The following is a 57,671-nucleotide window of genomic DNA, read 5'->3' on the forward strand; positions in this document are numbered from 1 at the left end:
GACGATAGTTTGAGGGTTGCCTCCTGCTACAATAGCTCGATGCCAGGTCTATTTTTCACAAAAAGCCGCTTCTACACAAGAGTAGAAGCGGCTTTTTGCTTAGTGGGAGATCAGTTTTGAATTTGAGGGTTTATAGCAAGGTTATTTTAGTCCACATCGCTAGAACTTGAACGGCTTCTTGAATAACTTGTAACGCTGCTTGTTGTGAAACTGGTAATTGATTCATTGTTTACTTACCCAAACCTACCAATACTTTTGCTAAAGCCTGTACCATCTCTCGTCCAGAGACATCTTCTCCTCTGATCAGATGATGAACCGTACCAGTTAACATAGGTAACTCAGACTCAATCGCATCTTCTTTCCCTTTGATATCGCTGTGAATAATTGCAACTATCCGCAATCCCAGAGATTGACAAAATTCTTGCCATTGGGGAATTTTCTCTTTGTTTCCAGATAAAATAACGGCGTGAGTCGCTTCTCGCATAATGACTCGATTTTCATCAGTAATTCTTCCCCCAACATCAATGATATTTAGAGTTGTGTTTGCAATCCGCACCCAACCCGCAGCTTTTTGTGCAAACTCTGGGGTAAACTTGGCTTTATACTCAGCTTTCAGTCTTGTTGCTAATTCTAAATCGCGCTGTGCGGCTTCTGAAAACCATGCACCTTCGCCATCAGGACAAGCGGTAATTACATAGGGATAAGGTGCGCCTTCAATGTTAGAAATTGCTTGCTTTAAACCTTCCCGCAGACATGATTTTCCTGACTGTTTAGGCCCGCAAATTACAACTTTTGGGTTGATTTTATCTTTCTGTGGTTCGTCGGTTTCGATGAGTTCGCCTATTTTATAGGCTGGACTGTGGGAAACTGCTGTAATGAAAGTTTTATACCCTTTTCTGCCAATTTTGGGGTCGAAAATGGCGATCGCACTGTAAAGATGAGATACTTTATGGGCGATTAGGTAACATACTGGTAGCGATGCTGGCCCATCGATTTTTAGCAACCTTCCACCCTTAACTTCTCCTGATTCTATCAATTCCTCTAAACGTGCTGCTGCATCGCGAACTATTTGATCGCCGGAGGCTGGTGTATCAAATTTTACTTTTAAAACATCGCCTTCTATATTAATGTGGTAAGTACTCATACTTCTAGGTAGCCATTGCTTCCAGCTTTTAATTATTGGATACATCATACATGATGTGGGAAGAAGCTTCTTCCAAAAGGGTTTATGCTGGTAACTGAAATTAACTAGGAAATTGTCTGGTGCAAATTTTTTCTGATGTTCCGCAAGTCGAATTGCTGCAATGGTTAGCACGAGGTTCTCTCAAGCAAAACCTGCTGCGTGCGATTCGGTTGTGGGTATGGTTGCGTTCGCTTTATGGTGAAACTTCAGATCGCTTGCTGCTGGATGATAGTTTTACTTTTGCTGGGTGGAGGGATGCTTTTTTTAGTTCCACACACCCGAAAACAGATGTCATACCCCAGTTACATGATGTTAATTGTGTTTGTGCGAAAACAACGGCGGAGTGGTTATTTAATAGCAAAACCGGAATTTCTCAATCGCAATGGAAGCGATCGCTCTTAACTCATCTTAGTATTTCTCATTCAGTAGGGGAAATAAAACCTTCGGTGGCGAAAAATCCTTGTTCTCTCAAATCAGAATCTGATTTGGATGAACTACTCAAGCGGCGTTTATTTGCGGTAACTCGTCGTTCCCTACAAGCAGATTTAGAAATTTTAGAAGAATTAGGTTGGCTGAAATATCAACAGCAGCAATATCACAGAGTTAGTAATTTACCTTTTCGTCCGATGACGACAAATATAGAAGTAGCTTCTACCAAGATTAATAGTGATGAATTAAACTTTGTGAATCAAGAAGATTTAGCTGCGATCGCGCAAAATCTCTCACAGAAAATTGGCGGAATCCAGCGCTTTTTCTTTAAGCTTGATTATGTTATTCCTCGGACTACTATAGACTCTGTTGATGATTGGCAACATAAATTGCGAGAAATTTGGGGACAAATTCCTGTACCTGCAATTATTATTAATTACAACAGTGCTCGGTTAGGAAAATATGTAGAATGTTTTGTTTATCCAGTTTGTATATATTATGTGCAACGTGCAGTTTATCTGTGTGCTTTTGGCGAAAGTCCCGATCGCAATCATGACTGGTATAACTTTCGGTTAGACAGAATTGAAAATATTACGCCGATTGCATGGACAAATTCTGCAATTCCTAAAGTGCTACAACAGCGTTATCAAAAAGCAGATTTACCTCGTCCTGAAGAAATTGAAGCGCAAATGTCTAAAGCTTGGGGGTTTGATTTTTATTTAGAACCTCGGCTGATGTTATTACGATTTGAGAAAGAGTATCACGAACGCTATATTCGCAATACTTTTCGTCATGATACTTTTAAAGCGATCGCCTATTCCCAAGCTGAACGTTTAATTAAGCAAAAAACACCGCTATCTCAACAGCAAGAATTACTACAAATTCTGGCTGCACGTTCTTGTGATGATGCTTACTACCGTGTTTACTATCGACATGGAGATAATAATGTGAGTATGCGTTTACGTGCTTGGCGTCCAAAAGTTGAGGTAATTATGCCTTGGGATTTACGTCAAAGTATAGCGGCTGATGTTAGCAAAGAATTTCACCTTTATCATAATTAACTAAACTATGAATTCAGTAAAATTGACCGAAAAATTTGAAGCAGCGTTAGTTTATGCTAATCGTTTACATGCAGAACAAAGCCGAAAAATTAGCGGTGTTCCTTATATGACTCATTTAATGAGTGTAGCGGCTTTAGTATTAGAATCTGGGGGAAGCGAAGAAGAAGCGATCGCGGCTTTGTTGCATGATAGTATTGAAGACCAAGGTGGTAAACCTACTCGCGAAGATGTTCGTCAACGTTTTGGCGATAGAGTTGTAGAAATAATTGATGGTTGTACAGAATGGGATAGTTTACCTAAACCACCTTGGCAAGAACGTAAAAATAGATATTTAGAAAATCTGCGTCATACTTCTGCTTCTGTGCGCAGAGTATCTTTAGCAGATAAGTTGCATAATGCTAGATCGTTATTAATAGATTCGCGGATATATGGTGATATTGTTTGGAGTCACTTAAAAATTGGTAGGGAAAAGACTTTATGGTTTTATAAGTCGTTGTTGGAAGTTTATCGTGAAACTGGTGATGATTGGATGACAGATGAATTTGCAAGAATTGTAAGTCAGTTGGCTGAGGAGTAATTTTGTCATTTGTCATTAGACATTTTGCATAAATATTTTTTTGTCTCACGCAAAGGCGCAAAGACGCAAAGAAGAAGCTAAGAATAAGAATTTTTGCAAGAAGTCTATTGAGTAATTCGTTAGGCGATCGCTTTTTTTGAAAATAATATATTTCTTTAAATCCCCTTGCGGGGTAATAGGTTTTTGAAACATGCAGTAGTTAGACCTAGCATCAGGGACAGGCCTTGTTTCAACCCCCTTGCGGGGTAATAAGTTTTTGAAACATTGCGCCGTGTTGGTAGATCCCGACAAAAACATTTTTGTTTCAATCCCCTTGCGGGGTAATAGGTTTTTGAAACTCTGCGCTGTAATAGATATCTTGACAGATATTTGTTTCAATCCCCTTGCGGGGTAATAGGTTTTTGAAACTCACAAATTATTTATCAATTCCCCATCAATGTAAGAGTTTCAATCCCCTTGCGGGGTAATAGGTTTTTGAAACCCAGAGCATTGGTATTGGGCTTATAAATATGAGGAGAAAGTTTCAATCCCCTTGCGGGGTAATAGGTTTTTGAAACCCCGGGTGCTGAAACTAATACACCGTAGGCTTTCTGGGAAGGATTTTGGCAGATCGAAAAAAATGGTCGTTTTCAGCCTACCTTATTGCAACTAATTTGCAACTTCCCGAAGACTCGAAACCCTGTAATTATTGATTTGTCAAGGTTCTGGCGTTTTTGGCGGAACCCCCCAGGTTTTTACACCCGCTTGGATATGCCAAATGTCAAGCTAACACATGAATAATCAAATTATACTCAACTCTTGGCGAGAGATTCCTTGGTAGTTCTTTAAGATTGATTGCTGTGAGAATCTACTTTGTGATTACCATCTGATGAGGTGTGAGACTGAGCAAGCAACCTGAGTGAATCGCTGATGCGGCGAGGCTTTGGGACTTTACCTTTAACAGCAGGCCAACCTTCGCGTTGACGAGAGCGATCGCCATCTGTTTCTTCTGTCTGATCGTGAAAGAGAATTTGCTGGGTAGGGAAGGGTAAATCAATTCCGTTTTCCATCAGCTTTTTCTTAATCGCAGATAGCACTTTATCCCGCGATTTTAAATCATCTATACGGCGTGGGGGATGAATCCACCAGCGCACGCGGATATTCACAGTACTTTCTGCAAGTTCCATCACCAAAACATCAGGAGCAGGTTCTTTTAAAACTTCTTCGATGCTATACATGGCTTCTAACATTAATTCTTTGGCTACATCAATGTCATCGCCATAACCTATGCCAACATCGTACTGTAATCGGCGGTTGTCAAAGGCAGTATTTACAGTTACAGAATTGGTAAATAATTCGGAGTTAGGAATTACAATTCGTCTACCATCGTAGGTTTTAATTGTTGTGGCGCGGGTTTCAATATTTTCTACAGTTCCTTCAAAGTTTTTAAAGACAATTTGGTCGTTAATTTGGAAAGGTTCTGTCAGCAGTATTAAAATTCCAGCTAGGAAATTTTGGAGAATATCGCGGAATGCAAAACCAATCGCGACACCGCTAATTCCTAAAAGTTGGACTAAATCTCCGGCTCTAAATGTGGGGATGACAATCGAAAGGGAGATAAATAACCCAATCAAGATTGTAACTCCCTGGGCTAATCTTCCCAAGACTAAACCTAAATTTCGGGCGTAACGACGGTTATGAGTTAAACGCTTAACAACGGCTTTAATTCTGCTAGCAATAAATAGAAATAAGATAAAGACAATCAACGCCAAGAGGATATTCGGTAGCAAAGCGATGAATCCGTTAATCATGCTTTGAACCTTTTCCCAAGCTACGGATAGTTCTGTATTCATGCGATGATGGATGTTACGTCACACAGCTAACCATCTTGTTTTTTAGGCGATCGCTCTACTATCCCAAGTAATATTTTGTTAAATTAATTTATTGGAAGTCGGCGGGAAACTCCATCCCCTTGTGGGTGGAGAGGGATAGCCGCCCGCCGACTTGGGGCATTGGGCATTGGGCATTGGGCATTGGGAACTCTTACCCATGCCCCATGCCCCATTCTCCATGCCCTAAAACTCCATCCCCTTGTGGGTGGAGTTTTTCATATTTTGTAGCACTAGATAAAATTAATGCGATCGTTCTTCTACCAAAAGAAATATTTATGAATCATTGAGGATTGCTCGCAATACTTATACTGTTGCAAAAGCTGGGGGATAAATAACCTTACCTTTATAGTTCTGCTGATAATTTTGTAGTGGTTTCACCATAAAAAACTCCTCTGGAACTGGAAAAGGTGACTCAATTCCATAATTAACTGATGGTTCAAAACCAAAGCGATTATAAAATTGAGGATGACCCAGGACAATTACCATAGATTTACCTCTCGCATTTGCTATTTCTAAACCAGCCTTTACCAGTGCGCTACCAATTCCCTGTCGTTGAAAATGTGGTAAAACTGCCATAGGTGCTAAACCAAGTACCCGTAATGTTTCTTCACCTACTAAATCAATATAGCTAAAGAGAATGTGAGCAACTACAGCAGTTTCAACTTCTGCAATTAACGATAATTCAGGAATATAACGTTCCGAATTACGAATTTCCTCCACTAATTTAGCCTCATTTTCCTGTCCAAAAGCTAATCTATTTACTTCAGCTATAGCTAGATAATCTTGAATACCTTCACCGCGTATATTCATCACCTTAAACTCAATTCTCTAAAAACCCAGTTTGCTCAAAATACCATAATAACTTCGCCCTTCTCAAAATCTGCTTCAATTCCATCAAACCTCCGCGTACCTACCCTGCGGGAACGCCTAACGGCGAATGCGTAAACCTCCGCGTACCTTTGCGTTAAAAAATATATTCTTCCTCAACCTCACCAATAAATCCTATAACCTTCCAATGGTAACAATTCCTCTAATTAATTTAGCCAACTTCAATCAAGATAATACATCCAAACAAACTGTAATTAAAGAAATTTATCAAGCCTGCAATGAAATCGGCTTTATGTATCTGCAAAATCATGGAATATCACCAGAGCAAATCTTCCAACAGAGCCAAGCTTTATTTAATTTACCATTACATATTAAACAACAGCTAGCTTGGAGCGATGAATTTAGCAATATAGGCTATGTTGGCATAGAAAGAGAACGCCTTAACCCAAATAATCCAGGAGATTTAAAAGAAGCATTTAATATTAGCAAACAAAATAATATCGAAAAATTTTCACCCGAATTAAATACAGTCGAATTTTATGATGCTTGTACAGAATTAGCTAACAAGATTCTCCAAGCTTTTGCTTTAGCTTTGGAATTACCAGAAGACTTTTTTACATCTAAACACAATCAACAAAATCATACTTTAAGATTGTTGCATTATCCGCCGTTAACAACAACGCCTAAACCGGGACAAGTACGTGCTGGCGAACATTCCGATTATGGCAGTATTACTTTATTATTCCAAGATGATATTGGCGGATTAGAAGTACAAACTACAGCCGGAGAATGGATAGCAGCACCATCAATTCCCGGTACGGTAATCGTAAATACTGGCGATTTAATGGAACGTTGGACAAATCATGTATTTTGCTCAACAAAACATCGGGTAATGATCAAGCGCGATCGCGCAATGAAACAGTCTCGTTATTCTATAGCTTTTTTCTGCCATCCTAATGATGATACAGAGATTGCTTGTCTTGACAGTTGCCGAAATTATCATTCTCCCATCGATCCTCCCATCCTTGCGGGAGAATATCTGTTGAGCCGTTTACAAGCGACATATTAATGAAAACTTACGACTGGATTGTTGTTGGTGGTGGAATTACAGGCGCAGCACTTGCTTATGAATTAGCAAAAACAGGCTTTTCGGTGCTGTTGTTAGAGCAAAACCAAGTACCTGATAATGCAACCCGCTATAGTTATGGAGGATTGGCTTATTGGTCAGGTAATACACCCATAACTCGCCAACTATGCGCAGATGCGATCGCGCGTTATCAAATCCTCCCCGAAGAATTAGACGCTGATATTGAATTTCGCGAATTAGACTTATTATTGACTATTCCCACGGATGAAGACCCAGAATTAGCTGCTGAATCTTATGCTAATTGTGTCATCCCTCCCAGATTACTCACAGTTACAGAAGCTGGCGAATTAGAACCATTATTAAATCGAGATGGAATTCCTGGTGCTTTAACTGTCAAACACGGTCATATTCACCCAGAAAAAACATTACAAGCTTACATTCAAGCTTTTTTACGTATTGGCGGCGAAATGCATATAGGGCAGGTGTTACAGGTATTAACTAATGGTGTAAAAACAGCTACCGAAACTTTTACCAGCGCTAATGTAGTGATTTGTGCAGGTGGACTCAGCCGCCAACTTTTAAAAGCTGCGGGGATACCAATTAAACTATATTTCACCCATGCAGAAATTATTGAAACGCCGCCTGTAGATTTGCGCTTAAATACTTTGGTAATGCCAGCAACTATCCAACGCTTTCAATTAGAAGCTGAATCTACCCAAATGGATGAATTATGGGATGAACCAGGAAATGAGCCGGCACCACCGATTTTAGATGCAGGTGCAATTCAATTTCTAGATGGTAGCTTGCGTTTAGGACAAATTAGCCGCACTCTTACAGATCCTCATGCTAAAATCAACGCCCAAGCAAGCGAACAGTGGTTACGCAGCAGCATTAGCCAGATTTTGCCTGCGTTAGCAAATTTACCAGGGACTTGGTATCATTCTTTAGTTGCTTTTACTCCTAATCGCCTACCTATAATTGGCGAGATTCCAGGGTTTGCAGGGGTGCATATCTTTTCTGGCTTCAGTAATCCCTTAGTTCTCATACCACCATTAGCACAGCGTTTTGCTAAATTTGTCTCCGGTCAGGAAGATGAGATTATTAGCCAGCTATTAAGCACTCGCCCTGACTGAGCAGTTTACTTTCAGCTGTACTAGTGTATTATTAAGGATTCTTTTACTCTGGCTAGAAATTTCTTACAAAATCACGATCTCTCAGGAAGCAAGATGAACACACCAAAGCCAAGGAAGTTGGATGACGTACAATCACAACAGGAAGAAACAGAACAGTCATTTCCTACCCAACACGTTAAAATCTATCAAAGCAGTGAAGCTGGGCAGTTAATAATTTGCGAATGTCGCAGTTGCTCGACTCCACTATCTATTGAAGTAATTTTTTTAACACCCCAAAATTCTAAACCTAAACCAAAAAATAAAGTTGATAGCAAAGATGATGAAATGAAATGTCCTAACTGTGGCAGAATTCCCATTTTTCTAGAAGGTTGTGCTGTACAGTCGATAGTTCAATTACCTATTTCACCTTGGCAAGATTCAGCGAAAGAGCAGGAAGAAGGGGCTAGGGGTTAGGGACTAGGCGAGTACTGTTTATATTTAGTGGAAAATGCGATCGCTACTCCAACGCTTTTGGCGATCGCACTCAACCAAATTTTCCAGAGCATACTACATGTCTGTTTCTCGCTCAGGTATTGAAGCCCAGACAGATTTTTTCAGATAGTGCAAAAAATTTGTAGTATGCCCTTGACACCCTGTAAGTTTTGTATTACAAATGTAGTATCAAGAGTTAAGCCTCCGCAAAGGTGAAAACTCGAACTGCTCAAGACCTTGCAATTACCATAGATGTTACTTTTGGGGTCGCGATTGGCGTTCGACTGCTCTGAAACCAACAAACGGACAGCTGCAGGATTTGGGTTCAATTCCCAACGACTCCATTTGCTTTAACTTCTATTGAAACTGCAAACATATCAATTACAGCATCGCAATTATGCACACTTGGGTCTGTAGCTCTAATGGTAGAGATCCCGGATGTCACTTGTGCCCTAACAGAAAAAGCTTACATACTAGCTCAATTAGTTAGAGCGATCGTCTCTAAAACGATAAGTTGCAGGTGCGATTCCTGCGTTTGTAACCTACAGCTTTTTCAACTCGCATGAGGTGTGAGTGTAACTCTCACAGGGAGGGTATCGGTTCAATCCCGATCAGATCCACTAATACCAATTCAAAATTCAAAATTCTCTCTTGGAAAGTTCTGATCGGAGGAAACCTCCGCTCAGACTTTCCGCAAAATTCAAAATTAAGAAAGCAATTCGTAATTAAAAAGGAGGTGATGACAATGGTACATATTAGATTTGAAGGGCGTTCTGTTGATGTGACAGAAACACAGCTAGGAATCAACGCCGGGATGAATGATGTTGCAGTCAAAGAACAGGTGGCTCGTCATTTGGATGTAAATCGCGATCGTCTGGAAACTTACATCATCGATCGTCGTCCTAGCGGTGATTTGATTATTCGTCCTGAAGCGGTTTATGGTTAATCAGCTTGATTCCGCGCCCTAACTTGTGAAGCATACACACTCTATCCGCAAGGATATACAGGTTCAAATCCTGTCGCTCCCTCTCATGGGAGCGTAGCCAAAATGGTAAAGGCAAATGTGCAAAACTGCTTTGCTGACTTGTGCGGAATTCCCATGATGCCAAATGTATTAATTTATTACCTGAACTCAATCACATATATGGAGGTAAATTTCATGATGTCAGCAAACTTATGTAGCCTAACAAATCAATCTGTAAACCTATCTTTCAACTACATATCTTTCAACTACATAAGTCATGAGCGAACATCGTTTGAGCGAAATTGTGATTGAGCGTCCTCGGAGTGGAACAAGAATTCCTCTAAAAAAGCAGACAGGCTATAAAAAGCAACTATACAAACTCACCCAAGATGCAACTGAGGATGGATTATTTAATCATTACTTGATTAAAACTAGATATAAATCAAAGTATCTTTCAGATCATCTTGGCCCCCTGCGTCGGCTGTTGTGTTCCAAAGTCGGACAGCCTTGGAATGACGTTTACAGCGAACTCTGCCAACGATTAGATAGCAATACAATGGCAGGACAGCACGTAATCAATCATATCTGGGATTACGTTGAACGTCATGTAGAAATCATTGATGGTGTCGTTTATCGGAAGCTTTACCGAGGATATCGAACTCCGTTTGGTTGGGGTTACCGCGATCGCGATCGCTTCTATATCCATCCTGATACTGGGATTCTTTGTGCAGTCGAGGAAGTACCTAGCAAGCCGTGGTCAAGCAAGCAAGAAACTGACTTTATCATCATTGATGATTATCATGAATACCAAAAACTGAATGATATTTGGTATCTCATTACCTTTGGAAATTTTCCCCAACAGTCAAATGATGATACAAAGGATAGTTTAAAAGGTTTAGCCCATATTGTTTGGCATCGTTATTACAGCTTATCATCTTATGCTGTAAGTAAACGACAATGTAACAAGAAAGAGCTTCGAGTTATTTTAAAACTACTTTCTAAACAATAAAATTTTCACTTCGTGCCCTAACCGAAAAAGCTTACATACTAGCCGAATTGGAACAGGCACTTGACTGATAATCAAGCTATTACAGGTTCAAATCCTGTGTGTGAATCAACGGCTTTTTCAACTTGCACGAAGTGTTTTTATTCATTATCAATTATGAGTTAACTGCAACTCATTGGAGGTTGCCATGTCTGTGAAAACCCTAGAAATTTTAGAACGAATCAAATCTCTAACTCTCAACGAAACTTCTCAACTAGTCAAGCAGATTGAAGCAACCTTCAATGTAGATATTTCCACACCGAAGCTGATTCAAATTGATCAACGAGATGAAGATGAGGTTCCATTACAAGTTCAGACGGAATTTGATGTGTTATTGGTATCGGTTCCGCCAGAGAAAAAGATTGCCCTACTCAAGGTCATTCGGACGGTAACTGGTTTGGGATTGAAGGAAGCGAAGGATTTTGTAGACTCTATTCCTAAAGTCGTGCAGACAGGATTGGATCGAGAAGCGGCTCAAATCCTTAAGCAACAACTAGAAGAAACAGGAGCCGTTGTTTCTCTGCAATAGTCTTATCTTTCTTCTTTGCGTCTTTGCGTCTTTGCGTGAGATTTTTTTTTTAAACGAACCGCGTTCGCGAAGCGTCTCGCAGAGAAGTCGCGAAGTACACGAAGGAAGAGAAAGAAGATTTTACTGATGAATTAGAACTGGCACATACAACTTTATTATTGGCAGTTGTTGCCGCGCCCCGATCGCAGAAGCATACATAACTCTGATTCAGTTACACAACGCTTCTACAACTTGCGCGGTGAATTTATCGCCCCGCGTGCAACATCTGCCTCCTTCAATTTTGGATTTTAGATTGCAATCCAAAATCTAAAATCTAAAATCTAAAATTCTTAGAGGAGGTTATTATGAATACCACAGAACGCGATTTGCGTCTGGAAATGCTCAATAGTTTGCTCACAACTCCTCACCGCAAACTTGAGCAAGTCGCAGAAGTTCATAAGTTAATTGTTGAATTAGATCCCCTTTTCTACGGACACTTAGCGGTTTGGTATCAACGCAACGGTGATGTCCGCGACCATAAAGAAGTATTTATTGCTAACTTATTGACTAGTAATATCACTGAACACAGAGATGCTGGATTTATGATGCTGCAAGAGTTTCCGCCTTATCAGGTGGCTCGTGTAGTAGACTTCATGAAACAGCAGCAAAATAAATTACCTCGTTCGGCTCGGACTGCGGTGCGGCGTTACCTCAAAGCCAGAGAAAGCAATCCTGCACTATTCGATCGCGCGGCTTTGCGGGGACGTAAGGCGATGAAGCACTTGTATGCTTCGCTACACATCAAGCCCAATGAACGGGCAAATGCGATTCTCTTCCGCGATACTCCCCCAGAAGGTTCTTTAGCCCATGTGCTGAAGCAGCTTGCAAAAGCGGAAACTCCCGCCGAACAAGCACAGCTAATTGTGGAATTCAACATTCCCTACACGATCGCAATTGGTGCAATCAAGCAACTTACACCAGTTGTCTTGGTGGCGTTAATCAACAGCATGACTCCCCAGGAAGTAATCAACAACCTGAAGTCTCTCCAGGCGAAGGGTGCAATGGATCAACCCCAAGTCAAGCAACTAATTGACGCCAAGCTGGAGCAAGCATCTAAGAATGGGCGTGTAGCAGCTTTCAAAGCGCAAATTGCCGCAGATGGCGCAGATTTAGACGCAGACACCGTTGCAAAGTTGGAAAAAGTCACCAACGAGCAGGTGAAACGCCGTGGTGCGATCGCTCGTTCTACTGCTTTACTAGTAGATAAATCTGGCTCAATGGAAAATGCGATCGCAGTTGGTAAGCAACTAGCTGCTCTTATCTCTGGTATCACCCAAGCACAATTATATGTCTACGCTTTCGATACCATGCCTTACGCGATTACCGCCAAAGGTAAAGAGTTAACCGACTGGGAGCGTGCTTTCCAGCACATCAGGGCAGGTGGTAGCACTAGTATCGGCTGTGCATTAGAAGCAATGCGCAAGAAAAAGCAGGTAGTTGATCAAATTATCTTGGTAACTGACGAAGGTGAAAATGCTACACCTTACTTCAGTGAAGTCTACAAAACCTACTGCCGAGAATTTGCGGTAATCCCTAATGTAGTGATTGTCCGTGTAGGTACTCATTACAACTGGCTGGAGACTCAACTCAAGCAGCAGCAAGCACCTGTGGAAACTTTTACCTTTGCGGGTGACTACTACAGCTTACCGAACCTTATCCCATTGCTAACTCGTCCTTCTCGCCTCGATTTACTGATGGAGATTATGGATCTGCCGTTACCTGTGCGAGATGATAAGTAATTTCTAACTTATGGTAATGCTTATTATTATAATATAGTAAGCATTGCCTATTTTATAAGTTTTAAATACTGAGATTTTGCTCAAGCCAAACAACTAAATCAGACATACTTGAAAAGTATAAAAAATCCTCCCCTAAGCTTTCTAATTGCTCAGTAGATAATACTTGTAGACGTTCAAGTATTACTGATTCTATCTCACCAAAGCGTCTATTTATAAGGCGTAAAGTATATTTTAATGCTTCTTTTTGCTCTCCTCTTTGTTCTCCCTTCTGCAAAATATCTTGATAAATTACTGACTCTTGCATAAGCTCCTCTCGTAACAATTGACGAATAAAATATTTTTCAAACTTTAATCCTGCTAAAATTTCAGTATAAGCAGCAGTATTTTGTCTTGTCTCTATATCTGGAATTTTAGCAATTTCCTGGGCAACCTGCGATAATAATGCCGTGGGTGAATCGGTTCGCGTTAACGGTGCAAAAGGTAATAACGCTAGATTTCCAAGAAATATTGCCGAATCTTGCTCCCACATCCGTATAACTCGATAACGGTGGGTTGTTACCTCACTAATATACTCCTCAGTAAAGGCGATTTCGTCACTTGTTTCTTGTAAGAAAATTACTACTTGTGTGACAGGAACTTGATATTTACGTGTCAATCTCACGTAATAATCTAGCATCCTTAAAGCAATTGGTGTTTGTGACTTAATAGTAGTTTGAAATTCTAGGTGTAAAATCCGATTTTCTGTTTGTAAAAAGGTGACTGAGTCAGCACGTATCGGTTCAATACTCAATTCAGTTTTTAAAATTTCAATTTTTTGTGGTTCTTGATTTAATAACCAACGGGTAAAATCAAAAGGGTACTTTTCTGCGAGGATTTTACAGAGGTTGTCATATTCTGCCATCTCAAAGTTGAGTTTTAGTTTTCTTGATGATTTTATCTTATATTGGCTTGTAACCAGTTCCATTCATTAGTGATTTTAAGTGGCGATCGCACTATTGTAAAATCTCTGTTTTCATCTTTGAGCATATTTGTAGTATAGTGTACTATATAAATATCCTGCGTGCCCCAACTTGTGTGAGCCTACATACTAGTACGAGAGGAAGGTAACACTGTCAAATTCAGTGGGCGTGTGTGAACGGGGAGTGCGAAGAACCTGGAAAGTGAACTTAGAAGTACCCATCTTTGAAAGAGTGTGTAACAACTCACCAGTCGAGTCCCTCTAGTAACTGAGAACACGCAATGCTCTACCAACTTGCTCGCGGGAAATGATTATATAAACTCCTAACGTTACTGAATTAACTTATAAACTCCTCTTTGCGCCTTTGCGTGAGTGACGGAAATGTTGAGTCCATCAATTGATTGATTACCTTGGGATTCACGCTAGTCATCTTCCAGCGATAGAAGTGTCTCATCCAAATCTTTGATGTAGGGCTGCACTAAATCTTCTGGCACAATTCGTTTGCGGAGTGCATCGCTAACTGCAACCTTTTCTGCTAGCAGCAGTCGCCGGCGAATTCTATCTAGCCCAGTGCGATCGCCCGATCGCTGCCCTGCTCGATATTTATTATAGAGATCGCGCAGCACTCGTTCAGACTTTGCCACCCGCACTTGATAAGATGACCATAGCTCCTCATATACTGCTTTCGGCAATACGCCCGATTTCAGCAGACTATCTAACTCATCCTGAGCAGCTTTAGCCGCAATCAATTGAATCTGTAACTTCCCAGTTTCTTGCATAACGTCAGAAGCACGGCTGATATTTAGCCGTTTAATCGCCCAAGGTAAGGCTAATCCTTGTATCACTAGGGAAAATAAAACCGAACCAAACACCAGTTGAATCAGGAGATTTCGTTCTGGTAGGGACAAGGGAATAGCAACTGCTAACGCCATTGAGAGCGAACCTTTAATATTCCCTAAAACCAAAACATGCTGCCACAATAGCGGGATCGGACGATCAAACCAACGCAACCCTGCTAATAATAAATAGACTGAGAGAATCCGTCCTAGTTGATACGCCAGAATCACGAACAAAATCGAGGGTACAATTTTCCACAGCGACGCAGGATTAATTTCAATCCCAATCAGCAGAAAAATAAACGTATTGACGCTAAAACCAGCATATTCCCAGAAACTTAATAAGGTAATTCGATCCGAAGCCGACGAAGTGCGAGGAAGCCCAAGATTGCCAAAAATCAGTCCGGCGATCACTACAGCCACAGCACCGGATACGCCCAAAAATTGCCCTATTTGGAAGGTTCCTAATGCTAAAGCCACGGTTAGCAACAGGCTACTTAAGGGATCTTTTAAGCGATTGAATATTGGTAAGCTTAAGTAACCTAAGACTGCTCCCACCAACCCCCCGCCTAAAGAAACTAGGAGCAGTTCCTTCACTCCTTGTACAACAGTGAGAGAGCCTGTTGCATAAATTACTAAAAGCAAATTGAATGAAATCAGCGCAGCCGCATCATTAAATAGGGTTTCTCCCTCAACAATAGTGCTTAATCGCGAAGGCACACGTATATCCTTGAAAACAGCAATTATCGAGACTGTATCAGTGTTAGCCAGGATGACTCCAATCAGCAAAGCGGGAATCCAGTCTAACCCCAGCCCAAATTTAACCAGCGCTGCAATAATTGCTGAAGAAAAAATTGCACCAGGCCCAGCTAAAAGTGCGATCGCCTTAAAAGTGCTGCGCAGACGGCTAATATCTGTATTGATCGATGCTTCAAAAATCAGAATCGGCAAGAAAAGGTTTAATACTAAAGATGGATCTAACCCAATCCGACGCGACCAAAGTTCCGTAATCGGTAACCCTGCTAGCACCAATCCTGTTACATAAGGAATTCGTAGTCGCTGAGTTATCAATGCAACAGCAGTGGCAATCAGTAACAAAATAATCAAGATGATGACCAGTTCAGGAATGGTTCCTGCTGTTTGGCTATCTACAGGAGAATTGCTGTTTAAAGGGTTTTGTTGGGCTAAAATCCACTCCATTACCAATCCTCCTATACAGCGCTTTCATCAAAAGTTGTGAGTCAACTATTGTTTGAGTGTACAGGAAGGCAGAGGGGCAGGGAGCAGAGAGCAGGGGGAGAAATAAAAATATCTTCTCTCGGAAATTGGATAATTTATTTTCTGGAAGTCCCTAAAAAGTAACAGGATTTTTTTGTAGTATAGTGTATTATATAAATATCCTGCGTGCCCCAACTCTTGTGAGCTTACATACTAGTACGAGAGGAAAAGTAACACTGTCAAATTCAGTGGGCGTGTGTGAACGGGGAGTGCAAAGAACCTGGAAAGTCGGCTTAGAAGTAGCCATCTTTTAAAGAGTGTGTAAAAACTCACCAGTGGAGTCCCTCTAGTAACTGAGAACGCGCAATGCTCCATTAACTTGCACGCAGAACTATACTACAACTTTCAATCAATTGTTAGTAGTAACATCGCCAAATTCTTGTGAAAAGTTAGCGATATTAACTTTAATAATTAACAAAATTAAACTTTATCTGAAGTCTTGGACTTTAGTACTTCTATTGCTTTAAATCCTTGTATAGTTTGACTTAAAAATATCATGGGAAGAATCAAGCCAAAAGGTTTACCAGTTTGAATCATATTAAAAATGCCAGTTAACACATTTAGTGACATCAATCCTACTGCAATACCTAATGCAGTTTTTGATTTACGTTGAACAAAATAACCTAAACAGAGATACAGTAAGCCAAAAAATAAAAAACCAATTACTAATATTAAATAATCTGGTAATTGATTACCAACAAGAAAGAAGAGAATACTAAAAAAAATGCACAGGACTCCAACTGCGTAAACTGCACGATAAGCAGATGCTAACTTTTTTCTCGACTCGGATATTTGTTGTATCTCAGTAGTCATAATTTTTGTAGTTTTTCAGTTTTTGAAGGTAAATGGTGTACAAAAGCAAAGTAGTTAGAAATCTGTAACAGCTTTTTTCTGTGTTTTATCTGTTGGCAATAATTGTCTAAATAGCTGTCAAAAAATGCCACTATGTTTTTTATATACTCAAAAATTTTAAATTGCTTATGTAATTATGCGTAAAAGAACTAAACTATGCCTGATATTCGTAAGTTAATTAATCAAATTGCTGATGCAGAAGCACAGTTATCCGCTACCCAATTCCTTGCGCCTTGTGTCAAAGGTGGACGAGTTCGCACAAAGGTAGCGGGAATGATCTATACATTCACGCCAAAGCCGCGTCAATTTGCAGGTTGGGGTATCTTTCAGTCTGTGGATGCAAAGACAGCAAAGGTTGTCGAAGAAGCAGATTTACCCCAAATTGCCGAATACTTACAACATTTCCCCCAAATCCGGCTGCGGTTAGCACATCAATTGCAGGGACAAACTTGGTTAGCATATCCTGTAAATGAAGTTGATATGCGTCAACGGTTGAAGGTGGTAAAGCCGATCGCAGTCCATTTAGTAACTGAGGGTGTGGCTTTTGAGCAAATCATTACCCGGTGGAATGGACAGTCATGCTGGTTTGAGGAAATCGATCGCCGTACCGATCCGATAATTGGGGAAACTCTGCAATCTGCAATTAAGGAATTAACCCCAGTTGGGGAATTGCAATTTAAAGGGATGACTCCAGAGATGCGCACAGTATATGAATTAACCACGGCGCAAATTGCAGAATTCAGTCAACCCCAACAAGATGAAAAACGACTGCGTAAAGCTTTACAGCAAGGTGGTGGGGAATTAAACGAATTTCAGGATCGTGGCGATTACTGGACAGTTAATTGGCGTACTGCTGATGGGATTAGCCACACAAGCGCGATCGCCAAAACTGACTTGACTGTGATTAGTTCTGGTATTTGTCTGAGCGATCGCGATCGCGATTTTGATCTGCAATCCTTAGTGGGTGTAATCGAACAACAAGAGTGGTAAGGACGATGAGCATTTTTTTTCACGAACAGCTTTACCGCAGCAATGCTGTGATGAAAAAGCTGAAGGATTATCCTGTGACTATCTGTGGTGCTGGTGCCTTAGGCGCTAACATTGCAGAAAACTTAGCTCGGTCTGGTTTTGATAAACTGACTGTGATAGATCGCGATCGCATTGAGGAACGTAATCTTTCCACTCAGCCTTATTACCGTTCCGATGTGGGCGCATTTAAAGCCAAAATTTTAGCCAATAATTTATATCGCGCTATTGGTACTAAAATTGATGGCAAAACAAAAGAGTTGACACCAGCAAATACAAATCAACTCCTCAAAGATAGTCAGCTAATTATTGATGCTTTTGATAACAGTATCGCCCGTCAAGCAGTCAAAGATTATGCGGAGAAATTCAATATACCTTGTCTTCATGCTGGACTATCAGCCGATTATGCAGAAGTGATTTGGAATGACGTTTATCGCGTTCCTTCTGATGTGAATGATGATATTTGTGATTATCCCTTAGCACGAAATTTGGTAATGTTAACCGTTGCTGTAGCTTGTGAAGCTGCAATTTCCTTCATTGCGACAGCAGAACAGCGTAACTTTACCATTACCCTCAAGGATATGACAGTTCAAGCCTTGGTGCTGTAGAATACTGTAAATCCTGCTGTCACCCAATAAGAGACTTCCAGAAATTAAATTATCCCAGTTTCAGAGCATAATTCTTCCTCTGCTGAAACAGCGATAGGGTATTTTTGTATCTTACCCGGCTCGACAAAGGTCTTGTGGTAATCGCTGAATTACTCGTTGAAAAACAGATGGATCGTTTAACCCTTGAGACAGAATTAATGATCCCTGAATCATGATTACCGCATCTTCCCCCCGGTGGCGGGCTAATTTTTGATTTATCCCCGCTCCAATTAAGACATTAGCGATCGCATCAATCCAGGTGTGCAAAAGTGCTTTGACTGAATTATGAAACACATCACGCGCCGAACCCAGCAATAAAATCGCAAATAGACAGGGTTGCTCTCCTCCTTCATAGAGTTCATTCAGGCGATCGCACATACGTTGCAATTTTGTTAGAGCATCCCCTTCACTTTGGAGTGCTGACAAAATATTTTGACCTAACCACTGCTGAATATAATCCAGCACCGTCTCCACCATCTCATCTTTACCACCGGGAAAATGATGGTAAAGGCTAGCTTTACCCAAGCCTGTGGCTTCAGAAATTTTAGATAAGGTGGCACCATCGTAGCCATACTGGCGAAACAGACGCAAAAGGCAGGGAATATAAGTCTCTTTAGGCATTTTGTGAATATAAAAACATTACCTGTTGACATTGTACCGTTCGTTCGGTAAGGTATTTGTATACCGAACGAACGGTACACAAAACTCTGAATCGTCTATTCCCCTATTTTTCATCTATCAAGCTGAAATTTGCCAGTTGGGATACCTGATGTACCCTCACCCCGCTAGCATCTCTAGAACGTGAATCCTTCCCAACTGACTGTCTCTTATTTACCAATTTGTATTGATCTCATTTAGAGGATTAACTCATGATTCAGCTTTATGGTCACGAATTGTCTGGTAATAGTTACAAAGTCAAACTGATGCTGTCTGTGTTGGGTTTAGACTACGAGTGGATCAAAGTCGATTTGATGGCAGGAGCGCACAAGCAACCGGAATTCTTGGCATTGAATCCTTTTGGACAAGTACCACTGTTAGTAGACGGCAATACAGTGCTGGCCGATGCTCAAGCAATTCTGGTGTATCTGGCACGACAGTACGGTGGTGAATCATGGTTGCCGTTAGAGCCACAAGCAATGAGTCGGGTAGTGCGTTGGCTTTCTACAACCGCAGGAGAGATACGGCAAGGGCCGGAATCGGCGCGTTTATACCACTTATTTAAAGCTACTAGCATTAATATAGAACAGGCGATCCAAAAATCAGAGTTCATTTTGACCCAATTGAATGACCATTTAGCGAATCAACAATGGCTAGAGTTAGGGCATCCGACAATCGCCGATGTGGCAGTCTTTCCTTATGTGGCCTTGGCTGGCGATGGCAAAGTTGACCTCACTCCCTATACCAACGTGTTGGCTTGGATAGATCGCATCAAACATCTCCCTGGTTTTGTGGGGATGATTGGCATTGAAGCAGCAATTGCAGTTTAGGAGGGGATGATGCCACGTAAATTTGGTGAAATTGCTTTCACAACAGAAGTAAAAGCAGCCCAGGAACAGCGAGGTTCACGACAGACCTACGATCGCTATATCGCCAATGGCCCTGCTAATGATACCGTCACTCCCAAGATTGCAGAATTTATTGCTCAACTGGAAGGATTTTATCTGGGAACAGTCAATTCCAATGGCTACCCCTACATCCAATTTCGGGGAGGGCCACCCGGTTTCCTCAAGGTGCTAGATGAAAAGACACTGGGTTTTGCTGACTTTTCGGGTAATGTGCAGTACATTACCGTCGGCAATCTATCTGGTAATGACAAAGCGTTTCTGTTCTTAATGGATTATCGCCATCGCCGACGGATCAAGATTTGGGGTAGAGCCGAATACGTTGAAGGCGAATCAACTTTATTAGAGCAAGTGCGAGTTCCCGATTATCCGGCACAGGTGGAACGGGCTATTTTATTTCATGTCGAAGCAACCAGTGAGAACTGTCCTCAACACATTCCCATCCGCTATTCCGAAACAGAAGTTGCAGCCATGATAGCTCCTTTACAAAATCGGATTGCCGAATTGGAACAGCAGTTACAGCAGTTTTCACCTATTTGAACCACATCTATCGTAGGGGCACGGCACAGAAAATCTTTTGATACATACAATAATTTTACTGATGCCGTGCCCCTACAGCGTGGTCTATTTACAGGAAGATGCTGTAAGCATAGAGGCTGCCAGGACTCAAAAGCCATCAGGATAGCCTCTCATCTAGGTAGGCTGTGTTATGGATAGCCCCAGGCTTCCAGCCTGCGGTCGGTATGGCTGGTACAGGCGAAAACTGTTTATATCTTCCCTAACTTGCAGCTAAGGCATCAAGTAAAAATAAGTAGTGCGAGCATCTTGCTCGCGCGGGCAAGATGCCCACACTACAAATATTAAATTGTTCAACTTATTTTTACACGACTCCTAAATTACCCCATGCTACATAAGGTAACTTCGCCGCAGTCGCCCGAACTTGATCGGCGTTCGCTACCAACTGTCCGCAAGCGTCCCAAGTTCCCGCAGTAAAGGTAGTTCGCGTACCTTCATTGATAGATACTGAAGTCGTGTAATCGCCAATTTGCACTTGTAAAGTTTCCAAATTGATGGTGACAGCAGCTTGAGGATGAGCGGTGACTAATTCCTGTAACTTTTTGACAGTCGCACTATCAGCAGTTACACAAGGAATACCCATCGCCACGCAGTTACCGAAAAAGATTTCCGCGAAGCTTTCACCAACTAAAGCTTTAATTCCCCATTTTGCTAATGCTTGGGGTGCGTGTTCCCGTGAGGAACCACAGCCAAAGTTGCGGTTAACGATTAAAATACTCGCGCCTTGGTATTGTGGCTGATCGAAAGGATGCTCGCCTTTAAGTGCTGTGCGATCGTCAATAAATGCGCCTTCGCCTAACCCATCAAAGGTAATGGCTTTTAAATAACGCGCTGGAATAATGCGATCGGTATCGATATCATCGCCTATCAAAGGTACGCCGCGACCCGCGACTGTTTTAACTTCACTGACCATAAATCTTACCTATTACTTCAAAGGATATCCGAACCGCAGATCAAGACATTCCCAATGACAACATTTCATTACCATGTATAAAAATGGACATTGGGAAACAGTCAACCGTCAACCGTCAACCGTCAACAAATCCCGCACATCTGCGACTTCGCCTTTAATCGCCGCAGTCGCCACCATCGCCGGACTCATCAGCAATGTGCGCCCGGAAGCTGAACCTTGTCTTCCTTTAAAGTTGCGGTTGGAGGAGGAAGCGCTAATTTGTCTTCCCTGTAGTTTGTCTGGGTTCATGGCTAAACACATAGAACATCCTGGTTCGCGCCATTCAAACCCGGCTGCTTGAAAAATTTTGTCTAATCCTTCGGCTTCGGCTTCTTTTTTAACTCTTTCGGAACCTGGAACCACAAAAGCTTTGACTCCCTCAGCTACATGGCGACCTTGGGCAATTTTCGCCGCTTCCCGTAAATCGCTAATTCTCCCGTTGGTGCAGCTACCAATAAAGCAGACATCAATTTTTGTGCCTTTGATTGGTTGACCGGGGAATAAATCCATGTAACTGTAAGCTTCTTCAGCAACAAAGCGGTCTTCTTCTGGGAGTTCGTCGGGTTTGGGTATGAACTGGTTAACACCGATACCTTGACCGGGGGTAATTCCCCAGGTAACTGTCGGGGGAATTTCCGCAGCGTCAAACACGACAACATCGTCGTATTCAGCATCAGCATCACTCTTGATAGATTCCCACCAAGCCACAGCTTGATCCCAATCTGCACCTTTAGGTGCGAAGTCTCTACCTTTGAGGTAATCATAAGTAATTTGATCGGGGTTGACGTAGCCACAACGCGCACCGCCTTCGATCGCCATATTGCAGACAGTCATCCTCTCTTCCATGTTCATCTGCTCAAAGGTGGTACCTGCGTATTCGTAGGCGTAACCTACACCACCTTTGACACCCAAGGTGCGGATGATATGCAAAATCACATCTTTAGCGTAGACACCAGGGTTGAGAGTACCGTTAACTTCGATTTTGCGGACTTTTAATTTAGATAAAGCTAGGGTTTGGGAAGCGAGAACATCACGTACTTGACTAGTACCAATACCAAATGCGATCGCTCCAAAAGCACCATGACTAGAAGTATGACTATCACCACAAGCGATCGTCATTCCCGGCTGTGTCAGCCCTTGTTCTGGCGCGATAACGTGAACAATACCTTGACTGCCAGAACCAATATTATAAAAAGTTATGCCATTTTCCTTACAGTTCTGCTCTAGCGCCTGAATCATTTCCTCTGCCATAGTATCGACAAAAGGACGCGCTTGATTATCTGTAGGTACAATGTGATCTACCGTGGCGATCGTGCGCTGGGGAAACAGTACTTTCAAACCCCGTTCCCGTAGCATAGCAAAGGCCTGGGGACTGGTGACTTCATGGATAAGGTGAAGTCCGATGAATAGCTGCGTTAGCCCTGATGGAAGCGTGCCGACGGTATGTAAGCCCCAAACTTTATCGAACAATGTGCCTTTGCTCATACATCTATCGTTGTTGAACGAGTGAGAGTTTTTATAGTATCAAAAAAGCTATGTCTTTGGGCATGGCGCATTGGGTATGGGGCATTGGGCATTGAAACAATTTTGGATTTTGGATTTTAAATTTTAGATTGGAATCCAAAAGACGCTCGCGGACTCGCTCTAAGCGAAGCTATGCTGAAGGCTTTACGCTGCGCTATCACAAATCTAAAATTCCTTGTCCTCCTTGTCCTCCTTGTCCTCCTTGTCTTCCTTGTCCCCCTTCTGCCATCTGCCTTTTCCTCTCAACTACTTAAACGCTTAATAACTTGCGATAAATGTTCAATAAACTCTTCATCAGTCCAGTAACCGTCATGGCTTTGCGGATTCCACGATTGCCAAAGATTTCCGGAATCAATCTCTATATCTTTATCGACTACTAAATCATAAGAAGGTGATAAAGGTTTTAAAGGCCAGCCTAAAACATCATCTTTATCGTAATAATTAAACCATTTAAAATCAGGATTTGGTTTAGAAATTGCTACAATATCTGCAAACCCTGCCACAAATAACGGGATATTACAGCCAGTCGTAAATAAATAGCGGAGATATTTCAACTTTAAAAAATCTTCTTGCTCTGGAGGAAATACAGGATAATCGGGGCTACCTTGTTGCCAAATGCCTTTATTTTTATGACTATCCCAAAGATAATTAGAAATAACTTGGCAACCTAAAGAATGAGCCAAAATAATGATAGGTACATCATTTGTAGAGAATTGATTTCTGGCAATTTTTAAAGAATAAATAATCGATTTTTGAATCTTTTTGTATACGCTACCATCATCTGTAGCTCGATGTTCTAAGGCTGATGCATCGCTAAAGCCAAACAACATAAATTTGCGCAAATCTTGCCAAGACAGAGGCGCACGTTGACGCATCTTTTCCCAAACGTTATATTGGTACTCTTGCAAATCAGAATGATAGTAAATTGGTTCTAAATGAACTGTAGACCAAATATCTTTGCCTAAAGCTTTTTCTAGAGATTGTTTGAGAATATGGTAATAGTCTTTCTCCGTTTCTCCCATGCCATGTATGGTGAGAAATGCTAATTTTTTAGCCATAGGGGAATTTTGGCAGCGTGTGAGTTTGGTTAGTTTATCAGGAGTTTAGGTAATAGAGGATGTGGGGTGATGGGTCGATTAGCATTAATTTTATTGTTAACTTAACTGAAGCGACAGTAATGACTGTTGGAAATGCACCGCCAACTGCGCCAAGTATGCCAATGTAGGATAAAAGTATGGGTAAGTTGGTGATGCATACTCTAGAGAAAGTATTGGAGATTTTATTTCCGTAAAATAAAAATCAAGAAGTAGCAGAAATTGGGATTATGATGCAATCCACAGCAAAACAAACTGCACGTGGAAGGCGAATTTTTTCAGAACGGACTTTATCGCCAGAGGAACTTGCTAGGCGTAAAGCTGAAGATGAAGCTTTTTATGAGCGTATGTTTTAACGAACCGCATACTCCAAAGGAGAACCCGCAGGGTAGGCGCAAAGAAGGCGAAGGTAAGAGGATTAAAGGGGTAAGTCGCGTAGGTTGGGTTGAGGAACGTAGACGCGGAGCGGCTTCCCGCAGGGTAACCCAACATTTTCGGCGATTTGTTGGGTTTACACACGGTAAGCCCAACCTACATTTATCCTTAACTGAAGCGTATTGGATTAAAGGGGTAAGTCGCGTAGGTAGTAAAAGCGATCGCGTCTTGAATCTTCTCCTTTAACTCGTCCTAAATAGCCTGTTAAGGGCGATGATAATTCAATCAGAATTTCGTGCATTTCTTGTGGTTTTAATGGCTGTGGTGGATTTGAGCCAAAATACGCGCCATGTAAACTATCGACACCAGCAGATTCTATACCTGAGTTTTGCAAATAATTTTTGACAAGCTGGATGATGTGCGATCGCAATTTAATTTCTTTGGAAACTTTTTCAATATATTTTTCAACTTCGTCATCACATTTACCAGCTTTAAGATATTCTCTTAACTTAAATAAGTCTATTGAATTTCGATAATTACTTTGTAATTTGACTAGTTTCTCTAATGTTTCTGGATTAATAATAGCCATATCTTGTACTTTTGCTGCATCTTGAAGTTGAGTAGTAGGTTCACCTGGGCCAATAATTAATTTAGTTGCTTGCTTGAATAATTCTTGACTTTTCAGACGTAGTGTTCCCAAATTTAGTAATTGCACAGCAGTATCATTGGGAATTCTTTTACCAGCTTTGCATTCTCCAACAAGTGGATATGGTTGTGAACAAAATACATCTACACCACCAGCACCGCCTCTATGGAAATAATCAACTGTAAAGCCTAAAAATTCAAGGCTCTGGCGAACTATATTTTCAAATTCTGTGCCAGCTTGATAATTACTTTTACTCTCGTCTTTTTCTTGGCTTCGATTACCCAATGCTGCAATATCATTTATCCAAGCTAAATCAGGATCGGATTGCTTAATTAATTTATTACTACTCCAACCTAAAAATACTTTGATATCATTATCTAATTCTTTAGCAGTTGGATTATTCATACTAAATAAGGCTAATGAACTCTCCAATTCTTCCAATTCTGGATACAGAGGTGGTTCTAAATTTTCTAACTGGCGTTTGCGTTGAGCGAAAGTGCGATCGCTTAATATAGGATTTGCCTCAGAACCACTCACAGCAGCAGGTACACTCATAAGTTTTCCTAGTTTTTCTTGAACTAGGTTATTAACTGATACTTCTTGCGCATCGGGTAATTGATAAACACGCAAGTAAGTTAAGAAAATATATTCCTGTTGTCGGAGAATCTCTTTTAGTCTTTCAGGTGTCCATATTGTTAACTGAGACAAAATATCTAATGGCTTACTTCCATCTAAAATTTGGCACAGTTCACATTTAGCCCAAGCTATAATTACAACTTTTTGGGAATTATCTGGATTGAGATTAGCAGTTTTAGCTATGGGTAATACACCTGAGTGGTAGTATTGCTCAAGTGATAATGAAGTATGTAAAAAATTGGCTGGGTAAAGAGCAAATCTTTGCCCAGGACGGATAAACATTTTGGGCATTGCGGCAATTGTCTGCCCCTGTATTAATGCTTCAATATCAGGGACGGGTAGACACAATGCTGTTGGTAGTGCAAACAGCTGATTCATTATTATTTATCTATAGTGCTAGTTCGACATTATCGGCAGTAGCAACGCTTTGAGGAATACTAAGAGGTAAACCATCATCAGTTAAATTAGTAGGTTCCTGTCCAGATGGATCGCTGAGTATTTCTCGAATTAAAGGGTTATTTTTCGCCAAATGTTTTTGTTCAATAAATTCAAATATTTGTTCTTCTGTCAGATTATTCTTTTGACGCTGATTGTAAACAAATAATATCGCCAATAAAGGTTTAATATCTTGGCTTTGTAAGCTTACCCATTCTCCACCTTGTTCTTGCAAAAGTTTTCTCAAATGATTTCTAGCTAATACTGCATTGGTACTAATTGTTTTTGAACGCACTAAACAACCGCGAGTTATGTTAAACCTTTTGTAATCAATTAATCTTCCTAAAGCAGCACTGATAACATGACGGTCTTGCTGAACTACATCTAGTCCAATTCTCACTGTTCCGTTATTCCCAATAATTTTAAAATCCATAAAGCCATTATTTGCTGCACTAGGCTCGATTTCTGCAATAGATTCAATCTTAATTCCCTCTAACGTTTCACCTATTAAGCTTTTGAAAGCAAGCCTGAGAGCATCAGCAATTTCCACTTCTTTGTGTATTAATGAAGTCATAGAAGCTTCTACATTTGCTAATTCCTTATCAAAATATTCTTGAACTGGCGAAATTTTTTGAGAATCGCCAATAGGTACAAAATTTTCTGCACACCAATTTAAAACTACTCTACTGCTAGGTTTTCCTCTACCCATACTTCTAAGTTTTGTTTCATCAAATGGGTAAAGACTATGAGGAGGATTTATTTGATGTTGTTGATAAAAATTTTGTAACCATTTTTGAGTAAGAGAAATAATGTCATCTGCATTGAGATATTTTAAATCTATTGGTTGTCTATTGGCTTGTTCGCTGACTAATCTATCAATTGCAGCTTCAGCTTGTGGCAAAAATCTAATTTGGTCATTCCAAGTTTCTGGATACATTGTCAGTAGGAATATACCTTTATTAAGATTATTGTAAAGATCCTTAACTAAACTGCCAATAACTTGTGCTGTTGTTAAGCCATTATCTGCAACATCGGCGTTATCTAATTCATCAAAGCAAAACACAGGAATTTTATAACGACTAGTAATATTAATAATCTGACGCACATTTCGTAATGATTCAGTTTCTCTATCTTCTTTATTTAGATTTGGTAAACCCATCACTCTTGCATCTTCTGGGGTTATTTCTAAACCTGCTAGCCAGCAGTTTGCATAATTAACATGGACTGGAGAAAGTGTCCATAAAATTGCCTGAACAATGTAAGGATTTGTCAGTTCAGGTATTAATGAGTGAACGAGTTTTGCCAATTGTTCAACAAATTTATGTGAGAATTTTCTTAACCAAGTTGGATATTGAGTAATATACTTTTGTGGTGTGTAATCCCATTGCTTGACTTCGTTAATTAAAGCCGCAGCAATTTCTTGCCACTGCATCACATCTTGATTACCAAATGCTCTTAAGCTGGAGGCAACATTTTGGAGGAATTCATATTTAATTTGATTTAAGTTGTCATATTTATTCATGTAGATAAATAAACTATCACCTTCAGCCTTTATTCGATGACGAACTCGACTAATAATATGGCTTTTACCTAGCCCTTTTTCTGCTGTAATCGTGATACCTACAGTTGTACGCTGACCTTGACGAATTTTTTCAACTGCATCAAATACTGCATTAGAAGCATGAGAATTAATTGAAGGTACATCAGGAAAACTATTACCCCATATCTGCTGCGATTTAACAATAAAATGCCCTGCAAATGGGTTATGATTTTTAATCAATTCATCAATATCAGATGTATGGGTAATCATTATGGTGGCAGTAAAATTAATGAGTGAAGAGTCGGAATAAAAATTAAGGTGTTAAAAGCTTGGCGTAGCAGCGTAATCCACTAAGTTCTGTAGTAATAGAATCTTCAATTTTGTCACGTGCATTATCTTCTACAGTTCCGCCTTGAAGTTGGAAAATATCATCGGCTTGCATTTCCAATAGCCAATCATTAAATTCTGTACGATTTATGCGATCGCCTATTGCTCTCCTCATCCGATAAATTGGCACTAGATGATTAAAGTTGTATTCATAATTCAATTTGTCGTATACTGCCAACGCCACTGGCTTAAACTCTTCGTAAGATGCGATCGCATTTTTTGCACTTTTACCTTTGACTAATGCAGATGTACTATCTACTGCCACATTTATCTGATTAATCCATTTCACCAACGCATTCGCAGCCCAAGTACCAACTATTGTGCCTTCAAACTTAAAATTGCTATCTTTCAAACCCTCACCCAATACCTCTAAACCTTTGGGAGATGCTAAAGAGTATCCCTTTTTAGAAATAGCGATCGCGCCTTGTTTGTGCAATTCTTCAAAGATTCCCTGATACTCTGCTACTTTCTTACCCTTGGGTACAATCCTCTTAGCCAATAAACCTTTTGTTACCTCTTGCTGCGTTCCTCCCAAATCCCACAAAGCTAGCAGCAGACGAGTTTTTGTTTGATTCGCCGCCAAGACACTATGATTTTTCATACCCATGAAATGTAGCCTATTTAACGCACTTACACCATCATAGGTTTATATTTTTTACAATGCCTACTGAGAAAGCATGGAAAAGTTACCTAAACTATCAGACAAATATCAGTATTTTCAACTAAAAATAGACAGTAATCTTGTTTTGAGGCTAGATTGATTGACTTTGAATAGCTTACAGCTTGCGAGTAATTAAAAATCTATGTACTAAATAATAGCGATCGCTTTCCTCTCCCAAAAGCTACTAGGTTAAATCCCAAGATATTACTTAAGGATGAATGCGGTTTATTTCAAAGGCAAGATGGAATACTTGCAAAAGTGCATCACTATACATAGAAGTGAAACGCTTTACTTGTGCTGTTGTGAATGAACCAATATTTTTTCTACATCAGGAAAAATCTAGGGAATTCTGATTCTGTATTTTGCAACAGCACGGCTTTAGCAAATGCAGGTAATAAAAAAACGATGAACACAACATACAAAGAGCGTAAATTTATTTCGCGTCTGCTGGCTATTTGTCTGTCAGCATTGCTAATAGTACCCGTGCTGACTAGCTGCGGAGGTTCCCGAACTGCGAATGTACCACCACCAGTTGATGATACGGTTGGTAGAACAGTGAGCGATCGCAACACCGCAAACCAACCCGAAGCTAAGAAGGGGCTAGGTACAGGACAGAAAGTAGCAATTTTGGCAGGAGCAGCAGCACTTTACTACCTCTACAACAAGCATCAGAACGCCCAACAAGAAGGGCCTCAAGGTAAATATTACCTTTCTAAAAATGGGCGTGTATACTACCGCGATGCTGAACATCGCGCACATTGGGTAACTCCACCATCAGAAGGAATCCGCATCCCTGAATCTGAGGCGCAAAGATACCGCGACTTTCAAGGTTATAACGGGCGTTCTACAGGTAGAGATTTAACTGGTATCTCTGCAACTGAAGCTCCAGCATTTTAGATAATTAGGACTTACCCACCCAACACAAAAACCCCCACAAGGGTGGTCAAAAGTCAATAGTCAATAGTCAAAATTCACGTTTTTGGACTATGGACTATTGACCATTGACAAAAAGCATGAAAAATATCTGACACTGCGTAAGTCCTAACAATTCAAACCTGTGTGTAAGCAAAGCGACTTGAGAGAATAACGCCTGTCACGCAGGTGAAACTACAATATTCACAAAGGAGACAGATCGTGGTAGATGATTTTTTCCGCAGAGCGAGAGATTTGTTTTTAGGAAACAAAGACAATCAAGCTGAAGACGAATACCGCGATCGCGATGTCCGTCCAGCCAGTGAAGATCCATACGGTGATCCCGCAGACCAAGACGTTTATGGAAACGCCATCCCAGCTAGTCAAGACCCCTACGGCGACCCTGCAGACGTTTACGGAAACGCCATCCCCGCCAGCCAAGACCCCTACGGCGATCCGGGAGACTATTACGGAAACGCTATCCCAGCGAGTCAAGACCCCTACGGTGACCCCGCAGACCAAGGATCTTTTGGTGATGTCCGTCCAGCTAGCGAAGACCCCTATGGCGATCCCGCCGATGACGAATACCGTCGTTAAAGCTAACTAGGATTGTTGAGGCTTCGATAACTTGGTAGATAGCAGATAAGGCAGTAGGATTGAAAACTACTGCCTTTTATATAGGTGAAAACTGCTGTAAACAAACTCGGCATTTGCGAATCAGCAAATAGTTCTCTTGCTCACCCGATATACCGCCCACAGGCTAGAAGCCTGGGGCTATTACTACCAAGCCTGCCTTTGCAGGCTTTGTTCAATTAGCCGCACCCTTGAGGGTAGCGGCGGGATTGCGGGATCAGCGAGGGCTATTATTCTGAATCACCAACTTTGCTAAACTGTGAAATTTCTCCGTTTGTGTTGATTAAACGCTCACAGCCGCTAGAATTTCCTGCGCTCGGTCAATATTTTGACGTACAGATTGGGCAGAAAGATGTAAAGCAGCTTTTTCTTCGTCGGTGATATTTAATTCCAATACGCTCTCGATTCCACCGCAACTCAAGCGACAGGGAACGCCAATGAAGACATCATTTAAGCCGTATTCGCCTTGGAGATAAGCGGCTACAGGTAACAATCGCGACTGATTGAGCAATATGGATTCCACCATGACGCTAACAGCAGAAGCAGGAGCAAAAAAAGCACCGCCTGTCTGCATTAATTCGACAATTTCCGCACCACCATTGCGGGTTCTTTCTACTAAGCGTTCAATGGTAGCTGCATCTAATAATTCTGTAATGGGAATGCCGTTGACGTTAGCATAACGGGGTAAAGGAACCATTAAATCGCCGTGGCTACCTAATACCATTGCTTTGACATCGGCGGGTAAAACTCCTAATTCTAAAGCAATAAAAGCTTCAAATCTGGCTGAGTCTAACACGCCAGCCATACCCATAACGCGATCGCGTGGTAATCCGCTAGCTTGCCAAGCTAAATAAGTCATCACATCTAAAGGATTGGTGACAACTATTAAAATTGCATTGGGAGAATGAGCGATCGCATTTTTGGCTGCTTCCACCACAATCTTGGCATTGGTTTTGAGTAAATCATCTCTACTCATACCGGGTTTGCGGGGAATCCCTGCGGTAATTACAACAATTTCTGAACCCGATGTATCAATATAGTCGTTAGTGCCGATAATTTGACGATTATGGATTTCAATTCCCCTAGCTTCCATTAAATCGAGCGCCAAGCCTTGAGGCATACCTTTGACGATATCTAGCAATACTACATCTGCTAGGTTTTTCTCTGCAATTCTTTGGGCTAAGGTACTACCAACTCTACCAGCACCAATAACAGTCACGCGGGGTAAATGACATACAGCCGGAGATTCAAGATAAGAAGACATATATATAAGCGACTAAATAGTCGGAGATAGTATTCCACCACCTACCTCAACGATAGATTAGTGGTTTGGTTGATAAATTATGATGAGTTTGTTTTCAGCACAGGAGATGTTTTCCAACCAAGGACAAAAGTCCTGACTAATAGGTTTAAAAGTTTTTTATCAGCACAGTAGTGCTGGAAAATATAGGACTGAAGTCCCGATTACTAGCTGGATCAACCCCAGACTAAAAATTAGCCTGAGGGGAGAGAATTATTTAAATTCTTCCAGTTGATCTACACGTAACCAAATGTTGGGTGTTGGAACTTGGCCAAACTTCACCAAGGCGTAATCCCCTTTGAGATCAACAATTTCGCCTTTGCTGTCAAACAAATAGTTAGGAAAGCGGGTATCGCTAGCTTTTGCTTCTAAGCTGTTTTCCAGCTTTTCGCGAACAGCGCGAACCATATCACCTCTTTTGATTGGCATGAGTTCCCCTCTCGATTTTATAAATCCTTTTATACAGGATCTTAGCTCGTGCCAATACACAAAGGCTAAAAGCTGGCATTGGTATCTTTAAATATCAAGCTTTAACTTCCCAATGTATTACGAAACGTAAATAAGCTTACTATCAATTTACAGCAGATTGCCAATTGCTGAGGTACAGATGATCGTTGATTGTAGAGTTACTGGCACTGCCATGCCCACCTGTGTCAACTTAAGGTGAAACCCTTGCCAAGATTCGATTTTTAATTCCATCGCCTACCATTAAGCTCCGCGTTACCCCACCCCAGTTTTGTCTAAAGCCAAAACTTCCCCTCCCCTTGGCAAGGGGAGGGGTTAGGGGAGGGGTAAAAGGCTTGTGGGGTAAGCATTTGAATTTAAGTTGACACCAATGTGCCATGCCCCTACCTAATGTTGACATTCAGGGCAAAAGTGGCTCGAACGCCCTCCTAACTTTATGCGCTGTATCACATTACCACAGACGCGGCAAGGTTCTCCCGTGCGGTTGTATACTAACGCTACACCGCCATAGTTACCATTAACACCCTTAACATTGAGGAAATTACTAAAAGTCGTGCCGCCAGCCGCAATACTTGCTTCTAATACTTGAATTATGGCAGTACGCAAAAGTTCGATTTGCGATCGCTCTAAATTTGTACCAAGAGTTTCTGGCAAAATCCCGCTCTTAAACAGTGCTTCATCAGCGTAGATATTACCCAACCCCGCCACCACTGACTGATCCAATAAAGCAGTCTTAATCGGACGGCGGCGATTTTGCAATTTTTGCACCAAGTAATCAACTGTAAACTCTGGGGAAAACGGATCTACCGCCAGTTTAGCTAAACCTGTCATTGCAGTTTCCACAGGTACGTTTGGCGGAACCCACCACATTTGCCCAAAGGTACGCTGATCGACAAAGCGTAATTCTTGTTGATCCCCAAAGAATAATCGCACTCGCGTGTGCTTGTGTAATGGCTCATCTCGATGCAGCCAGAGTAATTGTCCAGTCATCCGCAAATGCGCCCCTAGATAGCCAGTATGGGAAGAAGGAGATGGGGAGGACAAAGGAGATAATTCTGCTAGGAGATACTTTCCTCGACGATGCCAAGTAGAAATAGTATTTCCTTTAATTCCATTAATAAACTCACCAACAGAAAACGGGTAGGCAATGGTGCGATCGAGCAACACATCTCCACCCGTAATTTCTTGATTTAGGGTCAACTGATTTAGACCCCTGCGTACTGTTTCAACTTCAGGCAGTTCAGGCATTCAAGCTGATTAAGCAACCAAATTGCTATTTGAGGATAGAGGATAACAGAGCAGGAGGTAGCGAACACCTCCAAAATTCCAATGGTTAGCTTGTAACCTGGGAATCCTTCTCTATCATCCCATGAAAAAATCCCCTGATAGCTCAATTACTTACTTTTTAGCTTTTGCTGCTGGGGCTGCAACCTCTACTAATTCGTCTGGGGAAAAGTTATTGGTGTTAACACCTGCATAATTTACCTTCTCAAAACGGACAATCACTGAATACTTGATACCGCTTTGGTCAACAGAAGCCACGGTGCCGACATCTTGAAACCAGTAGGACTCTGGGCGGAGAATACGTACTTTAGAACCACGTTGAACCATGAGTTTTTTCCCTTTTAGTTATGAATTGCCAATAATAACGGCTAATTGATTTCACTCTACAACTAGAAGGACGCAGCCAGAAGCTTTGTTAAGTTATTTTTCTTGTTAGTTAGTTGTTAGAGACGCGATTAATCGCGTCTGTACAATTGTCATCATTTGTCCCCCAATGCCCAATGCCCAATGCCCAATGCCCAATGCCCAATGCCCCATGCCCCATGCCCAATGCCCCATGCCCAATACTTAAAAAAGTATGAAATACATCTTGACAAAAATCTGACTATAGTTTAATTTCGTGTCGTTCGCAGATAACACTTCAGGAAAACCTCATACTTTATTCAGTACAAACACACTACCCTCGTTCCCTCTACCGATCCGTAGATCGTTATCTAAATAAGTGATATCTAACCATCCTTGTTGTTTATCACTGTTAATCGCAGTATCAATCGCTGTGAATTTGTTACCAGATTCAATTTGTTGGATAAAATTATCTGGCGAGTTGTAACCTAATAACCGTTGCCAACCGATGATACTTCGATTAAATTTGACTTGGACACGACGACCTGAGACTGGCTCGAATTTGGCAGCAACGCTGACTAAACCTTCTAAAAAAGGTAAGCCATAAATCTCGGCTATATTGTAAACGCTAGTATTTTCTACGCGAATGTACTGGTAAATTTGTCCCAGTTTAAAAAAGGGTAATCGATCCAGATTTAATAGAGCTTTGCTTGTGGTGTATATTAATCGCCAGTTACCATCAAGCAATTCAGGAGCTTCTACAGGTCGTGGTGTGGGGTTGAAATCTTCTAAAGTGGCGATCGCTGCTAAGATAGCTTGCTTCTGTTGGTCACCAGCAAGTAAACCGCGATTAGTGCCTGCGATCGCATCTAAGAGAGCCGATTTTCCCAGCATCGTCAATTACCTCAAAAACATCAGGATGAAATTCAGTATCAAACATATAAAAATATCGAATGTATTCGGTCTTCCCAGATCGTCAATCAGGTTCCGTCATCTGTCATAAGGTAATTAAATAAATGTCTTTTGATAGATTACGGATTAATCAACTCTTGAGTTGAATTAATAACTAAATTAACTCATATCCAGTGATAGACTCTTATTGTCTAGCTACTTGACTTTCTCGTTTCTCAGACCATTATGTTGAACTCTCCATTACGTGAAGAACCTCGCAATCAGCGAGCTGCTGTGATTCCTTTAAAACAAGAGACCTCTCTTTTAGACTGGTTGCAAGCGAGCGGTCGGATTATCGCGAGAGACGTTCACGAACCTGATTTTCTCGAAGATGAAGAAGAAATATCAGAGTTTCTCGGTGGAGAAGATGGTATCGGTGATTACGATCTTGATGACGACGATGATATAGCTATTGCCGATGACTAGCCTAATTATGGCTGAGAAATTTGTGGCTTATATCGTCACTATTGTTCAGCTTTGTAAGTGTGGAGTGAAGGGAAATTTCCGTGGACGCTAAACTATCTCCTGACCAAGGGTTAAACTTTTCTGGAATCGGTATCGCTTCTTGTTTGGCTATCGGGCTAGGCGGGGCAGCATTGATTTTAGATTCAATGGGTAATAGATTGCCTTGGCAGGGTATGTCTTTAACCCTGCCCCTATTATTGTGTGCATTAATAACAGCAGCTTTGGGCTTTTGGGTAATCCCTCTGCTACAAGCACTCAAAACTGGGCAAATTATCCGTGAAGATGGCCCCCAAGCCCATCTCAAAAAAGCAGGTACACCCACAATGGGGGGAATATTCTTTATTCCTGTGGCGGTAGTAGTTGCTTGCATCTTGTCTAATTTTGCTAAAGAAGTGGTAGCTGTTTCTGCATTGACACTCAGCTATGGGTTTATTGGCTGGTTAGATGACTGGCAAATTTTACGCCGCAAGTCGAATAAGGGTATATCTCCTCGGACGAAACTAGCTTTGCAAATCGGTTTTGCAGTTTTGTTTTGTGTGTGGCTGATGTTCAATCAACCGACTGGAATCACAAGTATTGCTTTACCCTTGGTTAGTGTTTCCATTCCTTTAGGATTTCTCTTTTGGCCTTTAGCAGGCTTTGCTTTAGTCGCAGAAAGTAATGCAACCAACCTGACTGATGGTATTGACGGTTTAGCAGGTGGAACTGTTGCGATCGCACTTTTAGCACTTGCTGCTGTAGTTGCACCCACCGCACCAGGACTAATGGTTTTCTGTGCTGCATTAAGCGGCGCTTGTTTAGGTTTCTTAGCCCATAACCGCAACCCAGCCCGTGTTTTTATGGGAGATACCGGTTCCCTGGCTTTAGGGGGCGCTCTAGCGGCTGTAGCATTGTTAACTAACAGCTTAGTGGTACTGTTTATTCTCAGTGGTATCTTCTTCGTCGAAACCCTCTCTGTAATGGCGCAAGTAAGTTACTACAAAGCCACCAAAGGCCCCGATGGTAAAGGTAAGCGACTTTTCAAAATGGCACCTTTACACCATCATCTAGAACTCACTGGTTGGTCAGAATTGCAAGTGGTCGCAGTATTTTATTTAATCGCCGCAATCTTAGCTACAATCACGATGGCGATCGCTTAATTCGCAACTTGTTTAACAAAATCATTTGAAATAAAAATCAACCCTCCCCACATCACAGTGGGGTTTTTTGTTTTGGGGCATTGGGCATTGGGCATGGGGCATTGGGCATTGGGCATGGGGCATTGGGCATTGGGCATGGGGCATGGGGCATTGGGCATTGGGCATTGGGCATTGGGCATTGGGCACAGACGCGATGAATCGCGTCTCTACAATTGTCCTCCTTGTCCTCCTTCTCTTCCCTTCCCTTATCCTCTCATTTGTTTGACTAAATGAACTAGTTCTGGTATAATTAACTTCTCCATACCCAGGCGTACTGCATTACTAGAACCTGGAAGGGAGAAGATTAACTGATTTTGATAAACACCAGCAACAGCGCGAGATGCGATCGCTCGCGAACCAATTTCTTGATAACTGAGAAACCGAAACAATTCTCCAAATCCGGGTAAGGTTTTCTCTAATAATTTCTCAATAGCATCATAGGTGGTGTCTCTGGGCGCAATACCTGTGCCACCATTGAAAATCACCACATCCACATTTGCACTTTCACCCAGCAGTTTTATCTGTGCTTGAATTTGTGCTGGCTCATCTTTGATAATTTTGTGCGCTACTACAGCATGATTAGCAGCTAAAAGTAATTCCTTAATTAACTGACCACTTTTATCTGTTTCTAAAGAACGTGTATCGCTAACAGTGACAACAGCACAATTTACCGCGATTCCCACTGAATCTGGATGAGGTTGTTGCGTCATAAATTTAATTTTTGCACGGTAAGTTATTAGTCATTAGTCTTTAGCTAATGACTAATGTAGGGGCGAGTTCACAGGTATCCGCAAATATCCATAAATATCTCGCATAAACCCGCCCCTACTAATGAATAATTAAGATTTGCTCAATCCTAGACCGTTTTCATCAGCGTAACGCTCCATGAAGCGCATAAAGCGATCCCATTCTTCAACGGATTTCATCAGGTATATTGCTTCTAATACTTCTGGCTTACCGTTAACAAATTTAGCCTTCACTTCACGGGTAACGATTTCGCCTTCTTCGTCAATCAGGTACATCCCGGTGATATCTTCGGTAGTGGTTTGAGCTAAAGCTTTAGGATTTATAAAAGTAAATGTTGCAGTACTACTTTCACCACTACGCGATCGCGTTAAGCGGACATCAGGTACTACATCTTCGTCTATACCTCTAGAAAATTGGATTTTCGCCATGATGAGTGAACTTAAAGTTTTGTAATGATTAATATATTATTCTCTCATCATTTGCGAACCAAGCAATCTTTACTATTACGGAGATTCTTACGTTAAGGATAAACACTTAACTAGCTTCTCTTTCTAGTATTAAAGTTACCGGGCCGTCATTTTCAATGCTAACTTGCATCATCGCGCCAAATTCGCCAGTTTCCACTTTTAAACCACTGGTACGTAACTTAGTAACAAATTTTTCATATAAATCTTGAGCTAATGAGGGAATAGCCGACCGGTCAAAGGAAGGACGGCGACCTTTGTGACAATCACCATAAAGCGTAAACTGGCTAACTACCAGTAAATCACCACCAATTTCTTGCACAGATTTTTGCCAGCGATCTCCTCCCTCTTCATCAGGAAACAACCGCAATTCCAAACATTTACGCGCCATCCAGTCGAGTTCCGCATCGGTATCAGTATCAGCAATCCCTACAAGTAAGTTGAGTCCCCGATCAATTTTGCCGATAATTTCTCCATTAACAGTCACTTGAGATGATTTAACTCGTTGGATAATAACGCGCATGTAAAGATAATAAATTGCAAAATAAGAACAAAATAAGAATAACAATAATAATATTTAAACTAGTTTAAGGAGTTCTCTCTCCATAAATACTTTCCCGACTAATATCTTCATCATTTAAAGTCGGGAGATTCATATCTTGATGGCTTTCTACCCATTTTTGAAATGCGGCTATCCACTCTTGTGGGGTTGCGGTTTCATAACAAGGTTGTTCTATGACAGGCTGTATTAGCTGCTCAAGCATGATATCCAAGTGTGGTTGAATTTCTGATATATTACGCTTGGATATCTTTGCCAACAAAAGCTTTATTGTCTCAATTTCTTCTATATAAAATTGTTCTAACTCATTTAAATTTGGTTTTGGTTGACTGTTCATATTTCCAACCTCATTAATTATTAGTAGGCTGAACATTGCCCAGCCTACAAAATGTAATTCATCATCTTTCATTTTCACTAGTCAATTTCATTACAAATGACTAATGACTAATGACTAATGACTAATGACCAATGACAAATGACCAATCCTTACTTCCCAAAACCCTTACCCCGACTTACGGAAGGAAGACAAAGACAATTTTCTAGCTGACTGAACAAAGCTTCTTTATCTAAATTTTGACCAATCAAAACTAACTGGTTCTTAGGTTGACCTTTCCATTCATCATCATCCATTGTGAAGCGCTTGCCACACAAGTGAAAAATATGACGTTTGGGACTTTCTTCAAACCACATAATCCCCTTAGCACGAAAGACATCGGTGGGTAGTTGGTTATCTAAGAAATATTGGAATTTTCTAATAGAAAATGGCTTGTCACTTTGGAAAGATAATGATGTAAACCCATCATTTTCTAAATGGTCGGAATGATGGTGATGATGCTCATGATCGTGGTCATGATCGTGATGGTCATGACCGCAAGTAGAATGATCGTGGTCGTGGTCATGGCCGCAGGTAGAATGGTCATGATCGTGGTCATGATCGTGATGAGCGTGAGCATGGTCGTGGTCATGATCGTGATGCTCATGTTCATCGTCTACATTATCAAAATACTTGTCAGACTCAAACAAACCAACACTAAGAATTAAGGGAAGTGGTACTTCTGAACGGGTGGTGCGGAGAATTCGCGCATCTTCTTTGACTTCACCAATTTTTCTTTCTAATTCATTTAAAGCAGTCTCATTAACTAAATCTACTTTATTGAGAATAATCACATCACCATAGGCAATCTGACTATATGCTGCTTGAGAATTAAATAAATCTAGGCTGTAATTCGCCGCATCTACTACGGTAATAATTGAATCTAAACGAGTTAAATCTCGTAATTCTGTACCGAGAAATGTTAAAGCAACTGGCAATGGATCTGCTAGTCCAGTTGTTTCTACAACTAAATAATCTAATTTTTCTTCTCGTTCTAGAACTTTGTAAACCGCATCAACTAAATCACTGTTAATTGTGCAACAAATACAACCATTACTTAATTCCACCATGTTTTCATCGGTGGAAACAATTAATTCGTTATCGATGCCAATTTCACCAAATTCATTAACTAAAACAGCCGTTTTTAATCCTTGCTGATTAGTCAGGATATGATTAAGTAATGTTGTTTTACCACTACCAAGGAAACCTGTAATAATTGTGACAGGTATACCTTGTTTTGGCGCATCCATTGCTTGAGATTCAGGAGTAACTGCTGATTGCATAGCGCTCTAATCAAAACAAAATAAAGTCAAAAAGGTAGGAGTGTAGCGCAACGAGTCCAGAAAAAACTAGCATAGGGATGCTGGACTCTCATCCCTGGTGCTTTACCCTATTATTACGTATCTATCTATTTATCAATTACTGAATGTAGCTGTCTTTGCTTTAATGTTGCATATAGATAGATCGCTAAGATGTTTAGCACATAATGGTTTTTCCATTCTGAATCTTGAATAACTGAATTTTGAACTGCTTATGACCCTAACCCTTTACAATACCCTCACCCGTCGTCAGGAAACCTTTACAACCGTAGAACCAGGCAAGGTTAAGATGTATTACTGCGGCGTGACGGTATATGACTATTGCCATTTGGGTCATGCTAGAGCTTGTATTGTTTGGGATGTAGTCCGGCGATACCTCCAGTTTAGCGGCTATGAAGTGCGCTATATCCAAAATTTTACCGATATTGATGACAAGATTTTAAATCGAGCAAGGCAAGAACATTCTTCAATGGAAGCTGTAGCCGATCGCTTTATTAAAGCCTACTTTGAGGATATGGCTAGATTGGGCATCAAAGAAGCTGATGAGTATCCCCGCGCTACCCATACGATGAATGGGATTCAACGGCTAATTCACGATTTAGAAAATAAAGGCTATGCTTACCCTTCTGCTGGTGATGTTTACTATGCTGTGCGGCAGTTTTCTGATTATGGTAAGCTTTCTGGACGAAAATTAGACGATTTGCAAGCTGGTGCCAGCGATCGCGTTAATATCGAAGATCCAGAATACCAAAAGAAAAAAGATCCCTTTGATTTTGCTTTATGGAAAGCCGCTAAACCAGGGGAACCCGCTTGGGAATCGCCTTGGGGTTCAGGGCGTCCCGGCTGGCATATAGAATGTTCTGCAATGGTACGCGATCGCCTGGGCGATACCATAGATATTCATGCTGGTGGTGCTGACTTAATTTTCCCGCACCACGAAAACGAAATCGCCCAATCGGAAGCGGTAACGGGTAAGCCTTTAGCTACCTACTGGCTGCACAATGGCATGGTGAAAGTAGATGGTGAGAAAATGTCCAAATCTTTGGGCAACTTTACCACCATTCGCGACCTCTTAGATCGAGATGTAGAACCAATGGCGGTGCGGTTATTTGTCCTGCAAGCCCAATATCGTAAACCTATTGATTTTACTGACGAAGCGATCGCGGCCGCTACTAATGGTTGGCATACTTTAAAAGAAGGATTGCTTTTCGGCTATGAATACGGCGAAAAACTGGGATGGGAAGTAAAAAACGCGGGAAATGAAACAGAAATCTCCCCAGAATATGTCAACCGTTTCCGAGAAGCCGTAGACGATGATTTTAACTTTCCTGGCGGTTTAGCAATCATCTTTGAATTAGCCAAAGAACTGCGCCGCGAGGGAAATATCATTGTCCATGAAGGGAAAACTGCAACACCAGCCGCAGAATTACGCCAACAATGGCAAACCCTGGTTACCTTAGCGGGAGTTTTAGGCTTAGAAGCCACAAAAGAAGCCGAAAAACCAGCCAATAATAATTTAAGCGATGCAGAAATAGAAGATTTGATTGCCCAACGCCAAGCAGCCAGAAAAGCCAAAAACTTTGCAGAAGGCGATCGCATCCGGAATGAACTCCAAGCACAAGGTATTACTCTAATTGATAGTAAGGATGGCACACGCTGGCACAGGGGTTAACAATTCAAAATTCAAAATTATGAGTAACTACAAAGCAATTACTGATAGGACTTTTGAGTTTGCTGTTCGGATTGTTAACCTGTGTAAAGTGCTAGATGAGACTTCTGGAGTGAGTCGTACAATCTCAAAACAGTTGCTCAGATCTGGTACATCGATTGGGGCAAACGTTGAAGAATCCCAAGCCGCACAAAGTACGGCTGATTTTGTTCATAAGCTAGAAATTGCCCTGAAAGAGGGCAGAGAAACTAGATACTGGTTAAGAATTCTGATTGCTACTGAATTAATTGCCGAGGAACGCTTACTACCAATTTTGGGAGAAACTAATGAGTTAATCAAAATAATTGCCGCAATAGTCGTCAAAACAAAGCAAAATCGTCAACAATAACTTCTTCATTTTGAATTTTGAATTTTGAATTTTGAATTGAAATTATGTTTTCTGAACTCACAAACGCGATCGCGAATATCAATATTCCTGCTGATTGGGTTGGTATTCGAGTTGTCAAAGAAACAGCCGTTAACCGTCATGTCCGTGATGGCTTACCCCAAGCTAATGGCAAATACTCCACCAAAGGAGCAATGCTAGAAGTATTGGTAAATGGCTGTTTGGGTTATGCAGCTACTAATTATTTAGATATTGCTAGCTTACAAGCCGCCGCAGAAATAGCGTATAAACAGGCACTTGTAGCTAGTGAATGGCGAATCTATGATTTCCGAGAAACTCAGCGTCCTAAAGTTGTGGGTGAATATCAATCACCATTTGTAAAACCATTAGATGCGCTCACCCCCAGAGAAATCAACGATTTACTCGTGCGGATTTGTCAAACCCTAAAAGTTAGCGACAAAATTGTCCAAACTACAGCCAGCTTTAGCAGCAACGAAAAAGAGACATGGTTTGTCAGTAGTAATGGCTCCCAAGTATACCAAAAGTTTCTCTCTGTTGGCGCACATTACGGAGCTACAGCCCAAGATGGCGCGATCGTCCAGCAGCGTACTAACAACGGTTGGCACGCAAACTGTTATCAAGGCGGATTGGAACTGTTAAAACAAGATGGACTATGGGATCGGGTGCAGCAAGTTGGAGAACAAGCAGTAGAACTCTTGACAGCCGACGAATGCCCAACAACCCGCACCAATTTAGTCTTAGCACCAGACCAAATGATGCTGCAAATCCATGAAAGCGTCGGACATCCCCTAGAAATTGACCGAATTTTGGGAGATGAGCGGAACTACGCTGGTGGTAGCTTTGTCAGCAAGAGCGATTTTGGCAACCTAGTTTACGGTTCGCCACTGATGAACATTACCTTTGACCCCACCGTACCCGGTGAATTTGCTAGCTATAACTTTGACGACACTGGCGCAGTAGCCACCAGAGAGTATGTAATCAAAGGCGGGGTACTTCAGAGAGGTTTAGGCAGCCTAGAAAGCCAAGCCAGGGCGGGAATAGCAGGCGTAGCTTGTGCCCGTGCTTCCTCATGGAATCGCCCCCCGATAGATCGCATGGCTAACTTAAATTTAGAGCCAGGAAACGCCACCTTTGAGGAAATCATCGCCGGGGTGGAAAATGGTGTTTACATGGAATCAAACCGTTCCTGGTCAATAGACGATCGCCGTTATAAATTTCAGTTTGGTTGCGAGTATGCCAAATTAATTGAAAATGGCAAACTCACCAAAACCCTGCGTAACCCCAACTATCGCGCCACCACTCCCGAATTTTGGCAAAGTTTAACCAAAGTTGGTAATAATTCCAATTGGCAAATTTACGGTACTCCTTACTGCGGTAAAGGCGAACCAAATCAAGCTATTTGGGTAGGACATGGTTCACCAGTTTGTCTATTTGCTAATGTCGAAGTATTTGGTGGTGGAAGTTAATTTGTCAATGCTCAGAGACGCGATGAATCGCGTCTGTACAATTGTCTTCTTTATTCTCCTTGTCCCCCTGCTCCCTGCTCCCCTGCTCTTTAATACCCCCTGCTCATGAAAATTGACGAATTATCTGCATTAGAAACTAGCTTTAATCAGCTAATTGAAACTCTCCTGATCAAGAAAACTGCAACTGAAGAATTCACTGTTAAACTTAACAGCGAACGCAGTCAATTTACACGATTTAATCATGCGAAAGTTCGCCAAACTGGTTATGTTGCTGATGGTTGGGTTGAACTAACTTTAATGGAAGAGCAACGTACTGGTATGCGTCAGTTTCCTTTTACTGGAAATTGGGAGATTGATTGGCAGACAGCATACACAGCTTTACAAGAATTACGGGAAGAAATTCGCTTTTTACCTGTCGATCCCTATCTGGTTTTACCATCAGGAAATAACACTAGTAGAGAAATACATTCTGGTAAATTATTAGCTAATGAAGCGGTAGTACCTACAATTCTAGAATTAGTTGCCGACCTAGATTTTACCGGAATATACGCCGGGGGTGTGGTGATTCAAGCTTACGGCGATTCCCAAGGACAAAAACATTGGTTTGCTACCGATACATTTACCTTAGATTATTCTCTGTTTAAACCATCAGGGCAAGCTGTTAAAGGTACCTTTGCTGGTAGTAATTGGGATGAAGCTGCTTATATAAAGAGAATTCAAGAAGATAAAAAACAATTAGAATTACTTTCTTTAACTACAAAGGAAATACCTAGAGGCAATTATAAAACTTATTTCGCACCTGCCGCAGTTGCCGATTTAGTAAATATGCTTTCTTGGGGGGGTGTGAGTGAAGCCGATATCCAACAAGGAAATAGTTCATTAGCTACATTATCCCGCGAAGAAAAATTACTTTCCCCTAAGTTTAATTTAAAAGAAAACTTTCAGCTAGGATTAGTGCCGCGATTTAATGAATTAGGAGAAATGGCAGCACCAGAGTTACCTATAATTGCCAAAGGATATTTAATCAATAGTTTAGTTAACTCTCGGACTGCTAAAGAATATCAAAAAACGGCAAACGGTGCGAATAGTTATGAAAGCTTACGCGCGCTTGAAGTCAGTCCGGGTAATTTAGCTTTTGAGCAGATTTTACCGAGTTTAGATACAGGCTTATATGTATCGAATTTACATTACTTGAATTGGAGCGATCGCCCTACGGGTAGAATTACAGGTATGACCCGTTATGCTTGCTTTTGGGTAGAGAAAGGCGAAATTATTGCGCCTATTGAAAACCTGCGTTTTGATGAAAGTCTCTATCGTTTTTGGGGAGATAATTTAGTAGATTTGACTAATTTTCAAGAATTTATCCCTGAAGTTGGAACTTACGAAAACCGTCAACTTGGAGGTAGCCTTGTTCCCGGAATGTTGGTAGAAGATTTTACATATACTCTGTAACTAAGCAACAGCACAAAGCACAATTCAAACTTCAAGCAGAGCTAGGATTTTAAGTCTGTCAATAGTCAACAGTCAACAATCAACAGTCAACAGTCAACAGTCAACAGTCAACAGTCAACAATCAACAGCCATAGCAAAAAATAATAGGGAACATTATAAAGTTTGGGAATACAACCTGATTATCAAAATTAGTAATTTCACAGTAGCTGGGATGGAATTAAACCACAACTGTATTACCTACCATCGTAATTAAGAAATTAATTGCATAATCTCCGCCTTTGTGAATTTTGCTCAATTGACAACCATTAGCCATGATAATTTCTATCGCTTCATGGCCTGATTGTTGATGTTCTTTTTCTACTGCATCATGGATAATAAAATACTCTGATTGCAATACATCTATTTCTGGTATATCTACAGCTATAAAAGATTGCTTGAGTAAATGTAAAATATCGTATGCAGGAGCTTCTAAGCCGACAATAAATCCAATCGCTTCATCCTGACTCATCTGGGATAAATGGCTAATGGTGTGTTCAAAAAATTGGGCTAAAAATGGATCTATCTGTTGGGTAATAAGTTGAGCATTAGGAGATTGATTAATTAATTCCAGCAGTAATTTGCTATGAATTTTACTTTTGTTTCCAGAACCACATTCACCGTAAGCTATTTCTGCTAACAAATATTGGATATCTGGGATATGTATTCTAGCTAATGCTGCTCCATGTAAGCGAACAACTTGACTCGAAAGATATGACCATCGGCGTAAAAATGTGACTGCATCTTGAATTCCTGGTTCTACAACTTGCTTGCGGAATTCTAAGCGAAGGACATCTTCAATATTTTCTATCGACAGTAACATAGATACTCCAAATATATGTGTTGACTTACCAAGCAGCATATCCAGGATTTTTCGCCTGAACACAACTAAAATATAATCAAGGAAACACATATTTTCCAATGGTGTCATTACTTATTTAATACGAGTATTTGATGAAGAATTACTAGGTTATATTTAACAAATTTAAAGCTTAAATAAAATATTTTTGTCAGTAATTAAGATATATATTATGCTGGATTTCTCGTCTCTATGATTCTGCTTAACACTTTTGAAAATACTTGCGTCAGCAGTTTTGAGGTACGGAGGAAGAGTAGGAACTAAAAAATCAGCATTTTTGATTTTGAGTATTACTGAATTTCTCCAATCAGCAAATACTAATGCTATAGATAGATTAGACATTTAATACAGAAATTAATTTTTGCATCACAATAGCGTGTGAATAATATATTCATCAAGATTTTTGATGAAATATATAAAAAACTAAAAATATTCATTACAAAAATTAACATGATTTTCCGGATAAACTCTGCAATACTTTGAGCAAAAATTATCCTCATTGAGTAATTTTTTACTACGAATGCAACCAAACTCAGAAAAATCATGAAACAAATTATCAAAAGCAGATTGAGCAAAGTTCCTATACGCACAATTTTAATTGTTCCTTTTGTCATACAAATCTGCGTCACTGTGGGATTAGTGGGATATTTTTCATTTAGAAATGGACAAAGAACAGTTAATGATTTAGTTATTAAATTACAAAATGAAGTAAATTCTAAGGTATTTTTACATCTCGATTCTTACCTCAAAGACCCGGTAAAGTTAAATCAAATTAACGCTGATTTAATCAAATCTGGAGTTTTAGATTATCAAAATTCGGATAAATTAGAAAAATATTTTTATGCCCAAATTAAAAATTCTAATATTAGCTATATAAATTTTGGTCATGCACAGGGTAAATTTACGGGGATTCTTAAAGAAAAAAAGGATGAAAATATAGTTAATTTCAACCTAGAAGTTTTCAATGCTGCATCTGATAAAAAAATGTATGTCTATAACCTAAAACCTGATGGTTCTAGGGATAATATATTAGAAGTTCGCGATATCAATCCTTTATTAGATCCCTGGTATACGGATGCAGTGAAAGCTGGTAAACCAATTTGGAGCCAGATTTACCAATGGCAGAACTTAGGGATTATATCTATTTCTTACAGCTATCCAGTATATAATCAACAAAATCGTTTAGTTGGTGTGTTAGGAACAGATTTAAAGCTGTCTTCAATTGGCAATTTTTTAAAAAATATCAATATTAGCCCCAATGGTAGAGTATTTATTTTAGAACGTAATGGATTTCTAGTAGCTAATTCTAATATTCAACCGCCGTTCAAGTATGAAAAGGGCAAGATTCTCAGATTAAAAGCAGAAGAAAGTGATGACGATTTAATCAAAGCTACAGCCCAATATTTAAAAGCTAACTTTGATTTTTACAACATTCAACGAGAGGAACATCTACAATTTGTAGTCAATAGAGAAATAATTTTTGTCAAAGTTGCTCCTTGGAAAGATAAATTTGGTTTGAATTGGCTGGTGGTAGAGTCAGTTCCCGCAGCAGATTTTATGGGGCAAATTTATGAAAATAATCGGAATACGCTGATTTTATCATTGTTAGCTTTATTAATATCTATAGGAGTTGGAATTCTCACAGCTCGCTGGATTACTAAGCCAATTATTAAGCTGAAAGATGCCGCAACTGCTTTTGCTAATGGGGAATTTGGGCAAACAATTCCTACACAGAGAAAGGACGAACTAGGTATTTTAACCATAGCTTTTAATAGTATGGCTGGGCAATTGCAAAACGCTTTTGCAACTTTGCAAAAAACTAATTCTTTATTAGAACAGCGAGTTGAAGAACGAACTGCTGAACTCAAAGAAGCTAAAGAAATGGCTGATGCAGCTAATGCAGCTAAGAGTGACTTTCTAGCCAATATGAGCCATGAATTAAGAACTCCCCTCAATGGTATTTTGGGTTACGCGCAAATTTTGCAGCGAGACAAGAAATCTACAGCTAAACAATTAGATGCTTTCAATATTATTTATCAATGTGGTTCTCATTTATTAACATTAATTAATGATATTTTAGACCTTTCTAAAATAGAAGCGCGGAAGTTAGAACTGGTAAATCAAGATTTTCAATTTAATAGCTTTCTCAACAGTATTGTAGAAATTTGTCGCATTCGTGCGCAACAAAAAGATATTGAATTTAGTTATGAAGCTGTGAATAAATTGCCGCAGTTTATCCATACTGATGAAAAACGCTTAAGGCAAGTATTAATTAATTTGTTGGGTAATGCTATCAAGTTTACCGATCGCGGTAGTGTTTTACTGAAAGTCAGTGTTATAAATGAATCAATTCAGGGTAAGTATTGTCTCCGCTTTGAAGTCACAGATACGGGAGTAGGGATGACACCAGAGCAATTAGACAAAATTTTTATACCTTTTGAGCAAGTTGGCGATCGCCAGCGAATGGCTGAGGGTACAGGGTTAGGATTGGCAATTAGTCAGCAGATTGTGGAATTGATGGGTAGTCAAATCCAAGTCAAAAGTACTTTGGGGGAGGGTAGCACCTTTTGGTTTGATGTAGATGTGCTTGCGGCTGCTGAGTGGCGAGAAATTCCGCCGCAAACCTCTACTGAAAACATTATTGGTTATGAAGGCAAACGACAACAAATTTTGATAGTTGACGATCGCTGGGAAAATCGCTCTGTAATCTCCCATTTATTGGGATTACTAGATTTTGAATTAATTGAAGCCAGTAATGGTGCGGAAGGATTAGACAAAGCTATGATACACAAACCAGACTGTATCATTACTGACTTGTCTATGCCTGTGATGGATGGATTAGCAATGGTAGCAAAATTGCGATCGCTTCCCCAATTTCAGCAAACCATAATTATTGCTGCTTCTGCCAGCGTCTTTGATTTTAACCGCCAACAAAGCCAAACTGCGGGTTGCAATGGCTTTCTACCCAAACCAATACAATCTGATGAATTGCTGTCACAGTTGAGCGTTCACTTGGGTTTAACCTGGATTCGCGAAGCCGAGACTGTGCCTATTGTTGTAAATGATACTGCAAATCAGGCGATCGCCTTAGTCTTACCGGATATTCAAGAATTAGAAAATCTGCAATTAGCAGCACGCATGGGTGACATTGACACCCTAGAACAAGCAGCACAGCACCTGATGCAATTAGATCGACGCTACGAGCCTTTTGCCGCGCAATTACTACAACTGCTACAGGAGATGAACGAAAGCGCGATCGTTAAATTTATTCAACAGGCAATAGCGGAGGTTAAATCATGAATTCAACTCAACCCAACCAAATTTTGATTGTCGATGACAATCCCACTAATATTAAAGTTTTATTTGATTGTTTAAAATCAGCAGGATATCGAGTCTTTATTGCGCAAAGTGGCGAGAGTGCTTTAGAAAAATTGGCGGTAATAACTCCAGATTTAATTTTATTAGATGTCATGATGCCAGGAATTGATGGTTTTGAAACCTGCCAACGGCTGAAAAATATTCCTAACAATCAAAATATACCTGTAATTTTCATGACGGCTTTAAATGAAACAGAACATAAAGTTAAAGCTTTTTCTTTAGGTGCAGTTGACTATATTACTAAACCATTTCAACAAGAAGAAGTTTTAGCTAGAGTGAACGTGCATTTACAACTGTGTAACCTGAATCAAGAACTACGCAGTATGAATGAACAATTAGAAAAAAGGGTAGCTCAAAGAACAGCTAGACTGAGTTATACCCTTGAGCAAATGCAAGTTATGCAACTGCAACTAATCCAAAATGAGAAAATGTCAGCCTTGGGTAATTTAGTTGCCGGAGTAGCACATGAAATTAATAATCCCATCAGTTTTGTAGCTGGTAATATTTTTCCTGCTCAAGAATATCTCAAGGATTTATTTAAATTAATTGCATTGTATCAACAAGAATATCCCCAGCCGAGTGCGGTAATCCAAAAAACTATTAAATCTATTGATTTAGAATATATCAAAAAAGATTTTCCCGAACTGCTCAATTCAATGGAAATTGGCATTGAACGGATTACTAATATTAGTCATAGTTTACGCAGCTTTGCTCGTAGTGATACAGCAAAAAAGCAACTATTTGATATCCATGAAGGGTTAGATAGCACCCTGTTAATTCTCAAGCATCGCTTAAAAGCTAATGAGGATCGTCCGGAAATTGAAGTTATTAAAAATTATGGTGAATTACCGCTAATTGAATGTTTACCAAGTCCCATAAATCAAGTTTTTATGAATATTCTGGCTAATGCCATCGATGCTTTAGAAGAGGCGAATCGAGGCAGAAGCTTTGCGGAAATTAAAGCTAAACCAAATTGCATTACTGTGACTACAAATCTCAGTCAGGATGAGCAATATGCAATAATTTCTATTAAAGATAATGGCACAGGTATGCCACAACATATTAAGAAACAAATTTTTGAATATCTTTATACAACTAAAGCTGCTGGGAAAGGTACGGGATTAGGTTTAGCAATCTCCTATAAAATTATTGTTGATGAACATCAGGGAAAAATTGAAGTAAATTCTCAACCTGGTGCATGGTCAGAGTTTATAATTACTATTCCAGTTATGGCAAGTAAAGGAGTGAGCTAGGTAGGTTCGTGAGATTTAAAGATAACTGTCATTTGTCATTTGTCATTTGTCATTGGTAAACCAATTTAAATGATTTTTGCGGCATATCAATATATTCTAAAAACCCAACAAAAACCCGGTAATGTTGGGTTTCGTTCCTCAAACGCCACTCGCCTCAAGCCGGGAAACCCGTCCACGGCGGTGGCTCCCCAACCTACAATTTATCTTTTACTGAACCATATTATAATTTAAATAGTTTTTGCGGCATATCAATATATTCTAGAGGGCATGGCACTGCCATGCCCCTACCATCCGCGTATTTTTTTAAATTGGTATAAGAATTCAATTCTATAGGATTCATATTTGATTTTTGAACAAATACGTAGGGTGTGTTGTCGCGCAGCGCAACGCACCAAACCCCGTAATACGGTGCGTTACACTTCGTGATAACGCACCCTACATATACTTAGATTTTTTCAGAAATCAAATCGGATTCCTATAGGGACTTACTTAATAGTTAATAAATAAAGTAGAGGTGCAATGAGTAAACTTGGTAGTAAAGAAGCGACTCTGATTTGGGTTACTGCCAATAAGTTTAATCCCAATCCGAGAATTGTTAAGCCACCTACACCTGTAATTAATAACAAGCAGGGATGATTGGTTGGGTTGGGTAAGACTTGGATCAACAATCCAGCGATTAGGGAGACAGTACCTTGATATAACAGCAGGATAATGGCGGAAAATCCTACGCCGATACCATAGCTGCTACTAAGTGCGATCGCGCTGATGCCATCCATTGTGGCTTTGAGCATTAATATAGTGTTATTCCCGGTTAAACCATTGTTAAAACTGCCAATTAAAGCCATTGGCCCAACACAAAATAGTAAACTACTAGCAACAAAACCATCTGTAAAATAGTCGCTTCCGGGAAAAAGCGCTTTAATAAAGTCGCCTAAAGAATAGAGTCTTTCTTCTAATTTCCACCACTCGCCTAAAACTCCGCCAACTGCGATCGCAATTAGTCCTAATACTATGCCATCAACGCGAGTATTTTTCACTTGCGTTAAACTACCAGCCATTTGCAAACCAATAAAGATGGTGATTAACGCTACTCCTTGGGTAATTATCAGCTGCATTTTTGCGGGAAGATGCTTCTTTAAAAGAAGTCCGCTAATTGTACCTGCAATAATACTGATAGCATTAATCCAAGTGCCGTTAGTTCGCACCCAAAAATCTAGCGTCACTTTAGTTCACCCCTGATAAAGTTTCATATAGCAATCCTATTTTATATACGCAGAAAAAGGACAAGGGGGACAAGGAAGATGGGTGTTTGTCAGTCCTAAACGGATTGCTATAAATAGGTTGTTAATAAACATTGTATTTTAGCAATCAAGCGAAAAACCAAGTTTATTAGCCTGCATAGTCAGGCTAAGTTTGTATAACCTCAGATAAATGTAGCGCCGAAAATGTTGGGTTTCGTCCCTCAACCCAACCTACGCCAAATCTGTTTTTTGACGCTAACTGAACCGTATTGTGTTATGGATAAGTTGTTAATGAACATTGTATTTTAGCAATCAAGCGAAAAACCAAGTTTATTAGCTTGTCTATGCAGGCTAAGTTTGTATAACCTCAGCCTTCTAGGGTGTAAGTGCAAGATATCAATCTCTATTTTAACTAACATTATCTATTGCGAGAAATTTCATTTACCAGCAAGTCTTTGATGCAGAAATAAAGAATTAATATAGTTAATAAAAATTGGGCAAACTGTAAAATCGGATCTAATCGCCAACCCTGAAAAACAAAGATAAAACCTACAAGCAACATAACACTTGGTACTAATAAAGCTTGCAGCAGATAAATTACAAAAGCTATACCATTAAGGCTACTAGCTCTTCTAAATAGCAAAGTTACCATAAAAAGCATGTAAAATATACCAAAAAGTATATATATTATTCCTAGCAAGCTAGCTATATTCAAACCAAAATTCACTTGCATTAAAATTAAATTATTGATAGGCATAATCTTCTAACCCGGAATTTATATAATTTATTTTGCTACAAAATTAAATAAGTTCGTAGTCAGATTTTACTACGAACTTATTTAGATTAATGAATTTAAAATGCCTCCAGGTCAATCTGAAAAATTAAATTGAAATTTGTTTTCTCAACAAAGTATTTTCTTAAATCTAAGAACAAAGCTAGCTCTCACAGATTGAATTTACCGCTAATTAATAGCGATAATTCTTGCTGTGCGGACATAATTTGATTTTTAATTTTGATTTCTTTAACACAGTTTTGTGAAATTTTCAACCTCCATCAAGCTTATCTTTTCTTGGGTGGGGGAGAATTTCGTTGCGGAGGCATTTCTGCTCGCAGTTCTTGTCTGCCATTGGTAACAATTCGCAACATATCTTTAAGATCCTGTTCAATACCTTCTAGGACGCTATCAGCATATTGATCCGCACCATTTTCTATTTCTTGAGCTTGAGCGATCGCAGCTTGTCGCATTTCTTCTAACTCTTGCATACAAGCACGGCGCTTTTCCTCAATTTCTGCCAGAGTTTCTTGCATCATGGCGTCGCATTCTTGTTGCACTTGTCGTCTTAGCTGTTCAGCTTCGCGTTCTGCCTGCTTGATAATATCGCTTTCCGCCAAGATTTGAGCGCGTTTCGCTTGCGCCGCCTCAACAACTTGCTGGCCATATTCTTCAGCTTCCAGCAAAATTTCCTCTTTTTGATCGAGGATTAATCCTGCTTCTTGAAAAACTGATGGTAAAGAAGCCCGAATAAAATCGAGCTGCTCTAACAGCTTTTCATCATCAACTAAAGTGCGTCCCGTTAGGGGAATGCGGAATCCACTAACGATAATATCCTCGAGACGAGCGAGTTCCTCCTGAAGATCTATGGTTCCCGCTCCTTCGGGATAGTCTTCAGAGGGGAGATTGTTTCCGTTGCGATCGGGTTCAACATTGGAGAGTTGTGGTTGTAGCATTGGTATATTTCTAAAGCAACGTGTGGGGGAACGAGATGATCGACAGAGCCACCAAACCTTGCAATCTCTTTTACCACACTACTACTTAAAAAACTATACTCATTGGAGGTGGCTAGAAAAACAGTCTCTATTTGGGTAGAAAGAGTTTTATTAGTATGAGCCATCTGCAGCTCAATTTCAAAGTCGGAAACTGCTCTTAAACCCCTTAATAAAACTTGTGCTTGTCGTTTTTGAGCATAGTTGACTGTCAAACCATCAAAGCTATCTGCTTCAACATTAGGTAAATGTTGTGTAGATAGACGAATTAGCTCTAGCCTTTGCTGTACGGTAAACAACGGTGTTTTATTGGGGTTGCGCAGAACAGCCACAATTACCCCATCATACAATCGGCTAGCCCGTTGGATGATATCCAGATGTCCCAAGGTAATCGGATCAAAGCTACCAGGGTAAATAGCAATCACCAGTACCTCCGCGCCGAGGAAGCCCCTAGTTTTAGACATAGGGGTAAGGTATGAGCAAATTTATGCGCCGTCTCAAAATACATAACTGTAATAATCTTCGATGCATCAAAGTGATGTAGGTGATTATATCGGAACCTGTTGATAAACCTATTACATCTCCGAGAAATATTATTTTTGTTAGAGAAATTAACGATACTAAGTAATTATTAGTAACTACGTATATTTATCGTTAGGCTAGGGATTAGGGGCTAGGGGCTAGGGGCTAGGGATTAGGGGCTAGGAGAGATTTGTATGTTTGGTTGTGAGATTTTTTCGTGATTAGCTGACTAACAGATAGGTTTTTACCGCAAAGCAAAACCTGCTCTAATTAGTTATATACTCAAAGCCCCTGGTTTCTTGTTTTATGATGGGAAACTGCTCAGGCTGATTAATAATTTTAGTTATCTAGCTAGGTACTTTTGCATGGCACTGGATATTTCCACTTTGCCTTTGGCATTTCAATTTACTTCTCCAGGCCCTGAGATCTGGAAAATAGGGCCAATAACTATTCGCTGGTACGGCTTATTAATCGCCTCAGCAGTGTTAATTGGTGTCAGTCTTTCGCAGTATTTGGCAAAGCGTCGGAATGTTAACCCAGATTTACTCAGCGATTTGTCAATTTGGTTGGTAATTGGGGCAATTCCCGCAGCTAGGTTATATTATGTTTTGTTTCAATGGTCAGAATATGCCCAGCACCCAGAACGAATTATCGCGATTTGGCAAGGGGGGATTGCGATTCATGGCGCGATTTTGGGCGGTTTGGTTGCAGCTTTAATCTTTGCCAAACTCAAGCAAGTTTCTTTTTGGCAACTAGCAGATTTAGTAGCGCCTTCACTGATTTTAGGGCAGGCGATCGGGCGGTGGGGAAATTTTTTCAACTCGGAGGCCTTTGGCGACCCTACCAATTTACCTTGGAAGTTATATATCCCACTAGAACGCCGTCCCCCAGAATTTATTAATAATGAATACTTTCATCCCACATTCCTCTATGAATCTTTGTGGGATTTAATGGTGTTTGCCTTGCTGATAACTTTGTTTTTTCGCAGTTTGCAAGGAAAACCACGCTTAAAGATAGGTACGTTATTTCTCACTTACTTGGCAGCTTACAGCTCAGGACGCTTGTGGATTGAAGGGTTGCGGACTGATAGCTTAATGCTAGGCCCTTTAAGGATGGCTCAAGTTGTAAGTTTAATTGGGATTACTTTAGGATTAGCCGGATTAGCTTGGCTTTATTTAGCGAAACGCCCTTTACCAGATGTCGTTTCTACCCCCAGGAGTAACGGCGCGATTGGGGAATAAGCAGATAGGGAGACGCGGATAGGCGGAGATTAAAAGACAGGGGAATATAACCAATGCCCCATGCCCAATGCCCAATGCCCAAAAATAAAAAATGCCCCAGAGGATTCTCCAGGGCTTAACCAGGGTGCATCTACCATTACTCTCTACTAGAGGAATAGAGATTATCCGGAAAGACACTGAAAATTTATCAAAATTTTTTTTTGCAGAGTTAAAGTCTATGCTTTTATGAGTGAATTTACTGCTAGAACATGTGAGCCAAAAACCTTGCAGCCTCTAGAACCCAGGGTTTACATTGTGGGTGCTGGGCCTGGAGATCCCGATTTATTAACGGTGAAGGCACAAAAACTTCTGGCTGTAGCGGATGTGATTTTATTTGCGGACTCTTTGATCCCTGTACAGATTTTAGAGCTTTGTCGCCAAGATGCGGAGATTATTCGGACGGCGAATAAAACTTTAGAAGAGATTGTACCTTTAATGGTGGAGCGGGTGCGATCGCAAAAATCTGTGGTTCGTCTCCATTCCGGTGATCCCAGTCTCTACAGCGCCATACACGAGCAAATGTACCTGCTATCACAGGCGAATATCTCTTTTGAAGTTATCCCCGGTATCAGCGCTTTTCAAGCCGCAGCAGCTAAATTACAAGTAGAATTAACTGTACCGGGTTTAGTGCAAACTATTATTCTCAGCCGTATCAGTGGACGTACTGAAGTCCCCGCTAGTGAAGAATTAGCCACACTCGCCGCACATCAAGCTAGCCTGTGCTTATATTTGAGCGCCCGTCATGTAGAAGATGCGCAAGCCAAATTATTAGAACATTATCCCAGCGACACCCAAGTAGCAATTTGTTTCCGTGTCGGCTGGCCTGATGAAAAAATTCGGGTGGTTCCGTTGAATGAGATGGCTGACTGTACCCGCAAAGAACAGCTAATACGCACCACACTTTACATTATCAGTCCGGCACTTTCAAAAGCAACAGGGCGATCGCGTTTATATCATCCCGAACATCAACATTTATTTCGATCGAGTCATTAGTTATGGGGCATTGGGCATTGGGCAACTCGTCGCCGCCCAAAAATTCATCTCATCACTCGTCCTTCGGACGCTCGTGAGAGGCTTCTTTTTGTTTAAGCTAAATACTGTTGACCGTTGACCGTTGTACAGACAATGGTTATCGCGTCTCTACTGACCATTGACTATTGACTGTTGACTTTGGACTATTAAATTTTTGACTATGCCATTAATTAAAGTACAAACTTCTGTATCTGCGCCGGAAAAAGCTGAAGTTGAGGCGATGCTATTAAGCTTATCGGCTAAATTAGCAAAGCATTTGGGAAAACCAGAATCTTATGTAATGACGGCTTTTGAACCGGGAATTCCGATGACATTTGCTGGGACTACAGACCCGGTTTGCTACATTGAAATTAAAAGTATTGGCTCAATGAAACCTGACCAAACTCAAAGTATGAGTCAGGATTTTTGTCAAGAAATTAATCAATCTCTCGGTGTAGCAAAAAATCGCATTTACATTGAATTTGCTGATAGCAAAGGTGCAATGTGGGGTTGGAATGGGACAACATTCGGTTAGGGAACTCCAAAAAATCAATCATACCAATTGTAGGGGCGGGGTTACCCCGCCCCTACGAGTCGCGGGTTTGGTAAGTTTTTAATGATTGCAATATTTTTTCATTTGCTCGTAAGCTATTCTGCTTTTAAGTTCACAATCCATTGTGAGGGCTGTTAACAGCCCATAAAGTAGTTATGCAATTTAGACTCGCCTTAGCTGATCTTTTTCTTTTTTGGTCTACTCCAGGATTGAACCAGAAGATATAGGATAGAGATTCTAGCATCAACTGGCGATCGCTTATGTCTGTTACACCGCTCATTTCTTCTGTTGAGTTAAATTCCCCATTATTAGGTGCTTCTGTAGCTGAATTGACTGCTTGGGTACAGCAGCAAGGACAACCTGCTTATCGAGGTAAGCAGCTACATGATTGGCTTTATCATAAAGGTGTGCGATCGCTAGCTGATATTTCTGTTTTCCCTAAACAATGGCGTGGCGAAGTCGCAGATATCCCCGTTGGGCGTTCGACAATTCATCACCGCGCTGTTGCTGCTGATGGCACAATTAAGTATCTCTTGCAACTTGCAGATGGGCAAATTGTGGAAACTGTGGGGATTCCCAGCGATAAGCGGTTAACTGTCTGTGTTTCTACCCAGGTGGGTTGTCCGATGGCTTGTGATTTCTGCGCTACGGGTAAAGGTGGTTACAAGCGCAATTTAGCCCGTCATGAAATTGTCGATCAAGTATTGACGGTACAAGAAGATTTTCAGCAACGAGTCAGCCATGTGGTATTTATGGGCATGGGTGAACCGTTGTTAAATACTGAGAATGTTCTCGCAGCGTTAAGATCCTTAAATCAAGATGTCGGAATCGGACAGCGATCGCTTACT

57 protein-coding genes, 1 tRNA gene, 1 CRISPR repeat array and 1 other annotated feature (1 of these 60 running past the window's edge) are annotated in these 57,671 nt (G+C 40.6%); of the genes, 29 read left to right on the forward strand and 29 right to left on the reverse strand.

Annotated features, from left to right (window positions below; translation table 11 throughout):
* Positions 1-229: 229 nt before the first annotated feature.
* Complete coding sequence (locus H6G08_RS28190; protein WP_190549213.1) at positions 230-1,144, reverse strand: CRISPR-associated protein Csx3; 915 nt, start codon at positions 1,142-1,144, stop codon at positions 230-232.
* A gap of 116 nt (positions 1,145-1,260) precedes the next feature.
* Here H6G08_RS28190 and H6G08_RS28195 point away from each other — a divergent pair, with 116 nt between their 5' ends.
* Together H6G08_RS28195 and H6G08_RS28200 are read left to right on the forward strand one after the other, a co-directional pair.
* Positions 1,261-2,673, forward strand: a complete 1,413-nt coding sequence (locus tag H6G08_RS28195; RefSeq protein ID WP_190549215.1) for a TIGR03985 family CRISPR-associated protein — start codon at positions 1,261-1,263, stop codon at positions 2,671-2,673.
* Between the two features lie 7 nt (positions 2,674-2,680).
* Positions 2,681-3,250, forward strand: coding sequence for an HD domain-containing protein (locus H6G08_RS28200; RefSeq protein WP_190549124.1), 570 nt, complete (start codon positions 2,681-2,683; stop codon positions 3,248-3,250).
* A gap of 153 nt (positions 3,251-3,403) precedes the next feature.
* Positions 3,404-3,807: direct repeats of the CRISPR family, unit length 37 nt; unit sequence GTTTCAATCCCCTTGCGGGGTAATAGGTTTTTGAAAC.
* A 267-nt stretch (positions 3,808-4,074) separates the two neighbouring features.
* Here H6G08_RS28200 and H6G08_RS28205 read toward each other — a convergent pair.
* On the reverse strand, positions 4,075-5,082 hold the full coding sequence (locus H6G08_RS28205; protein ID WP_190549126.1) for a mechanosensitive ion channel family protein: 1,008 nt from the start codon (positions 5,080-5,082) through the stop codon (positions 4,075-4,077).
* Positions 5,083-5,424: 342 nt separating this feature from the next.
* Positions 5,425-5,931, reverse strand: a complete 507-nt coding sequence (locus H6G08_RS28210; RefSeq protein ID WP_190549127.1) for a GNAT family N-acetyltransferase — start codon at positions 5,929-5,931, stop codon at positions 5,425-5,427.
* Positions 5,932-6,136: 205 nt separating this feature from the next.
* On the opposite strand from H6G08_RS28210, the gene H6G08_RS28215 reads away from it, so the two are divergent.
* From H6G08_RS28215 to H6G08_RS28250, 8 genes are all read left to right on the forward strand, one after another.
* The gene (locus tag H6G08_RS28215; RefSeq protein WP_190549217.1) at positions 6,137-7,018 is read left to right on the forward strand and encodes an isopenicillin N synthase family dioxygenase; all 882 of its coding nucleotides are present in this window, start codon (positions 6,137-6,139) and stop codon (positions 7,016-7,018) included.
* Positions 7,018-8,169, forward strand: a complete 1,152-nt coding sequence (locus H6G08_RS28220; RefSeq protein ID WP_190549129.1) for an NAD(P)/FAD-dependent oxidoreductase — start codon at positions 7,018-7,020, stop codon at positions 8,167-8,169. Before H6G08_RS28215 ends, H6G08_RS28220 begins: the two co-directional genes overlap by 1 nt.
* A 93-nt stretch (positions 8,170-8,262) precedes the next feature.
* Positions 8,263-8,622 (forward strand): hypothetical protein, encoded by a 360-nt coding sequence (locus tag H6G08_RS28225; RefSeq protein WP_190549131.1) that lies wholly within the window; start codon positions 8,263-8,265, stop codon positions 8,620-8,622.
* 763 nt (positions 8,623-9,385) lie between these two features.
* On the forward strand, positions 9,386-9,586 hold the full coding sequence (locus H6G08_RS28230; RefSeq protein WP_096644389.1) for a hypothetical protein: 201 nt from the start codon (positions 9,386-9,388) through the stop codon (positions 9,584-9,586).
* A gap of 295 nt (positions 9,587-9,881) precedes the next feature.
* Complete coding sequence (locus H6G08_RS28235; protein ID WP_190549133.1) at positions 9,882-10,613, forward strand: hypothetical protein; 732 nt, start codon at positions 9,882-9,884, stop codon at positions 10,611-10,613.
* 32 nt (positions 10,614-10,645) lie between these two features.
* Positions 10,646-10,716, forward strand: a tRNA-Ile gene (locus H6G08_RS28240).
* 81 nt (positions 10,717-10,797) lie between these two features.
* Complete coding sequence (rplL, locus tag H6G08_RS28245) at positions 10,798-11,178, forward strand: 50S ribosomal protein L7/L12 (protein ID WP_190549135.1); 381 nt, start codon at positions 10,798-10,800, stop codon at positions 11,176-11,178.
* Between the two features lie 344 nt (positions 11,179-11,522).
* Complete coding sequence (locus tag H6G08_RS28250; protein ID WP_190549136.1) at positions 11,523-12,956, forward strand: vWA domain-containing protein; 1,434 nt, start codon at positions 11,523-11,525, stop codon at positions 12,954-12,956.
* 61 nt (positions 12,957-13,017) lie between these two features.
* Here the strand turns inward: H6G08_RS28250 and H6G08_RS28255 are convergent, their stop codons facing one another.
* The 3 genes from H6G08_RS28255 to H6G08_RS28265 form a co-directional block, all read right to left on the reverse strand.
* A complete protein-coding gene (locus H6G08_RS28255; protein ID WP_190549219.1) occupies positions 13,018-13,857 on the reverse strand; it encodes a DUF4351 domain-containing protein in 840 nt (279 codons plus the stop codon).
* Between the two features lie 479 nt (positions 13,858-14,336).
* The gene (locus H6G08_RS28260; protein ID WP_190549138.1) at positions 14,337-15,950 is read right to left on the reverse strand and encodes a cation:proton antiporter; all 1,614 of its coding nucleotides are present in this window, start codon (positions 15,948-15,950) and stop codon (positions 14,337-14,339) included.
* A gap of 298 nt (positions 15,951-16,248) precedes the next feature.
* Positions 16,249-16,304 (forward strand) — a sequence feature (23S ribosomal RNA rRNA prediction is too short).
* 144 nt (positions 16,305-16,448) lie between these two features.
* Positions 16,449-16,841 (reverse strand): hypothetical protein, encoded by a 393-nt coding sequence (locus H6G08_RS28265; RefSeq protein WP_190549140.1) that lies wholly within the window; start codon positions 16,839-16,841, stop codon positions 16,449-16,451.
* A 195-nt stretch (positions 16,842-17,036) separates the two neighbouring features.
* Between H6G08_RS28265 and H6G08_RS28270 the strand changes: the two genes are divergently transcribed.
* Positions 17,037-17,870, forward strand: coding sequence for a hypothetical protein (locus tag H6G08_RS28270; protein ID WP_190549142.1), 834 nt, complete (start codon positions 17,037-17,039; stop codon positions 17,868-17,870).
* A 5-nt stretch (positions 17,871-17,875) separates the two neighbouring features.
* Positions 17,876-18,514: a ThiF family adenylyltransferase gene (locus H6G08_RS28275; protein ID WP_190549143.1), complete on the forward strand. Its 639-nt coding sequence runs from the start codon at positions 17,876-17,878 to the stop codon at positions 18,512-18,514.
* Positions 18,515-18,625: 111 nt separating this feature from the next.
* Here H6G08_RS28275 and H6G08_RS28280 read toward each other — a convergent pair whose 3' ends face one another.
* Positions 18,626-19,174 carry a TetR/AcrR family transcriptional regulator gene (locus tag H6G08_RS28280; protein WP_190549144.1) on the reverse strand — a complete coding sequence of 183 codons (549 nt, stop codon included), beginning with the start codon at positions 19,172-19,174 and terminating at the stop codon, positions 18,626-18,628.
* 248 nt (positions 19,175-19,422) lie between these two features.
* Here H6G08_RS28280 and H6G08_RS28285 point away from each other — a divergent pair, with 248 nt between their 5' ends.
* Positions 19,423-20,040 carry a glutathione S-transferase family protein gene (locus H6G08_RS28285; protein WP_190549145.1) on the forward strand — a complete coding sequence of 206 codons (618 nt, stop codon included), beginning with the start codon at positions 19,423-19,425 and terminating at the stop codon, positions 20,038-20,040.
* 9 nt (positions 20,041-20,049) lie between these two features.
* Positions 20,050-20,655: a pyridoxamine 5'-phosphate oxidase family protein gene (locus H6G08_RS28290; RefSeq protein WP_190549146.1), complete on the forward strand. Its 606-nt coding sequence runs from the start codon at positions 20,050-20,052 to the stop codon at positions 20,653-20,655.
* Positions 20,656-20,995: 340 nt separating this feature from the next.
* Here H6G08_RS28290 and leuD read toward each other — a convergent pair whose 3' ends face one another.
* The 3 genes from leuD to H6G08_RS28305 all read right to left on the reverse strand — a co-directional run bounded on the left by leuD (position 20,996) and on the right by H6G08_RS28305 (position 24,225).
* Positions 20,996-21,604 (reverse strand): 3-isopropylmalate dehydratase small subunit, encoded by a 609-nt coding sequence (gene leuD / locus H6G08_RS28295; RefSeq protein WP_190549147.1) that lies wholly within the window; start codon positions 21,602-21,604, stop codon positions 20,996-20,998.
* A 108-nt stretch (positions 21,605-21,712) separates the two neighbouring features.
* Complete coding sequence (leuC, locus tag H6G08_RS28300; protein ID WP_190549148.1) at positions 21,713-23,128, reverse strand: 3-isopropylmalate dehydratase large subunit; 1,416 nt, start codon at positions 23,126-23,128, stop codon at positions 21,713-21,715.
* Between the two features lie 281 nt (positions 23,129-23,409).
* A complete protein-coding gene (locus H6G08_RS28305; RefSeq protein WP_190549149.1) occupies positions 23,410-24,225 on the reverse strand; it encodes a hypothetical protein in 816 nt (271 codons plus the stop codon).
* A gap of 266 nt (positions 24,226-24,491) precedes the next feature.
* On the opposite strand from H6G08_RS28305, the gene H6G08_RS38370 reads away from it, so the two are divergent.
* Positions 24,492-24,617: a hypothetical protein gene (locus H6G08_RS38370; RefSeq protein ID WP_277877864.1), complete on the forward strand. Its 126-nt coding sequence runs from the start codon at positions 24,492-24,494 to the stop codon at positions 24,615-24,617.
* Positions 24,618-24,823: 206 nt separating this feature from the next.
* Here the strand turns inward: H6G08_RS38370 and H6G08_RS28310 are convergent, their stop codons facing one another.
* From H6G08_RS28310 to H6G08_RS28320, 3 genes are read right to left on the reverse strand one after another with little or no spacing between them, the layout of a single operon-like run.
* On the reverse strand, positions 24,824-26,296 hold the full coding sequence (locus H6G08_RS28310; RefSeq protein WP_190549150.1) for a DUF1802 family protein: 1,473 nt from the start codon (positions 26,294-26,296) through the stop codon (positions 24,824-24,826).
* A 10-nt stretch (positions 26,297-26,306) separates the two neighbouring features.
* Entirely contained in the window at positions 26,307-28,163 is a 1,857-nt protein-coding gene (locus tag H6G08_RS28315; RefSeq protein WP_190549151.1) for a hypothetical protein, read from the reverse strand.
* A 43-nt stretch (positions 28,164-28,206) separates the two neighbouring features.
* Complete coding sequence (locus H6G08_RS28320) at positions 28,207-28,887, reverse strand: hypothetical protein (protein ID WP_190549155.1); 681 nt, start codon at positions 28,885-28,887, stop codon at positions 28,207-28,209.
* Between the two features lie 459 nt (positions 28,888-29,346).
* On the opposite strand from H6G08_RS28320, the gene H6G08_RS28325 reads away from it, so the two are divergent.
* Together H6G08_RS28325 and H6G08_RS28330 are read left to right on the forward strand one after the other, a co-directional pair.
* Complete coding sequence (locus tag H6G08_RS28325) at positions 29,347-29,838, forward strand: hypothetical protein (RefSeq protein ID WP_190549157.1); 492 nt, start codon at positions 29,347-29,349, stop codon at positions 29,836-29,838.
* A 237-nt stretch (positions 29,839-30,075) separates the two neighbouring features.
* Complete coding sequence (locus tag H6G08_RS28330; protein WP_190549159.1) at positions 30,076-30,450, forward strand: translation initiation factor; 375 nt, start codon at positions 30,076-30,078, stop codon at positions 30,448-30,450.
* Positions 30,451-30,769: 319 nt separating this feature from the next.
* On the opposite strand, the gene mdh is transcribed toward H6G08_RS28330, so the two are convergent.
* The 5 genes from mdh to H6G08_RS28355 form a co-directional block, all read right to left on the reverse strand.
* On the reverse strand, positions 30,770-31,750 hold the full coding sequence (gene mdh, locus H6G08_RS28335) for a malate dehydrogenase (protein ID WP_190549161.1): 981 nt from the start codon (positions 31,748-31,750) through the stop codon (positions 30,770-30,772).
* Between the two features lie 249 nt (positions 31,751-31,999).
* Entirely contained in the window at positions 32,000-32,215 is a 216-nt protein-coding gene (locus tag H6G08_RS28340) for an NAD(P)H-quinone oxidoreductase subunit O (RefSeq protein WP_190549163.1), read from the reverse strand.
* A 423-nt stretch (positions 32,216-32,638) separates the two neighbouring features.
* A complete protein-coding gene (locus tag H6G08_RS28345) occupies positions 32,639-33,499 on the reverse strand; it encodes a DNA-formamidopyrimidine glycosylase (RefSeq protein ID WP_190549165.1) in 861 nt (286 codons plus the stop codon).
* A gap of 150 nt (positions 33,500-33,649) precedes the next feature.
* The gene (locus H6G08_RS28350) at positions 33,650-33,862 is read right to left on the reverse strand and encodes a photosystem I reaction center subunit IV (protein WP_190549167.1); all 213 of its coding nucleotides are present in this window, start codon (positions 33,860-33,862) and stop codon (positions 33,650-33,652) included.
* A 324-nt stretch (positions 33,863-34,186) separates the two neighbouring features.
* The gene (locus tag H6G08_RS28355) at positions 34,187-34,771 is read right to left on the reverse strand and encodes a PAP/fibrillin family protein (protein ID WP_096644369.1); all 585 of its coding nucleotides are present in this window, start codon (positions 34,769-34,771) and stop codon (positions 34,187-34,189) included.
* 243 nt (positions 34,772-35,014) lie between these two features.
* On the opposite strand from H6G08_RS28355, the gene H6G08_RS28360 reads away from it, so the two are divergent.
* Together H6G08_RS28360 and mraY are read left to right on the forward strand one after the other, a co-directional pair.
* Entirely contained in the window at positions 35,015-35,254 is a 240-nt protein-coding gene (locus tag H6G08_RS28360; RefSeq protein ID WP_190549169.1) for a DUF3134 domain-containing protein, read from the forward strand.
* Positions 35,255-35,334: 80 nt separating this feature from the next.
* Positions 35,335-36,432: a phospho-N-acetylmuramoyl-pentapeptide-transferase gene (gene mraY / locus H6G08_RS28365; RefSeq protein ID WP_190549171.1), complete on the forward strand. Its 1,098-nt coding sequence runs from the start codon at positions 35,335-35,337 to the stop codon at positions 36,430-36,432.
* On the opposite strand, the gene H6G08_RS28370 is transcribed toward mraY, so the two are convergent.
* The 6 genes from H6G08_RS28370 to H6G08_RS28395 form a co-directional block, all read right to left on the reverse strand.
* On the reverse strand, positions 36,429-36,590 hold the full coding sequence (locus H6G08_RS28370) for a hypothetical protein (protein WP_190549173.1): 162 nt from the start codon (positions 36,588-36,590) through the stop codon (positions 36,429-36,431). The genes mraY and H6G08_RS28370 overlap by 4 nt on opposite strands.
* 87 nt (positions 36,591-36,677) lie before the next feature.
* Positions 36,678-37,181, reverse strand: a complete 504-nt coding sequence (locus H6G08_RS28375; protein WP_190549175.1) for a MogA/MoaB family molybdenum cofactor biosynthesis protein — start codon at positions 37,179-37,181, stop codon at positions 36,678-36,680.
* A gap of 129 nt (positions 37,182-37,310) precedes the next feature.
* A complete protein-coding gene (psb28, locus tag H6G08_RS28380) occupies positions 37,311-37,646 on the reverse strand; it encodes a photosystem II reaction center protein Psb28 (protein ID WP_096644366.1) in 336 nt (111 codons plus the stop codon).
* Positions 37,647-37,752: 106 nt separating this feature from the next.
* Entirely contained in the window at positions 37,753-38,205 is a 453-nt protein-coding gene (gene dtd, locus H6G08_RS28385; protein ID WP_190549177.1) for a D-aminoacyl-tRNA deacylase, read from the reverse strand.
* Positions 38,206-38,269: 64 nt separating this feature from the next.
* On the reverse strand, positions 38,270-38,650 hold the full coding sequence (locus tag H6G08_RS28390; protein ID WP_199322780.1) for a hypothetical protein: 381 nt from the start codon (positions 38,648-38,650) through the stop codon (positions 38,270-38,272).
* Between the two features lie 77 nt (positions 38,651-38,727).
* Positions 38,728-39,897: a CobW family GTP-binding protein gene (locus H6G08_RS28395; RefSeq protein ID WP_190549179.1), complete on the reverse strand. Its 1,170-nt coding sequence runs from the start codon at positions 39,895-39,897 to the stop codon at positions 38,728-38,730.
* Between the two features lie 250 nt (positions 39,898-40,147).
* Between H6G08_RS28395 and cysS the strand changes: the two genes are divergently transcribed.
* The 4 genes from cysS (at position 40,148) to H6G08_RS28415 (ending at position 44,926) form a co-directional block, all read left to right on the forward strand.
* Positions 40,148-41,605, forward strand: coding sequence for a cysteine--tRNA ligase (gene cysS, locus H6G08_RS28400; RefSeq protein ID WP_190549181.1), 1,458 nt, complete (start codon positions 40,148-40,150; stop codon positions 41,603-41,605).
* A 19-nt stretch (positions 41,606-41,624) separates the two neighbouring features.
* A complete protein-coding gene (locus tag H6G08_RS28405; protein WP_190549183.1) occupies positions 41,625-41,990 on the forward strand; it encodes a four helix bundle protein in 366 nt (121 codons plus the stop codon).
* A gap of 44 nt (positions 41,991-42,034) precedes the next feature.
* Positions 42,035-43,474, forward strand: a complete 1,440-nt coding sequence (locus tag H6G08_RS28410; protein WP_190549185.1) for a TldD/PmbA family protein — start codon at positions 42,035-42,037, stop codon at positions 43,472-43,474.
* Positions 43,475-43,579: 105 nt separating this feature from the next.
* Complete coding sequence (locus tag H6G08_RS28415) at positions 43,580-44,926, forward strand: TldD/PmbA family protein (protein WP_190549187.1); 1,347 nt, start codon at positions 43,580-43,582, stop codon at positions 44,924-44,926.
* Positions 44,927-45,143: 217 nt separating this feature from the next.
* Here H6G08_RS28415 and H6G08_RS28420 read toward each other — a convergent pair whose 3' ends face one another.
* Positions 45,144-45,785 (reverse strand): iron-containing redox enzyme family protein, encoded by a 642-nt coding sequence (locus H6G08_RS28420; protein WP_190549189.1) that lies wholly within the window; start codon positions 45,783-45,785, stop codon positions 45,144-45,146.
* 579 nt (positions 45,786-46,364) lie between these two features.
* Between H6G08_RS28420 and H6G08_RS28425 the strand changes: the two genes are divergently transcribed.
* Positions 46,365-49,121, forward strand: a complete 2,757-nt coding sequence (locus H6G08_RS28425) for a hybrid sensor histidine kinase/response regulator (protein WP_190549192.1) — start codon at positions 46,365-46,367, stop codon at positions 49,119-49,121.
* The gene (locus tag H6G08_RS28430; RefSeq protein ID WP_190549194.1) at positions 49,118-50,452 is read left to right on the forward strand and encodes a hybrid sensor histidine kinase/response regulator; all 1,335 of its coding nucleotides are present in this window, start codon (positions 49,118-49,120) and stop codon (positions 50,450-50,452) included. Before H6G08_RS28425 ends, H6G08_RS28430 begins: the two co-directional genes overlap by 4 nt.
* A 485-nt stretch (positions 50,453-50,937) precedes the next feature.
* Here the strand turns inward: H6G08_RS28430 and H6G08_RS28435 are convergent, their stop codons facing one another.
* From H6G08_RS28435 to coaD, 4 genes are all read right to left on the reverse strand, one after another.
* The gene (locus H6G08_RS28435) at positions 50,938-51,675 is read right to left on the reverse strand and encodes a DUF554 domain-containing protein (protein WP_190549196.1); all 738 of its coding nucleotides are present in this window, start codon (positions 51,673-51,675) and stop codon (positions 50,938-50,940) included.
* A gap of 436 nt (positions 51,676-52,111) precedes the next feature.
* A complete protein-coding gene (locus H6G08_RS28440) occupies positions 52,112-52,450 on the reverse strand; it encodes a Ycf66 family protein (RefSeq protein ID WP_190549198.1) in 339 nt (112 codons plus the stop codon).
* A 302-nt stretch (positions 52,451-52,752) separates the two neighbouring features.
* On the reverse strand, positions 52,753-53,421 hold the full coding sequence (locus H6G08_RS28445) for a DivIVA domain-containing protein (RefSeq protein ID WP_190549200.1): 669 nt from the start codon (positions 53,419-53,421) through the stop codon (positions 52,753-52,755).
* On the reverse strand, positions 53,331-53,882 hold the full coding sequence (coaD, locus tag H6G08_RS28450) for a pantetheine-phosphate adenylyltransferase (RefSeq protein WP_190632369.1): 552 nt from the start codon (positions 53,880-53,882) through the stop codon (positions 53,331-53,333). The genes H6G08_RS28445 and coaD overlap by 91 nt, the downstream gene beginning before the upstream one ends.
* A gap of 462 nt (positions 53,883-54,344) precedes the next feature.
* On the opposite strand from coaD, the gene lgt reads away from it, so the two are divergent.
* The 4 genes from lgt to rlmN form a co-directional block, all read left to right on the forward strand.
* Positions 54,345-55,220, forward strand: coding sequence for a prolipoprotein diacylglyceryl transferase (lgt, locus tag H6G08_RS28455; RefSeq protein ID WP_190549204.1), 876 nt, complete (start codon positions 54,345-54,347; stop codon positions 55,218-55,220).
* Between the two features lie 225 nt (positions 55,221-55,445).
* Positions 55,446-56,252, forward strand: coding sequence for a precorrin-4 C(11)-methyltransferase (gene cobM, locus H6G08_RS28460; RefSeq protein ID WP_190549206.1), 807 nt, complete (start codon positions 55,446-55,448; stop codon positions 56,250-56,252).
* Between the two features lie 199 nt (positions 56,253-56,451).
* Entirely contained in the window at positions 56,452-56,805 is a 354-nt protein-coding gene (locus H6G08_RS28465) for a phenylpyruvate tautomerase MIF-related protein (protein WP_190549208.1), read from the forward strand.
* A 278-nt stretch (positions 56,806-57,083) separates the two neighbouring features.
* Positions 57,084-57,671, forward strand: the 5' portion of a protein-coding gene (gene rlmN / locus H6G08_RS28470) for a dual-specificity RNA methyltransferase RlmN (RefSeq protein WP_190549210.1). Its footprint extends 465 nt past the window's final position; 588 of the gene's 1,053 nt are visible here — the first part of the coding sequence; its start codon is at positions 57,084-57,086; the stop codon falls past the right edge of the window.

This window comes from Calothrix anomala FACHB-343, assembly GCF_014696435.1.
In the GTDB taxonomy this organism is placed as follows: Bacteria; Cyanobacteriota; Cyanobacteriia; order Cyanobacteriales; family Nostocaceae; genus Aulosira; species Aulosira anomala_A.

What these genes read in the sequence shown, in the direction of transcription:
- H6G08_RS28255 (WP_190549219.1), bottom strand. Translation starts at nt 13,857, where the DNA reads ATGGCAGAATATGACAACCTCTGTAAAATCCTCGCAGAAAAGTACCCT.
- H6G08_RS28465 (WP_190549208.1), top strand. Translation starts at nt 56,452, where the DNA reads ATGCCATTAATTAAAGTACAAACTTCTGTATCTGCGCCGGAAAAAGCT.
- H6G08_RS28250 (WP_190549136.1), top strand. Translation starts at nt 11,523, where the DNA reads ATGAATACCACAGAACGCGATTTGCGTCTGGAAATGCTCAATAGTTTG.
- cobM (WP_190549206.1), top strand. Translation starts at nt 55,446, where the DNA reads ATGAGTGAATTTACTGCTAGAACATGTGAGCCAAAAACCTTGCAGCCT.
- H6G08_RS28220 (WP_190549129.1), top strand. Translation starts at nt 7,018, where the DNA reads ATGAAAACTTACGACTGGATTGTTGTTGGTGGTGGAATTACAGGCGCA.
- H6G08_RS28265 (WP_190549140.1), bottom strand. Translation starts at nt 16,841, where the DNA reads ATGACTACTGAGATACAACAAATATCCGAGTCGAGAAAAAAGTTAGCA.
- H6G08_RS28440 (WP_190549198.1), bottom strand. Translation starts at nt 52,450, where the DNA reads ATGCCTATCAATAATTTAATTTTAATGCAAGTGAATTTTGGTTTGAAT.
- H6G08_RS28340 (WP_190549163.1), bottom strand. Translation starts at nt 32,215, where the DNA reads ATGCCAATCAAAAGAGGTGATATGGTTCGCGCTGTTCGCGAAAAGCTG.
- H6G08_RS28360 (WP_190549169.1), top strand. Translation starts at nt 35,015, where the DNA reads ATGTTGAACTCTCCATTACGTGAAGAACCTCGCAATCAGCGAGCTGCT.
- H6G08_RS28395 (WP_190549179.1), bottom strand. Translation starts at nt 39,897, where the DNA reads ATGCAATCAGCAGTTACTCCTGAATCTCAAGCAATGGATGCGCCAAAA.
- lgt (WP_190549204.1), top strand. Translation starts at nt 54,345, where the DNA reads ATGGCACTGGATATTTCCACTTTGCCTTTGGCATTTCAATTTACTTCT.
- H6G08_RS28445 (WP_190549200.1), bottom strand. Translation starts at nt 53,421, where the DNA reads ATGCTACAACCACAACTCTCCAATGTTGAACCCGATCGCAACGGAAAC.
- H6G08_RS28280 (WP_190549144.1), bottom strand. Translation starts at nt 19,174, where the DNA reads ATGCCTAAAGAGACTTATATTCCCTGCCTTTTGCGTCTGTTTCGCCAG.
- H6G08_RS28260 (WP_190549138.1), bottom strand. Translation starts at nt 15,950, where the DNA reads ATGGAGTGGATTTTAGCCCAACAAAACCCTTTAAACAGCAATTCTCCT.
- H6G08_RS28205 (WP_190549126.1), bottom strand. Translation starts at nt 5,082, where the DNA reads ATGAATACAGAACTATCCGTAGCTTGGGAAAAGGTTCAAAGCATGATT.
- H6G08_RS28190 (WP_190549213.1), bottom strand. Translation starts at nt 1,144, where the DNA reads ATGAGTACTTACCACATTAATATAGAAGGCGATGTTTTAAAAGTAAAA.
- H6G08_RS28390 (WP_199322780.1), bottom strand. Translation starts at nt 38,650, where the DNA reads ATGAAAGATGATGAATTACATTTTGTAGGCTGGGCAATGTTCAGCCTA.
- H6G08_RS28235 (WP_190549133.1), top strand. Translation starts at nt 9,882, where the DNA reads ATGAGCGAACATCGTTTGAGCGAAATTGTGATTGAGCGTCCTCGGAGT.
- mdh (WP_190549161.1), bottom strand. Translation starts at nt 31,750, where the DNA reads ATGTCTTCTTATCTTGAATCTCCGGCTGTATGTCATTTACCCCGCGTG.
- leuD (WP_190549147.1), bottom strand. Translation starts at nt 21,604, where the DNA reads ATGGTCAGTGAAGTTAAAACAGTCGCGGGTCGCGGCGTACCTTTGATA.
- H6G08_RS28210 (WP_190549127.1), bottom strand. Translation starts at nt 5,931, where the DNA reads ATGAATATACGCGGTGAAGGTATTCAAGATTATCTAGCTATAGCTGAA.
- H6G08_RS28285 (WP_190549145.1), top strand. Translation starts at nt 19,423, where the DNA reads ATGATTCAGCTTTATGGTCACGAATTGTCTGGTAATAGTTACAAAGTC.
- psb28 (WP_096644366.1), bottom strand. Translation starts at nt 37,646, where the DNA reads ATGGCGAAAATCCAATTTTCTAGAGGTATAGACGAAGATGTAGTACCT.
- cysS (WP_190549181.1), top strand. Translation starts at nt 40,148, where the DNA reads ATGACCCTAACCCTTTACAATACCCTCACCCGTCGTCAGGAAACCTTT.
- H6G08_RS28315 (WP_190549151.1), bottom strand. Translation starts at nt 28,163, where the DNA reads ATGATTACCCATACATCTGATATTGATGAATTGATTAAAAATCATAAC.
- H6G08_RS28345 (WP_190549165.1), bottom strand. Translation starts at nt 33,499, where the DNA reads ATGCCTGAACTGCCTGAAGTTGAAACAGTACGCAGGGGTCTAAATCAG.
- H6G08_RS28430 (WP_190549194.1), top strand. Translation starts at nt 49,118, where the DNA reads ATGAATTCAACTCAACCCAACCAAATTTTGATTGTCGATGACAATCCC.
- H6G08_RS28420 (WP_190549189.1), bottom strand. Translation starts at nt 45,785, where the DNA reads ATGTTACTGTCGATAGAAAATATTGAAGATGTCCTTCGCTTAGAATTC.
- H6G08_RS28230 (WP_096644389.1), top strand. Translation starts at nt 9,386, where the DNA reads ATGGTACATATTAGATTTGAAGGGCGTTCTGTTGATGTGACAGAAACA.
- H6G08_RS28320 (WP_190549155.1), bottom strand. Translation starts at nt 28,887, where the DNA reads ATGGGTATGAAAAATCATAGTGTCTTGGCGGCGAATCAAACAAAAACT.
- H6G08_RS28405 (WP_190549183.1), top strand. Translation starts at nt 41,625, where the DNA reads ATGAGTAACTACAAAGCAATTACTGATAGGACTTTTGAGTTTGCTGTT.
- H6G08_RS28270 (WP_190549142.1), top strand. Translation starts at nt 17,037, where the DNA reads ATGCCTGATATTCGTAAGTTAATTAATCAAATTGCTGATGCAGAAGCA.
- H6G08_RS28375 (WP_190549175.1), bottom strand. Translation starts at nt 37,181, where the DNA reads ATGACGCAACAACCTCATCCAGATTCAGTGGGAATCGCGGTAAATTGT.
- rplL (WP_190549135.1), top strand. Translation starts at nt 10,798, where the DNA reads ATGTCTGTGAAAACCCTAGAAATTTTAGAACGAATCAAATCTCTAACT.
- H6G08_RS28305 (WP_190549149.1), bottom strand. Translation starts at nt 24,225, where the DNA reads ATGGCTAAAAAATTAGCATTTCTCACCATACATGGCATGGGAGAAACG.
- H6G08_RS28355 (WP_096644369.1), bottom strand. Translation starts at nt 34,771, where the DNA reads ATGCTGGGAAAATCGGCTCTCTTAGATGCGATCGCAGGCACTAATCGC.
- H6G08_RS28370 (WP_190549173.1), bottom strand. Translation starts at nt 36,590, where the DNA reads ATGCCCAATGCCCCATGCCCCATGCCCAATGCCCAATGCCCCATGCCC.
- dtd (WP_190549177.1), bottom strand. Translation starts at nt 38,205, where the DNA reads ATGCGCGTTATTATCCAACGAGTTAAATCATCTCAAGTGACTGTTAAT.
- leuC (WP_190549148.1), bottom strand. Translation starts at nt 23,128, where the DNA reads ATGAGCAAAGGCACATTGTTCGATAAAGTTTGGGGCTTACATACCGTC.
- H6G08_RS28425 (WP_190549192.1), top strand. Translation starts at nt 46,365, where the DNA reads ATGAAACAAATTATCAAAAGCAGATTGAGCAAAGTTCCTATACGCACA.
- H6G08_RS28310 (WP_190549150.1), bottom strand. Translation starts at nt 26,296, where the DNA reads ATGAATCAGCTGTTTGCACTACCAACAGCATTGTGTCTACCCGTCCCT.
- H6G08_RS28225 (WP_190549131.1), top strand. Translation starts at nt 8,263, where the DNA reads ATGAACACACCAAAGCCAAGGAAGTTGGATGACGTACAATCACAACAG.
- H6G08_RS38370 (WP_277877864.1), top strand. Translation starts at nt 24,492, where the DNA reads ATGATGCAATCCACAGCAAAACAAACTGCACGTGGAAGGCGAATTTTT.
- H6G08_RS28410 (WP_190549185.1), top strand. Translation starts at nt 42,035, where the DNA reads ATGTTTTCTGAACTCACAAACGCGATCGCGAATATCAATATTCCTGCT.
- H6G08_RS28215 (WP_190549217.1), top strand. Translation starts at nt 6,137, where the DNA reads ATGGTAACAATTCCTCTAATTAATTTAGCCAACTTCAATCAAGATAAT.
- H6G08_RS28200 (WP_190549124.1), top strand. Translation starts at nt 2,681, where the DNA reads ATGAATTCAGTAAAATTGACCGAAAAATTTGAAGCAGCGTTAGTTTAT.
- H6G08_RS28350 (WP_190549167.1), bottom strand. Translation starts at nt 33,862, where the DNA reads ATGGTTCAACGTGGTTCTAAAGTACGTATTCTCCGCCCAGAGTCCTAC.
- H6G08_RS28275 (WP_190549143.1), top strand. Translation starts at nt 17,876, where the DNA reads ATGAGCATTTTTTTTCACGAACAGCTTTACCGCAGCAATGCTGTGATG.
- H6G08_RS28290 (WP_190549146.1), top strand. Translation starts at nt 20,050, where the DNA reads ATGCCACGTAAATTTGGTGAAATTGCTTTCACAACAGAAGTAAAAGCA.
- H6G08_RS28325 (WP_190549157.1), top strand. Translation starts at nt 29,347, where the DNA reads ATGAACACAACATACAAAGAGCGTAAATTTATTTCGCGTCTGCTGGCT.
- H6G08_RS28415 (WP_190549187.1), top strand. Translation starts at nt 43,580, where the DNA reads ATGAAAATTGACGAATTATCTGCATTAGAAACTAGCTTTAATCAGCTA.